Source organism: Bacillus sp. FJAT-28004, assembly GCF_001280845.1.
Classification (GTDB): Bacteria; Bacillota; Bacilli; order Paenibacillales; family Paenibacillaceae; genus Pristimantibacillus.
On record NZ_LGHP01000002.1, the window covers coordinates 1,100,956 to 1,158,626 of the forward strand.

Consider the following 57,671-nt stretch of genomic DNA (forward strand, 5'->3'; position numbering starts at 1 on the left):
AACCCATAGATTGGGAGAGTACTGGCTTTAGCTTAGCGTCAACATAGGTGGATGTTGATACGTCTGTAATAACTTGAGGATACATTTTATCAGGATCAGGCAATACCAGCTCTACATTAATGATAGCTTGATCTCCTTCGAAACCAATAGAGGCGATACGGATGCTATAACCTGGATGTCCTACTTGTGTGCTTACGGTTACTTTATTGATTTGCGGGTTTACAGCCTCAATAGAAAGCTTAAGGTCAAGGCTCGGTTGCTCTGGCTGAGTAGGGATGGGAGCCGTCTCCTTTACAAATGTAATGGCGTCATAAAGCCAGCCTGCTGCATCACCGCGCAAAATAGCTTTTTTAGGATAAAATTTATTCGAACTATCTAATGTGACAACCTTGCTTATGAGCAGCTTTTGAATACTATCCATGTAGGTTTTGTTTACATCGGCCGCATCTTCTAACTGCATGAAAATTTCTATAAAGGCGTAGTCGCCTTTCGTCATCATTGCTTTAAACAAATGATGAGCAAATTGCTCACGAGTCATAATGTCGTTAGCTTTGATCGTTTTAGGAATTTCTAGACCATTAAGATTAGCGATAATAAAAGCTTGCGAGTACCATGCATTATCTTTTAGGTTCGTATAGTAATCGCTTGCCTTAGGCTCTTTAATGAATCGGATGTGGTCAATATTAATGTCTAACCCTTTTACAATCAAAGAAACGCCTTCTGCATAAGTGAGCTTGCCTTTTGGATTAAACCTATCATGTTTATCTCCGCTTAGTATACCCAACTTCTTAAGCTCATTAATTTTATGCTCGTTAACGTCATTTTTAACGTCCTTGAATGCCCAAACGGACTGTCCAAGTGTAAAGAGCATCATAGCAACCAGTGTCATTGTCAGTATCAATCGTCTTTTCATACGGTCACCTCTTCTTTAATTTGCTGCAGCACTTACTTGACGTCGTTAAAAGACAAATTGTTGCAATTCACTTATAATCATTATGACCGATCCCACTTTAGTGGAGACGTCGTGAAGAGAGCAGAGAGTCAGTAAAATATGAAAAGAAAAATGTTGACTTGGCGTCTTACACCTGATATATTATTAATTGTCGCTAACATGATCTGGTAGCTCAGCTGGGAGAGCACTATCTTGACAGGGTAGGGGTCACAGGTTCGAACCCTGTTCAGATCACCATAATTTAAACGTTCAGAACCCTTGCTTTGCAAGGGTTCTTTTTATTTTATCCGCAAAATGTAAACCTACAATAAAGAGAAATCATATCATTTCATGCAATATAATAAGCCTCTTTATACGAAAGTGACTAATTTGAATGGTTTGCTAAGCAGCCTGAATATTGATTTAAGAGATAATCAAGCTCCTGGCTGATTTTGAGAACAGCATGATCAGTGAAATTATTGCATGAGCCAAATATCTCAACCATTTCAGCTCGTACTTCTTCAATTCTTTGTTGATAGAAACAGATGTTCATAATAATCCCTCCAACTTTTCATTTGCTAAATTAAGGATAAACGAAGGTTGTTAGAATTTTTCAACAATATGATTAGGATAATGTTAGTTTTCTGAACAATCCCGAAGCAGTAGTCCCTCGTATTAGATTAACTACACCAATTATTTTCTTTTTAAACAGTTTAAAGATGGAAAACCCCCAAGTAGGGGTTCATGCCTTTGGGGGTACTGTTTAAACGCGAAGATCGATGCTCTGGCCTAAATGAGGTTGTGCTTGTTTAATCATTTGTACAATGTCTTGTCCTTGCTGCGTGGCCTGATCCTTAGCTAAAGACATGACACGGATGCTTGCTGCAAGCGCTAAGCTGTTCTGATTCATTGAAATTGATGCTGCTGCTATATCCATAAAACACCTCCTACTTCAATTATCGGCAGAAGGGATAAACTTCTTTATAATGAATTATAGTTCGCATAAAATGTGCTGGTATGCTGCTTGAAACTGTTTCATGCGACTTAATTGTGGATTTTATTAAACAATACTAAAGGGAAGATCTTTGGCATACCATGTTAGAAAGCGCGCAGGAGGCGGTTTCTGTTGGCAGCAGAGTATGCCTATTTAGCCATTTGGCTATTGGGGATGTTTGGAATTATCGGTATTGTTGTTGGATCTGTCGCAAGTTTCGCAATACATGATTCCTTGTCGCATGACGAGCAGTTTGTTTGGAGAAGGAAACTTCCAGCTGACGCGATCAAAAGAAAATAAAAACAAAAATCCGGCGATCGCTCACCATGCGAGAACGCTGGATTTTTTTTTGATGATGTTGCATAAACTTTGCATTCTCTAGGCATGATATGAATTGGTTGTACATTCTTAACCACTGAGAGGAGCTAACAAAGATGAGTCACGAGGTTGGCGGACAAGATACAAGGGAGCAAATTGTTGCCGTACAGAAGGATGGAGACGGTGATCTTACCGCATTCAAAACGAATAGCGGCCGCGTGCTTGACTATGCAACGGCACTTCAAGAAGTACAAGCTGGGCATATTGCGGGGGTAAACACCTTTAAAGGCAAAGATGGCGATATCTATATCCGAGGCGACGCAGATGGCGATCCAACGAACAATTTGGATCAGCTGCCTATTTTCTGAATCAATAGTTAATAGCATATAGTATTTAAAATGAGGCGCCGCATTTCTTAAATGCTGGCGCCTTTTTTGTACTTAATTGATCTCATACGTTTTATGCTGTCTGACTATTCGCATATGGCCAGTTAGACCTTCATACTGCTCTATAGCGTCTCCGTAATGCATAAGCCATATTTTCCTTTGAATAGATTCAGGAAGGCTTAGAAGCTCGTCCAGACTGGCGTGAACAACGCCTGGCGCTTCAAGCTGACAATCATGATAAATAGTAGTTATGCCATTATCGACTAATTGCTGAAGCAGCTCTGAGTCGAATCGCATGTCGGCAGAGTAGAAGAAACTGTTGTTAAAAATAAAGGAATAGCTTGGCTTATTAGGAATATGTTTGGTTTGCAACAGTTTAACGGTCAAACCAGGATGAATCTCAAATTCGTTATTTGGTTGAATGGGATGGACCTCGAAGAAATCCTTGAGCTTGTTTAACGGGTCTTGCGTTAATCCACCGCGAAGAGTTTGCTCCCACAGCGGTTCAACAAGTGACTCAGCTATGTATAGAACAGGCTTGCGATTATATTTAAACATCATTTGAAAGGCATATTCTTCTAATCCGCCAACATGATCCCCATGTATGTGACTGATGAGTACTGCATCAAGATCAGAGAAAGAAAGTCCCTGTTGATGCAATGCTTTGGGTAAAGTAATCCCGCAGTCTACGAGCAACCTGAAGCCGTTTATCTCAATAATAGCGTTATTATTATCATATTTTTTGGCAAAGGCGCTACCCGTTCCAATCATTTTAATTTGCATGAACAAATACCTCCTGAGCTTTCTATTCGTTTAATGTACCAAATTTTAAATATCTCTGACAATCAAAGATGCACATTCGCCCGTATCTACATACAATGCATAAGCGATACGTTTAGTGGAGGCGAACAAGTGATGAGCAAAGGAAAAGGTAAGGTATTGAAGAAAAAGCAACCGGCAAGCGATCGGAAACAGTTCAATTATAAACTCGTGCTTTCGAATACTTGTGCAGTTTGTAAAACACCGTGTGCAAGAGGAATGACGTATCTCGCAAGGATGAGAAACCCAGGAACAGTAGGCAAAGGTGTTCCGTGCATTTTAACGAGAACGTATGGGTAATTATTATTTCCACATCTATATTTCCCGGGCATGCGCAGGTTTCAACAACATTTGACAATAATGGTTCTATTGTAGTATGTGTTTAAAAATGTTTCAGAAAAAGCGCAACTTTGCACGGGTAGACGAGTATAACCTTTCATCCAGGCAATCGGATGGAGGGCTTACAACTATGAAATTCAGAAAAATCGTTATTCTGCTTCTGTTGCTATCTCTTTGGGGTGGAACCATGATGTTCGCGGACTCTGCATTACAGAAGGTGCGCGTTATCATTAACGGAGATAATCAGGATGACGGTGGAATAATGACCGATGGCAAAACCTATTTGCCACTCCGTCAATTAGCCACATCTATGCAGGCCATCGTGGAATGGGACAATCAAACAAAACGAGCGACTGTGTATAAGCCAAACGTGCATATGTTTCTGTTCCAAAATAATGCAGTATTCGGGAACGTAGCAAAAGGCTATCAAGCGAAGTTTAAAGTGTTTGCCCAAATTGATAATTTGATGACTGAAATCGTAGCTGTCAAAGTATCAATTTCCGATCCTAGTGGGAAAGAGAAAGTGATTCAAACAGAGAGTGTAAAAACATCAAAGGATAATTTCTGGTTTGCAACAGATGAAATCTCATATAAATTCGAATCTAGCGGGAAATATCCGATTCGTTTTTTCCTAAAGCTTAAGGGCTCAGATGAATGGACTGTTGTTTCAGAAAAACTAATCTCTTCATTGTAATCAAAAGGTTTAACGAAGGCGCTCCTTTTTCTCTGAGGGAGCGTCTTCGTTTGACCGTTGATAGAGTGTCATGTTAATATACGATAGTCTGTAAACATTATTGAAATGGGGTAATAACATGAGCGAACATCAGCATGGCGATGATTGCGGCTGTGGTGAAGACCACGAGCATGAAGAGCATGTCTTTATCGTGACTGACGACGAGGGCCAGGAACGTGAAATGGTCATGGTTTATACGTTTGAATCCGAAAGCAAAGTTTACGCTGTATTGCTAGATCGCAACGATCCAGAAGCGGACGGCGTCATCTTCCGTATTGAAGAAGAAAACGATGAGTCTTTCCTAGTCGGTATTGAAGACGACGCGGAATGGGATCGCGTAACAGCGATTTACGAAGAAATTGCTCGTACGGAAAGCGAAGAGAATTAATTCACTTCAGCTTTAACGAGCAAGTAGTAAAAAAACGATCTGCGAGTTTCGCTTGCGGATCGTTTTTTTTGTTTATTCTTATTTGCGCGGATTAAAATAAATCGTTCGACCATTAAACATAGTCAACTCTGCTTTCAACTGCTTGGCTATATATTTGCATAGTTCATTTGCTTTCGATTTGTCTCCGTGCGTAGCTTCGTCTGGTAGAACGATCTGTACGCAAGGTACGGTTTGGCCAGCTACGCTTGTGGTCTCGCCTGGGCCAAATATGATGTGTTTATAAAGGTGATTAATGCCTTTTAAATAAAACCAACGGTCATCTTGCTTCGATTCAATCGTATACGGAAATGCGGCCTCGGCATAGTCCCAATCCAATTGCGAGCCGGTGAGGCTTGTTTGCTCCCGATAACCCATAAGCTGGCTCTTAATATCTTGCAGTGTCAGTTTCTCCACGGATGATCCTTGCACAAATTTAATATAAGCGCTTTGACTCATCGTATCTCACCTCTGCCAACATCATAGCATGCCCGAAATGGGTTGACAATAAGTGGTATTCTGTAAAAAAGGAATAGATAAAAAAACGATCTCAGAATTCTTTTGAATTCCCGAGATCGTTTTTTTTATTTATGAAATCGCTGTTTCTTCTACGATTACTTTGACGAATTCGATGCTGCGATCCTCAGGCCCTTTGACAGGCAATCCGACTTGGACATGATCCACGATATAATCGATATTTTTTTGAGTAATGACTTCACCTGGCAATAAAATAGGGATACCTGGCGGGTAGACATAAATGAATTCAGCTATTATTCGGCCTGCTGATTCTTTGAACGGAAGAACTTCTGTCTCACCGTAAAAAGCATCCCGAGGCGTTAAGGATAGCTGAGGAATATCTGGTATTTTGACGACTAATTCACGAGCTTCAGCGCCTTCATGGAAATGTTCAGACAATCCACGCAGTGCTGTTAACAATTTAGACACGGAATCAGAGGTATCACCAGGCGTAACTAAGCAAAGAATGTTATACATATCGCTCATTTCGATTTCCACATTATAGTTATCGCGAAGCCAGTTCTCTGTTTCATAACCCGTGATACCAAGGTGGCGAACATGAACGGAAACTTTGGTTGGATCGAAATCATAAGTAGCCTCATCGCCGAGAATCTCTTCTCCAAAGCAATATAGACCTGGAATTTCATTGATTTGTTTACGTGCGAGTTGAGCAAGCTCAATTGCACGCTCAGCGATAGCATGTCCGTTCAAGGCAAGGTTGCGTCTAGACGTATCAAGCGAGCCTAGCAAAATATACGATGTCGACGTTGTAGTGAGCATACTGATGACGGTTTGAATGCGGTGTGGATTAACTCTTCCTTTACGAACATTGAGAACCGAGCTTTGTGTCATAGAACCGCCAAGCTTATGAACGCTCGTAGCGGCCATATCCGCACCTGCTTGCATCGCTGACATAGGCAGCTTCTCATGGAAATGAATGAGAACGCCGTGTGCTTCGTCCACGAGTACGGGGATATCATAGCTATGAACAAGGTCAACGATCTCTTTAAGGTTGGCACAAATGCCGAAATAGGTAGGGTTGATGACAAGCACAGCTTTTGCATCTGGATGGCGCTCTAGCGCTTTACGAACGGAGCGGGTCGTAATGCCATGGTCGATGCCCAGCGTATTGTCACGCGCTGGTGAAATGAATACCGGTCTGGCACCTGCAAAAATGATTGCGGCCATTATGGATTTGTGAACATTTCGAGGCACAATGATTTTGTCGCCTGGGGCGCATACCGTCAAAATCATCGTCATAATCGCGCCGCTTGTTCCTTGTACAGAGAAATAAGTGTAATCTGCTCCGAAAGCGTCAGCAGCTAGCTTCTGCGCTTCCTCAATAACGCCGGTTGGCTGATGCAGGTCATCAAGCGGTGCTATATTGATTAAATCGATCGACAACGCGTTATCGCCGATAAATTCGCGAAATTCCGAATCGCTGCCTAATCCCTTTTTATGTCCGGGAATATGAAACTGAACGGGATCCTGCTCCGCATGCTTACGAAGCGCGGTGAAGAGCGGGGTTTTATTGTGATCCATCGCTTTCATCCCTGCCTTTCTTTAAAGTTTACAAACAAAGTTGAGTATAGCAAATACAGGGGGGAATGCAAGCTCCAATTTGAGATAGGAGCATCATTTTCAATTTGTTCTTCAATTGTTCATACATGTGCGATAAATGGATATGGTAACATAGGTTGGTGGAGGGGTTGTATTATGAAAGATAAACGAATGCTAATAGTAATGGCTACTTTAATGACAACATTTATTGGATTCGGCATTATCATCCCGGTTATGCCAGAAATTATTCAAGCTGCAGATCCGAGTAAAGCGGAGCTACATACGGGTTGGATGCTTGCTATTTATTCTGCGGTTTCTTTTTTCTTATCGCCATTTTGGGGAAGTTTGTCCGACCGAATCGGCAGGCGGCCAATTATTTTAGTAGGGGTTCTTGGTTTTGCGGCAAGCTTCTTGTTGTTTGGTTTATCCTCAGGAAATTTAACGCTCATGTACCTTTCACGGGTGCTAGGTGGCTTGTTCTCTGGGGCGGTAGCTTCCGTTATTGTAGCGTATGTTGCCGATATTACGTCGCCAGAAGAGAGAACGAAGGGTATGGGACTCGTCGGGATGTCTATCGGACTGGGCTTTACGATCGGACCGGGCGTTGGCGGTTTGCTAAGTGTAATCTCGCTGGAAACCCCATTCTACGCAGCATCAGCTTTAGCACTGTTAACGTTCCTCTTGGCCGTATCGAAGCTGAAGGAATCACTTTCACCTGAACAGCGGCGCAGTAAAACAGAAAAACGTGTATCGCGATGGGCTGCGTTTACTGGTCCGCTTAAATACTTGTACGTGTTGGCCTTTTTTGTAACGTTCACACTCGCTGGAATGGAAGCGACCCTGCAGTTTTTTGGCATGCGACGTTTTGATGTGACGCCATTTCAGGTTGGTATACTATTTTTTGTTTGCGGCTTTGTGGGAGCACTCGTTCAGGGCGGAGTTGTACGTCGGAGAATCAAGACAGGAGAGGAGCCGAAATATATTGCAATCGGACTCGTCATCTCAGCACTTGGGTTTTTCATGCTTCTCGGTGCACATTCCCTCTGGTGGGCTACGTTATCTCTAGCTGTATTTGGAATCGGCAACTCCTTGATTAGGCCATGTGTAACTTCACTCATTACTCAGAAGACGACAGTTGGTAAAGGGGTAGCATCTGGTCTAAGCTCATCGATGGATAGCCTTGGGCGTATTGCCGGTCCGCTTCTTGGTTCTTTTTTCTTTACGATAGAAATGGGACTGCCATACTTGCTTGGCGGCATATTATGCTTAGCTGCACTGCTGCTATTGCTTCGTTTCCGTCAAATGGACAAAAATAGGATTGGAGAAACGGAAGTTAACGCTGCTAAATAAACAAATAAACATAAAAAACAAGCCGGTTACTCATCTTCTGATGGGCAACCGGCTTGTTTTCTATTGGCGATCAAGGAGTAGCCCTTTTATAATAAAAGCGATGGTCGCCTCTTTTTCCTTTTCATCATCCCAATGGTTATCCTCCATAGTACCAATAAACGTACGACTGAGTACGTAACCCATTAAGGACGATGCGATTAAACGAATAACGGTAAGGGGCGACCAATTAACAATTACGCCTTGCTGCTGAAATTCTTTAATACTAATACTGAATTTATCTACCACTTTCGTAAGAATGAGCTTCTGGAATTGGTCCAGCAGATCGGGATGAAACGGGATTTCTTGAACAAAAATTTTCAAAACCTGGATATGGCGCTCTACAAATGAAATACGATTGTCAATGATAGCTCGCAGCATAAGGTCAAAGCTGTCAAAGCGGCTTTCAAGCACTTTATAGAAATCGCGCAGTACAAAAGGTGCGATCAACTTTGCCATAACAGGTGCAACGATCGAGAAAAGCAGATCTTTTTTTGTTTTGTAATGACGAAAAATCGTTCCTTCTGCCACACCAGCTCGCTGAGCGATTTCACTCGTTGTAGAAGCGGCAAAACCCTTCTGAGCAAATACCTCCGAGGCAGCTTGCACGATTTTCAATTGTTTTTCCGTCATTTTCACTTCTTCATCATCTAGTTGCAATAGCTTCTGCAGCCATTGATCTACCGGTTCTTGCATGTTAGACACTCCTTCGCGTTAACCCATTCCTTTGATTTTATTAGATGTCCTATGCTTCTATATACGGCGGTGCTTCTTCAGTGCCAGAACATTCAAGACTGCAAACAATAGGGAAAATCCAACTAATACGTATACATTCACTTGAAAATCACTCCAGCCTTCTCCGCGAATCATGATTCCTTGCATAGCGTCCGCCCCATAGAAAAGAGGCATAAGGTAACTTAATTTTTGCAGCCAAGGGTTCATCGCATCGAGGTTAAACAATCCTGAGAAAAACGCCTGTGGCACGATGACAATGGGAATGAATTGAATGATCTGAAATTCGCTGCTTGCAAAAGAGGACAACAGCGTTCCCAGGGTTAATGCTGTTAATGATAATAATAAATTAATAACAAGCATATATAAAATGCTGCCCTCCATGTACATCCCAAGCACTTGAACGGAATACCAAGCAATCAAGCAGGCTTGCAGCAGGGTGAAAATACCGAAGCCAGCTAAATAACCGACCACGATTTCGCTTCGTCTAATTGGCGTGGCTAATAAACGCTCCAAGGTACCGCTTGTTCGCTCACGAAGGAACGAGACACCCGCAAGCAAGAAAACAAAGAAGAAGGAGAAGAAACCAATTAAAACAGGCCCATAGGAGTCGAATGCAGCCATCTCAGGGCCGCCGTGTAGGTAGGAAATAGTTGGAGCGGCGTTATCACCGCCTGGTTGTATAGCGCTCTGTATGAGCAATATTACCGCTCGATTGATCGATGGGTCGCTTCCTTCAAGCGTTAGTTTAGGCATGCCGCCGCTTGCTTCCATAATCGCGTCGAGTTTGCCAGTTTGTAACGCAGCTTGAGCAGCTGCGGTTTCGTCATAAAGCGTTATTTTAGCATTTAATTGCTCGAACTTTTCTGTTATAGCTGCAGGCATATTAACCATTCCGATTGCTGGAGAGACGGCTTGCCCATCAAAAACTAATTTCATTAAGGTTAAAATGAGCAGGGGGGCAAGAAATAATAAGGCCAGTGTTCGTTTATCACGCAAAAATTGATTAATAATTCGAATGGCGAGCGCACGTATTCTCATCGTTCATCTCCTTCGCTTTGGCCAAGCGCAATGAATGCCTCTTCGAGTGTGTCACAACCTGCTTGCTGCTTAAGTGCTTCAGGTGTATCGACTGCTATAAGTTTTCCGCCTCGTATCAGTCCTAATCGATCACATTTCTCAGCCTCATCCATGACATGTGTCGTTATAATAATGGTCACGCCTTGCTTGCTGAGCGCAGATAGCTCCTTCCAAATCGATTGGCGCAAAACAGGATCAATGCCCACCGTTGGTTCGTCGAGCACGAGAAGCTTGGGCTCATGCAAGAGGGCAATCGCAAGCGAGAGCCGGCGTTTCATGCCGCCTGAATAAGCAACCGTTTGCTTATGAAGATGATCGGTTAACGCAACAAGTCTGGATACTATATGAATCCGATCTTGCAGTAAAGCTCCCTTTAAACCGAACATAGCCCCAAAAAACGCCAAGTTTTGCTTGCCCGTCAATTCGTTATAAAGCGCATCTGATTGGGCCATGTAACCAAAGGCTTGCAGCATTTTTAGCTGTGGCATAGGTTCTCCGAGCATCCGGACGGTCCCGGCATTTGCCTGGTCAATCCCAGTCATAAGCTTGATTAGCGTCGTTTTTCCGGAGCCGGAAGGGCCTAGTAAACCAAATAGTTCACCACGCGGGATCGTAAGTGTAATGCCATCAAGTACGATACGATCTCCAAATGAACGGTTAATGTCTTGGAGTTCTACGGCAAAGGCTGTTTCAGATAATTCTGCTAGGCTGTTATTCATCATAGATCACACTCCACTTTCCTCAAATGAGTAAGCACTTATCCAATTATATACAGGTTTTTATAAAAATAAAAGTGAGTACTTACTCATTTTTTTTGAAGGATTGTCCTTGTCCTCAGTCTTCAGTCGTAGACGATTTCCGACTTAAGGCGAGAATGAAATCCCTTCTCTGGACGTTTTTGTTAATCTTTTCTACCCCCTATGATTAGAAAAGACAAAAAAAGAATTCCGTAATCGGAGAAGGAGTCGGAAACAAATGAGTAAATTGACGGAATGGTCGTTCCGAAATAAGGCGGCTATTATTCTGATCGTCATTATGGCTTTAGTAATGGGGGTAATCAGCTATTTTAGGCTGCCAATGGAATTTCTGCCTGCAGCCGATAACCCGCAAGTCATGGTCACGGCAATAGGGCCGGGGAATGACGCGAAGACGATGGAGCAGATGGTTACAAATCCTTTGGAAGAAGCTGTGACGCTCGTTAAAGGGAAAACAGATATGTTCTCGACTTCAGGTGATGGGTATGCTCAAATCAGTTTAAATTTTAATTCGAAGACGAATATGAAAGAAGCGAAGGCGGAGGTTGAGCAGTTAATCGCACAGGTACAGCTGCCGGCAAATGTTATGAAGCCATTCGTCTTACAATTGAATACTTCAATGATCCCAATCTCTTGGGTAACGCTAACCTTTGATGAGGGATTAACGGAGCAGCAAAAAGAAGCAAAGCTGAAAGAGGTAACGACAGAGCTTCAAAAGACTGAGGGCGCAGGTGAGGTTAGCATCAGCGGCAAGTCGTCGCCAACGGTTCATGTGGTACCGGATACAGAAAAGCTGGCTGAAGCGGGAATTTCTGTACAAGCGTTAATGGGCGTGCTTCAAGGGAGAGGAACATCTGTATCGCTTGGAGAACGCACGTTAGACGGAGCAGACGGCAACATTAACGTTTACGATCAAGTAACCGATGTGGAAACACTGCGCAAGCTTCCTGTCGCGGCAGGTGTGATCCTAGGTGATGTAGCGAGTGTTGAGCTTGCAAAAAATCAAGAGAGCATAAGTCGTATGAACGGCAAAGATGCGATTATGTTTACGGTATCTAAATCTGCTGATGCGAATGCGGTGACAGTAGGCAAAGGAATTAAAGAAACAATTGATCGCTTAAATGCTGATGTAGAGGGAATCGATGCTTCCATTATTTTGAGTACATCCGATTCTGTCGTCTCTTCTGTTAATAGTATGATGCGAGAGGTTCTGCTTGGAGCCTTGTTCGCAACCATCGTTATTTTATTGTTCATGCGGAATTTTAAAGCGACGATCGTGACGATTGTTTCGATACCGTTGTCGCTCGGTATTACACTTTATTTGCTGCACCTCTCTGGCGTATCGCTTAACATCATTACGCTCGGAGGCGTTGCGGTTGCAGTTGGTCGACTCGTAGACGATAGCATAGTCGTCATTGAAAATATCTATAGAAGGCTGCAAAAGGAGTCCTTCTCTATAAAGCTTATTACGGATGCAACGAAGGAAGTGTCCTCGGCTATTACCTCGTCAACACTCGTGACTGTTGCGGTATTTTTGCCAATGGGCCTCCTGCGCGGTTCTTTGCAAGCATTCCTGCTGCCATTCGCTCTTACAGTCGCGTATTCATTGCTCGCTTCCCTACTGGTGGCGTTGACTGTTGTACCGCTCTTAAGTGCTGTATTGCTCCGTGGCACGAAGGAGAAAGAACATGTCGGTTCTCCTAAATTCGCTTCATTTATTCGCTGGAATCTTGCTCATAAATTAGTGCCGTTAATTATTGCAGTATTGTTGTTCGCAGGATCAATTAGTGCGTACATGTTCATGCCAAAAGGAGCGCTCGATTCCTCAAGTGCAGGGAACCTAAACGTGTCACTGCAATATCCGAGCGACACGCCCGCGGATCAAGTGTTGGAAGCAGGAAAGAAGTTCGAATCATTCCTGACGGCGAATCAAGATATTGAATGGGTAATGATGATGCTTGGAAACAGTGCAGATGCGGCGAAATATGGATCGGTGACATCACCAACGTTGATTACTTATATGGTTGATTTGAAGGAAGGCGTTGACGCAGAGCTCTTGATGGAGAACATCAAGACTCAGAAGGATAATTATAAAGACGCAACCATGACGGTTGATGCAGCCGATCTAATTATGGGCGGCGGATCATCTCAAATTTACATTGATGTTTCAGGCGATAACTTGGAGCAGCTTTCTACAACCGCAGACCAATTGATAGCAGCTATTAAACCTATCGATGGTGTTTTAAAGGTTGAGAGCAATCAAGAGGAGAAAAAGTCGGTTTATTCCTTTAAAGTTGATCCTACCCTTGCCAAAGGCCAAGAGGTAGCCATGCAGCTGCAAAGCATGCTTAATCCTTTGCCGATAGGCTCGATCCAGCAAGAAGGCAGTGAAATTCCAGTTATCCTGCAGCCTATCGTAAACCCCGATTCAAAGGCAGAGCTGGAGCAATTAACAGTGATGACAGCTGCTGGACCGACACCTATGTCTAAGGTTGCAGAATTGGTGCGTTCAGAAGAGCCTTCCTTGTACTACCACAAAGAAGGCAAAACGTATATTCGTGTAACGGCGAGTGCTGAGCCAAAAGAACTTTCGGTCGTCGGGGATGAAATTACGAAAGCAACAAAGGATCTCGAACTTCCAGATGGCGTTAACCTTGCGGTTGGAGGAGCCTCGGCCGATCAATCAAGCGACTTTGCAGATTTGGGCTTAACAGCGCTTATCTCCATCGGCATTGTTTATCTCATCATGGTGCTTACGTTTAAGACGCTTCGTGCTCCGCTGGCGATTATGATCTCCTTGCCGCTTGCTGCGATTGGCGCAGTGACTGGCCTCCTCGTATCAGGTGTAACGCCAGATTTCACAGCAATGTTCGGAGCGCTGATGCTGATCGGAATTGTAGTTACCAATGCTATCGTATTAATTGATCGTGTGAAGCAAAACGAACTGACGATGCCGATTCGTGAAGCGCTGATCGAAGCGGCAACGACGCGGATGCGTCCAATCGTGATGACAGCAGTGGCGACGGTGTCCGCAATGCTGCCACTTGTATTTGGTTCACATGAATCGGGCAGCATCGTCTCCCAAAGCCTTGCCATCGTCGTCATTGGGGGGTTGATTGCGGCTACGCTGCTCACGTTAATTATCGTTCCGTGCGTATATGAGCTGTTATTTTTCCGTACTTCACGCAAGCAACGACGCAATATCGGCTCATCCGCGCAAGCGGAAGCCGCTGCTTCGCAGCAAGTGTAAACGATAAAAGGCTGTACCTTAAGGTCTGAATTGACCTAGAGGTACAGCCTTTTTTTTGAATAAAACTCTTTTAATAGATCTTATAAGTTCGCCATACGGTATAACGGCATAAGCGTTTCATAGGTAGATGAAGCTAGAGCAAGCAGCGCATCACCATCTTGGAGGATCGGATCATTCGCTTGCACATGGCGACCGATAAGCAGTTCAGCTTTCTGAACATCACGGAAACGAACGAGAGCGTCGTTCCAATCCTGCTTCGACATCGTGCTGATAGCCGTGGACTCTTTCTTCATATGATCAAGTGAAAGCACATAATCCGAAGGTACATTTGCGATGACTTCATCGATTTGGTTCAAGAAGGCTGTTGCGATATTGGATTTATGCGGAAGCTCGTAAATGAGCGCAAACCACAGAAATAGATGATCATCGAACAATCCAAGCTGAAAATGCGGGTGTGCTTTGTAGCCGCGCTTGTTGCTGCAAATGGCGAGCCAAGTATCCTTTGGCGGATTAACCTTGCGCCGAGCATGCCTTGCAACATGCAAATACATTTCATTGCCGGCATGAACAGCCGCATCGACGCTAAGCTGCTCGCCGATCGCACGAAATTTCGGCTGAATCTGATTTTGAATGGCTGCCATACGTTCTTCTAGTCCTTGAAGTGCAAAAACATCGAAGTCGGCTTGTGTAAATCCGGCAAGCGGAGTGGAGGTAGTCTGTGTTGTCATCGAATTAATCTCCTTCAATAAAACAATTATTGGTGCAATAATTTCAAATAAAAGATAGCGATTTGAGTTCTATCTCGAAGCTCGAGTTTATTAAGTATTTCAGTAATGTAATTTTTAATTGTACCTTCACTTAAGAAAAGAGTAGCGGCAATTTCCTTGTTCGATTGACCGTCCGCGATCAGACGTACGATTTGAACCTCTGCCTGCGTGAGGCCCGAAATCGTTAATGATTTGCTAGTACCTAGCCTAGGCGTCTCCAGCATCCCAGCCAATTTACGGGCAATATCAGGATGTATCAGCACAGAACCCTCATATACGGTCTTTATTCCGCTAATAATACGGCTTGGCGGAACATTTTTGAGCAAATAGCCATTCGCTCCGTTACGGATTGCTTGTGCTATGTACTCGTCATCATCAAAGGTCGTCAAAAGTAGAACAGCGGGACAAGGATCGAGCGCGCGAAGCAGCTTCGTTCCTTCGACGCCATCACATAGCGGCATCCGAATATCCATTAGTACAACATCGATGGGGTGTTGACGGACAAATTGTTCTGCCTCAAGACCGTTTGCACAAACACCAGCGACATGCAATTCATTATCCAAACTTAAGATAACGTTCATGCTCTCTCGAATAAAAGGATCATCGTCCACTACCAGCACTTGAATCATTAGCTCAAATCTCTCCGTTTCTAAAAAGAGCAGTATCGTCGTTAACCGCCAAGCAGCGGAAGTGTTGTCGTTATTGAGAACTGCTCAGACTTCTCAAAGTCCATTTGGCCCCCAATTAGTGCAATCCGCTCTCTCATCCCCTTCATACCAAGACCAGCTTCAATCGGCTCGTTGGGCAAGCTGCCGTTATTGGATACGGTCAGCGCAACGTAAGCCGTTAGAAATTCCAAAGTAACCGCAACGTTTGTCGCATTTCCATGCCGAACGGCATTCGTAATCGCTTCTTGAGCATTTCTAAATAGGATGAGCTCCATGCTTGGGTATAGAGGCCTTGGGTGACCGGTAACACGGAAGCTTACGGAAATACCTAAAGCGTCGGCAGATTCTTCAACAAGCCGGTCGAGGGCATATTGCCTTACGTCCTTTTCTCCATCTGCTGCAAGTCTTCGTACCGTGCGTCGCATCAGCTCCATGCTGTCCTGCAGCTGATCACGCATTTGCTCAACCGTGCTCCGAGCTCTTGCCGTGTCCGCATCGAATAAATGCAAAGCAGCTTCGGACATCATTTTGACGCGAATAAGGCGGTGCCCCAGATCATCATGGATATCTTTGGCGATGCGGTTTCGCTCCTCGATCTGTGCTTGATACTCAACCTGTAAGGCATAATCCTGCATTCTGCGTCTTGCTGAGTCTAGTTCCACATGGCTAGCCGCCAGTGCTCCGTACAAATCTTCTGTTTGATGATGTTTGTCCTCAAACTCATTGGAAGCATAAAGGATTACTGCTGTAGTGATCCATAGAGCCGCCACGGCAAAAATAATTTCTGGTTCTCTGCCATGCAAACCTGTTAATAAAGCAGCTAAGCCCATAATTGTCCAAGCTGTGCTGACCATTTTGTTTGGCCTATTTCGGAATGAGGCAATTAGAGTGGAGAAAAGCAATAGAAACAGTACACCGCCATACGAGTAGGAAAACCAGGAAAAACCGATGAACTCCAGTGTCAGCAATAGATTGCGGTATTTAGGAAACATAGAGCCAGCTTTGGTAAGAAGCAGAGCAAGAAGTACTGAGGCTGTGTAAAGAGCATATAAGCCAGCTTCTACATGCACGATGCTAATAATAGAAGGGATCGCTACTAGCAAGGAACGGATTTGGTACAGTGTTTTATTCATATCCGAATAGCTCCTGCAGCTGAATTTGTTTCATTATAGCACATTGTTTGATGGACGAACGAGACTGAAACGCGCTTTTCATCTAACCTTCATGCCGATAGCAGCTCATTAGGAAAGAGATGACTTTAGTCACCTTTATAAGGTGACTTTTTAGACCTGTTTCCTCACTAGTCATGACGTACAATTGGTTTATCAGAAACGAACTGAAAGGATGAATAAATATGAATCTGGTTACATTTCGCGAGGTTGTCAAAAAATACGATACTACGATAACGGTTAATCATCTTAGTTTTAATATCGATAAGGGTGAAATCTTCGGCTTGCTGGGTCCAAATGGAGCGGGAAAAAGTACAACGATTCATATGTTGTCTGGTTTGCTGAATCCAAGCGGCGGAGATATTTTGGTAGACGGCTTTTCAATCCGCAAACAGCCGATTGAAGTAAAGAAACGGATCGGTTTAGTGCCGCAGGAGCTGGCTATCTATGAGACGTTGACTGCTCGCGAAAATGTTACTTTTTTTGCGAAGCTGTATGGCCTCAGAGGTACGCTGCTTCGTGATCGTGTTGATGAGGCACTGCAATTCGTAGGTTTACTGGACAAAGCGAAGGATAAACCTAGTACATTCTCAGGCGGTATGAAACGTAGACTCAACATTGCATGCGCCATTATGCACCGACCTAAGCTGATCATTATGGATGAGCCAACCGTCGGGATCGATCCACAGTCGCGTAATCATATATTGGATTCCATAAGGGAATTGAACAAATTAGGCTCCACTGTCATTTACACGAGCCATTACATGGAAGAGGTAGAAGCGATCTGCACAAGAATAGGCATTCTCGATAAAGGCAAACTTATCGCCTGCGGAACGAAGGATGAATTAAAGCGTCAGGTTGGCCAAGAAGAGAAGATTATATTTGATATTGATCAGAAATCGAAGCCAGCAATGACAGAGATTGTTGAGCATCCAGGCGTGCTGCAGCTTGCCGAAAGAGATAATAGTATGACGCTTGAAGTGTCCGTGAAGGAATCATTATCCATTTTACAAGATTTATTGTTTATTCTACAGAAGCATGGGATCAACATTCGCAAGTTGACACGGGTAGAGCCAAATCTCGAATCGCTTTTCCTGCAAATGACCGGGCGTACATTACGTGACGAATAGGAGATGATTACGATGCCAACATGGTGGACAACAGCTTATTATGAGTTCATTAAATATAGCAGGATGCGCTCCGTTCTTATTATTTTGATCGCATTGCCCTTATTATTGATCCTGCTGCTTGGAAGCGCATTTGACACAGAGATTAAGCCGGCTAAAGTTGCTCTTTATCATGCAGATCAGGGAGAAATGAGCGCAAGCATAGATTCATTTTGGAGTGATGAAGCTATAAAGCCATATGTGAAGGTATTGAATGCACAATCGGAGAACGAAGTGCGGGACTTGGTACGCGAAGGTATCGCTGATTATGGTGTATTTATTCCTGAAAATTTCTCTGGTGAGCTGATGGCAGGAGAAACGGCGAAATGGTCAACGTTTGAAGGACGCTATGAAGAGAAAAATATTGCTGCGGCTGCAATCGTAAATAAATATATGGCAACCGTGAATTTGCAACTCGCTGCTATGGAGATCCTTGGACCGGAACTTGGTACGGGAAACCATGCATCACAAAGCCAAGCAGGGGCAGGTGAACCACAAATAGAAACCAAAAATCTAGGCACGGGGGACAATCAATCATTTGGCAAAACAACAGCGATCCAATATTATTCAGTCGCTTATTTGATTATGTTTCTACTCTACGGAGGCATGACGGCGACGATTGCTTTGCTGAATCAGAGGGAAGCTGGCACGCTGCAGCGGATGTATGCGATTCCGGGCTCATTTAGAGCTATCGTGTTCGGAATAATTTTTGGAGGAGTTATGCTTTCAGTACTGCAAGCGGCTATTATCGTAGCATTTACAACTTTGGTATACGGAGTAGAATGGGGACATAATTTTGGTGCAATTGCTCTGACTTGTTTGCTTACGACTATCGCTGGGGCTGGTCTTGCGATTACGATCTCGTCATTCGTACGGTCCAAAAAAACCACTCAAACTTTGTTCACCATCATCGTATTCAGTATGACCTTTCTCAGCGGCGGAATGATTACAGGAATAGAGAAGATGGTTGGCGGTATCGATGAATTTACGCTTAATCATTGGGCTAATGAAAGTCTTCGAGCCGTCATGAGCGGTGCGGATACTTCGAATATATGGAATGGAATCGGAATTCTTGGAGCGATCGCATTATGTATGACTATAATCGCAGTCATCAGGCTGCCAAAGGTGGTGAAGCAGCATGCCTAGTTTGCAAATTGCAGCACATCTTGTACGCCGTACGATGGGGTCCCGGCGTGGATTGATTATGAACGTTATTGTTCCAGCTATTATTTTATCTGTAATGGCGGGATTGTTCTCAAGCATCGAGGGAGATAAAGCTGTTATTGTCGTTAATAACACAGACTCGGGGATATTAGGCGAATATCTGGCTTCCTCATTACAGAAAGAGTCGTTATACGAGATTCATTCGGAGCCATCGATGAACGAACAGCAGTTAAAGGATCGTGTCTTAGACGGAAAAGCAGACGCTGCCATTTTTATTCCTTCGGATTTCTCTGCAAAAATGCTTGAGGGAGATCAGTCTACTGCTCAGCTTTATCGAATGAATACGCAGCTCTGGAATGCCTCGCTTGCAGCTACTCTGGAAACTGAAGCTCATAAGCTGTTTTCCTCTGTTGCTCTTGTAAGAGGAGCTGACCGTGACGCTGCTGTGGATATAGCTATACTTACAGCTTTGCTAGAAGCACAAGCATCTCCTCATGCTATCCTTGCTAATGAGGAAATGAAGCTAGGTAAAATTGTATCCAATCCCACAATGGTCGGTCTCATTCTTATGTTTGTAATGCTGCTCGTCAGTCAGTCAATCGGCTTCATTATGGAAGATAGAGAGCAGCGTACGATGGCTAGAATGTACACAGCGCCGCTTCGTGCACTCGACATCGCCTTTGGAAATTTTGTAGGCAGCATGCTAGTGGGCACCATACAGCTTCTAATCGTGCTTGGTTTAACTTACTACGTATTCGGTTACTCACCCGGAATTCCATTTGGAGAGATGCTGCTTGTATTAGAATTCTTTTTGCTGGCGACTGTAGGCCTTGCTTCGGCGGTAGCAGGGCTAGTGCGCAACAGCACGCAGCTGTCTCAAATCAATAACATTATCATCGCTCCTTCCTGCATGATCAGCGGTTGCTTTTTCCCTTTATCCATGCTGCCTGATTTTATGCAAAAGCTTGCTAATTTTTTGCCGCAAAAATGGGCGATTACAGCGATTGATCGTTTAGGGGGTGGAAGCAGCTTCAGTGACATTATAATGCCGCTTCTTATCCTGCTTTTATTCGCTGCTGTATTGATCGCCTTTGGCTCGGCAGTGCTTAGACCAAACCGTACCAGCTAATCATAAGAGCTAACAAGTGATAGGCTTGACTTCATCAACGTTGTATTGTAAATTGGTCAAAAGTTAGTCACATCATAATAGCGTCGACCAAGGCTATGTTAATCAGCAAACGTTTATATCAGAGAGGAAGCCCGAAGGCTGCAAGGCTTCTATGAACGATTGATTATACCCTATCTTGCGAGCTGCAGTGGTAAGTGTAAGCTTCTTCCGCTGCCGGAATATTCATTCCGTTATCTATTGAGAGTTGTCCAGATTTGTTGGCGGCTATTTGAGGGTGGTACCACGAACGCATTCGTCCCTTACGAATGCGTTCTTTTTGTTTTTTTATTTCTTGAATCCTAATTATTGGAGGGGTATCCATCATGAGACAGAGTAAGCTTTTAATGCCGACCTTGCGCGAGGCACCGTCAGAAGCGGAAGCAGCCAGCCATCAATTAATGCTGCGGGCAGGTCTTATCAGACAGCTTGCGGCGGGTATTTACACGTATTTGCCGCTCGGCAGGCGCGTGCTTAGAAAGCTCGAGCAGATCGTAAGAGAAGAAATGGATCAAGCCGGAGCTCAGGAGGTATTAATGCCTGCTATGCAGCCCGCAGAACTGTGGCAGCAATCAGGCCGATATGAAGTATATGGACCGGAGCTTATGCGGCTGCGTGATCGACATGAACGAGAATTTACGCTTGGACCAACACATGAAGAAGTGATAACAGCTTTGGTTCGCGGCGAGGTAAGTTCTTATCGGCAGCTGCCGATGACGCTTTACCAGATTCAAACCAAATTCCGTGATGAGAAGCGTCCACGGTATGGCTTGCTCCGCGGCAGAGAGTTTTTAATGAAGGATGCCTACTCCTTTGATGAGGATTGGGATGGACTTCACCGCAGCTATACTAGCATGTATGAAGCCTATAATCGCATCTTCACACGTTGTGGACTGAATTACCGTCCAGTTGAAGCTGATGCAGGCTCAATAGGCGGAGAAGGCGGTACACATGAATTTATGGCATTGGCTGATATCGGTGAAGACACGATCGCTGTTTGCAATACATGCGATTATGCGGCGAATCTGGAGAAAGCTGAATACAAGATGCTGGGACGATCAGCTGATGTTCCTTCACAGCAGCATAAAGATGATGGGCTAGTTCGTCATCATACGCCGGATATAAAGAAAATAGACCAGCTCGTCGAGGCGTTTGGCCTTGGAGCAGATGCTTTTATGAAAACACTGATTTATGTTGCTGACGGTAATCCAGTAGCCGTCATTGTGCGGGGAGACCATGAAGTCAATGAAATAAAAGTGAAAAACGCGCTAGCAGTGGCTCACCTTGAGCTTGCGGATCCAGCTACGACAGAGCGAGTGACTGGCGCGCCTACCGGCTTTGCCGGGCCAATCGGCTTGCAAATTCCTATTTACGCTGACCATGCTGTTCTGGCGATGGAAGCGGGCATAGCCGGAGCAAATGAACAGGATTTTCATATTGGCAATGTAATTCCAAGCGTTCATTTGGCGAATGTGCAGGCAGGCGATTATCGCAATGCTGCAGAAGGAGACGGCTGCCCACGATGCGAGACAGGAAGTTTGGTTTTTTACCGCGGCATTGAGGTTGGCCATGTGTTCAAGCTGGGAACCAAATACAGTGAGGCGCTAAATGCTAAGTTTTTAAATGCATCGGGCTCGGAGCAGCCTTTAATTATGGGCTGTTATGGAATCGGGGTTTCACGTTTGCTCTCCGCCGTGCTTGAGCAGCATTCCGACAGCAATGGTATCGTATGGCCTAAATCGATTGCACCCTACCAAGTTCATGTAGTACCTGTATCAGCGAAGGATCAGGTTCAAATGGATTTGGCGGCACATATTACAGCAAGACTTCTTGAGGCTGGGGTGGAGACGCTGCTCGATGATCGTGACGAGCGCCCAGGCGTCAAATTCAAAGACTCCGATCTTATCGGCATACCACTACGTATTGTAGTAGGTAAACATGCTGCTGATGGAATTGTTGAGCTTAAGCAAAGGAACGAGTTAGAAGTACAGAAGCTAAGCTTAGAGGAAGCAATCGCTTTTGCACTACGAAACTAAAATAGAAAACATAAGCATCAAACTGGATAAAAAAATTCACGTTTGCCTATGGAATATTTAAAAAAAAGGGAACGAGACGACTTCAATTTTAGTCGATCGCGCCCTTTTTTTAGATAAGTCGGTTGTAAGCGTAAAATTAGTCAATAATCCAAGTTGCCAGAACATAAGATGGAGTATAAGATGAAAGTAAGAATAAATTATCAGAACATTTCGTCAACTATTCTGAAGTAAGGGAGGGATTGCCGTGAACAAAAGCCATGAAGTCGAATATTGCAATTTGGAGCTGCGATTTGACCGGCGGCAAATCCAAAATCTCATCCGCGATCTTATTCAGGAAGGGTACTCCTTGTATTGGAGTGAGACGGAGGGTCAGTTCCTTGTATCCATTCGAACTGGTCGCAAGCTCGTTAAGCTTCAGTTCCAGCGAATGAAGAATCGTTACAAAATTGTCGGGGACTACATTATTAAAGATGAGAAGCTGTCAGAATTAATTGAAAAGCTGATTAACGACACACGTGGTCATGCGATTGTGAAGCGCATTAAAGATCGTCAAATCGTCATTGAGAGTATTATGTTCGGTGAGATTATACGACTCGTGGAGGTGTCCGGTATGGAGCATCGGATTATTTATCAGAAGAAGCCTTTCGTTACAATAGAAGAAATGATTAGAGCTTTTCAATCAAAGCGCGCAGAGGAAAGAGCTGTTGTACTTCGTTACGAGCTGGATTATGAGCTATCGATGCTATTTGATGCCTTACAAGGCAATGACGAGGAAGCGGTTACGGAATCTAAAGAGCGACTAAACACACTTCGCTCGGAAATGTTGCAATTGGAACTCTGATGATGGAAGCTGGCCCCCATTTGAAAACATAAAAACGATCAAAAGCTGGCCACCGTGCAGCATTTGATCGTTTTTATGTTGTGTTTATGTCTGAAATAGCAGCTTTGTTTTCATAAATAACGCATGGGTTTTCGGTATATATAAGGTAAACTTTTTAGTTCACTCAATATTTTTGATGCTTCAATTGCGACATTTTTCCTCATAGACAGTTTTCTTCTTGGCGTAAAAAGAGTAAAATGAAACTATTGTGACCAAAAATAGATGATGAAGGATGGAAGAACCAGATGTCAAAACAGCAAATTGGTGTAATTGGATTAGCCGTAATGGGTAAGAACCTTGCCCTTAACATTGAAAGCAGAGGTTTCACGGTATCGGTGTTCAACCGCTCCCGCGAGAAGACTGATGATCTTGTTCAAGAAGCAGCTGGAAAAAATCTTGTGCCTACTTATACAATTGAAGAATTTGTTCAATCTTTGGAAGTTCCTCGTAAAATTTTGATTATGGTTCAAGCTGGAGCAGGAACAGATGCAACAATTGATTCGCTCGTTCCACATTTGGCTGAAGGCGATATCATCATTGATGGCGGAAACGCTTATTTCCCTGATACCGTACGTCGCAGCAAAGACCTTGAAGCACAAGGATTCCGTTTTATCGGAACTGGCGTTTCTGGCGGCGAAGAAGGCGCATTAAAAGGACCATCTATCATGCCGGGTGGACAAAAATCCGCTTATGAGCTAGTTGAACCGATCCTTACTGCTATTTCCGCTAAAGTTGGAGATGATGCTTGCTGCACCTATATCGGACCAGATGGCGCCGGACATTATGTGAAAATGGTACATAACGGAATCGAGTACGGTGATATGCAGCTGATTTGCGAAGCATATGACCTTCTTAAAAACGTACTTAATGTTAGCGCTGAAGAGCTTCACGAAATTTTCTCCGAGTGGAATAAAGGCGAGCTTGACAGCTACCTCATCGAGATTACTAGAGATATCTTCTCGAAATACGATCCTGAAACTGGCAAGCCAATGGTTGATGTTATCCTTGATTCCGCTGGTCAAAAAGGTACTGGAAAATGGACGAGCCAAAGCTCGCTTGATCTTGGCGTACCGCTTTCAATTATTACAGAATCCGTATTTACACGCTTCTTGTCCGCTATGAAGGAAGAGCGCGTTGCTGCAAGCAAAGTACTTAACGGTCCTGCGAAAACACCTTTCCAAGGTGACAGAGCAGCATTTATCGAATCTGTTCGTAAAGCGCTATTCGCAAGTAAAATTTGCTCGTACGCACAAGGTTTTGCTCAAATGCGTGCAGCTTCCGAAGAATATAACTGGGATCTTAATTACGGCGAAATCGCAATGATCTTCCGCGGCGGCTGCATTATCCGTGCTCGCTTCCTGCAAAATATCAAAGACGCTTACGACCGTGATCCTAACCTGCGCAACCTATTGCTTGATTCTTATTTCCAAAACATCGTTGAGTCGTACCAAGGGGCTTGGCGTGAGGTGATTTCCGCTGCTGTTACGAACGGAGTACCGGTTCCTGCATTCTCAAGTGCTATTGCTTACTTCGACAGCTACCGTACTGAGCGTTTGCCTGCGAACCTGCTTCAAGCGCAGCGCGACTACTTCGGTGCTCACACGTTCAAACGTGTGGACAAAGAAGGCAGCTTCCACTTCAACTGGATGCAATCTTAATTCGAGCAGCCATTTAACGCTTCGTCTCGCGAGGATTGTCCTTATTTAAGCCATATGCTGCTTGACGAAGACAGTCACGCAGCCGATCGGCCTCTTGATTGGAATAATGTCTGCGATGTATAAGCGACATGGCCGCTTCGGCGAAGAAATGAAAATTTTGCATTAAGCGTGGCTGCGTAAGATCCATTAAGGCTGGATCTTCGTCAGCCACCTTTTTTTTAATAAATTCAAGCATCCAGACAACATCTTCCCGGCAAAGGGGATGATCGGGATCGAGAATGCGATTGATGCGTTTTTGAGTTGGACTCTGGTCTGGCAATTGAAGATCACTGCTCATCGCTAACATCACTCCTATTCTCGAATAAACATCTTTATCATCCATACGGCATATATAACTTTTTTATACCCTAGAATTACAAAAAAATGATATGATATTGTAGAAAAATTGGTTTAACAAGAACGAAAAGGGTGAAACGGTTACGATGGGAAGGCAACAATTGAGTAAATTAGTGCTTATCGGGTTTATGGGAACCGGCAAATCAACCGTCAGCAAGCTGCTTTCCGAGAAAGTGGGCTGCAAGCGCCTCGACGGCGATGAGGAAATCGAAAGGCATGAGAATAAACGGATTTCTGATATTTTCGCATCGGATGGCGAAGCAGGCTTTCGAGTCATCGAAACCAAAGTGCTTGGAACGATTTTGGAGAGCGAGGATACGTGCGTAGTCGCAACCGGCGGCGGCGCAGTGCTAAGCCCAGTCAATCGTGAACTTATGCTTAACAGCGGTTTTGTCGTAGCTTTGAAGGCGAGTCCAGAACAGATTATTGCACGGGTTAAGACGGACACAGAGCGACCTTTGCTTCAAGGCGATGCAGAAGAGCGAGTGAATCTGCTGCTAAAGCAGCGCGAGCATGCTTACGATTTTGCCCATTTTACGATTGATACGACAAATATGAGTGTGGAAGAGATTGTTGCTGTAATACTTGAGCAATGGTCACTTCATCAATAACCGATTTCATCATCACTTCAATCAGCCTATCGGCTGTAGATGTGTATATATTATTGTAAAGGGAGATCATACGAACTATGGACGTTTTAGTGACACCAACGCCAAGACTTGAAGGTGAACTTCAAGCGCTTTCTTCAAAAAATTACACAACACGCTATCTTCTGGTAGCCGCTCTTGCTGAAGGAACGAGTACGATCTATTTTCCAGCTCACAGTGAAGATAGCGATGCAATGCGCCGCTGTATTCGGGATTTGGGAGCAACTGTGGAGGAGGATGAGGAGAAAATCGTCATTACCGGATTTGGCCGTCATCCCAAGCCAGTTGAGCAGCTTGATGTCGGTAATGCGGGAGCGGTATTGCGTTTTTTGATGGCTATCGCGGCACTTTGCCCAGACGTAACCTTTATTAATCGTTATCCCGATTCGCTCGGCAAACGTCCTCACAGCGACCTGATTGAATCTTTGACATCGATGGGTGTTTCTATTGAGCATAATGAAGGAAAACTACCGATTCGCATTCAAGGCGGGGCTCCAAAAGGTGGAAAAATTCAAGTGTCAGGCAACATAAGCTCGCAATTTTTGAGTGCCTTGTTGTTTTTGACGCCTCTACTCGAAGAGGATAGCGAGATTGAAGTGCTGCATGATTTGAAGTCCAAGGTTGTAGTTGGCCAGACGCTTGAAGTATTGGAGCAAGCCGGAATTGTTATTCACGCAGATGAGGACTATATGCGATTCCGTATTCCAGGCGGCCAAAGCTATGAAGCGAAAACCTATTCTGTGCAAGGCGACTATCCTGGGTCCGCTGCAATTCTAGCAGCGGCAGCCGTAACCGAATCGGATGTCATCGTACACCGTTTGGAAGAGAAGAGCAAACAGGGTGAGCGTGCTGTCGTTGACGTATTGAAAATGATGGAGGTTCCTCTTACACACGAGAACGGCATTGTCCATGTGAAGGGCAATGGCAAGCTGAAAGCCGTCGAGTTCGATGGCGATCATGCAACGGATGCTGTACTTGCGATGGTTGCAGCGGCAGTTTTTGCTGAAGGGACCTCAAGATTCTATAATGTAGAAAACCTGCGCTATAAAGAGTGTGATCGCATTACCGATTATTTGAATGAATTGAGAAAAGCCGGCGCAAACGTGGAAGAACGCCAAGCCGAAATTATTGTGCACGGACGCCCAGAAGGTGTTGAGGGCGGTGTTGAAATTAATGCGCATTACGACCATCGTGTCATCATGGCATTATCGGTAGTTGGATTGCGTGCAAAACAGCCTATTCGAATTCGGGATGCCCATCATGTTGCGAAGTCCTATCCGATTTACTTCGATCATTTGCAAGCTTTGGGAGCAAATATCGAGTGGATTGAAGGCTAATCGTAATAAGACGTTTAAAAGCTTGTTCACAAAATAATGAATCGAGGTATGATCATGGCATTTGAGAATCCAACTCGTGAGCAAATTAAGGGTATTTTGGAGAAAAGCACAACGGTAGCTGTTGTTGGCTTGTCAGACAATCCAGAGCGTGTATCCTATATGGTATCTGAAGCGATGCAAGCGAAGGGTTACACGATTATTCCTGTCAATCCTAATGCCGATTCTATATTGGGACAAAAAAGTTATCCGTCACTTAAAGATATACCCGTGCCAGTAGATATCGTAAATGTATTTCGAAGAAGCGAGCATACCCCACCAGTAGCTGAAGAGGCGGTTGCAATCGGCGCTAAAACCTTCTGGCTGCAGCTTGGTATTGCTAACGATGAGGCTGCTGCGATTGCTGCTGCGGGCGGCTTAGAGGTTGTCATGGATCGCTGTATTAAAGTAGAGGATTCCATTCTGCTTCCAGGCGGGAAATCCAAAACATAACAGTCATAAAAAACAGGTCACTCCTACACAATAAGAAAGCTTCAAGAGCGAGTGCCTAACTTGCATTCGTATTTACACAGCGAAGCAGGCGGCGGTCACTTGAGGACTATATGATTGTAATTCAAGGAGGACAAGACGTGAATCAGTTTTCGCAACAACCGGGTAATTACCAAGGCCAACAGAGCTACCTTAACCAAAACGCACATTATGAACCAGTAGGGAATGTGCAATCGCATTACCAAGGGCAGCTTAGCCAACCGACTTTTGGCAGAGAAACGAACTCCATTGTTGCTAACTCGCCAGGCGGTTACCAATTGTCAAATGCTTATAGCCAAGGAGCTCAAATGCAACATTATGCTCCCAATAGCTATTCGAATATGACGCATCCGGTGGGAACGAACAATTCATTCATGTCGCATCAACCGGTTCAAAGCTATGCCGGGTCGCCAGCAATGGCGTTTGGCAACGTTGGCCCGGTTATCGCACATGTAGGTTATCAAGCTGGATCTGATAATAACCAACATTCAATGTATCAGCCAATCTCGAATAATGGGTCACAGTATGCTCAGCATGCAGCACCCCATTATGGAGGCTACGTGCAATCGCATTTCCAAAACGGATATGGCGGTATGACACAAACTCACTCGAACACGTCAATTCACCCTGTGTATGAAGCAACTAATGCATATCAAAACGCGGGGCCAGTCATTTCCCGTGTAGGCTGGCAGTCGACGAGTGCAGTCAATTCTTCTCCTTATTCAGGCGGTATGCGATAACATCTTTTTAATACAATTAGAAAAGAATCATCAACATTGGCGGGCCCTTACAGGCTCGCCGTTTTACTTTGACAAAAAGGCAGCAAACGCTTAACATCGATATAGATGTGTTTAGGATAATGCTTACGAAGTTAGTTTTGCTTTGCAAAATAAAGCATATGCTTAAGCAAAACTTTAAGGAGGTACAAGATGGTTTTCATTGGGAGCCTGCAGCAGCTCGGTAGAGCGTTCATGCTGCCGATGATTGTTCTGCCAGGCGCGGCCATATTTATGAGTTTAAGCAAGCTGCCATGGGCTTACTTTGGTCTGCCAGGCATGGAAGGTTATTTATTAGCTGCTAGCGAAACAATTTTTACGTATTTACCATATATTTTTGCGCTCGGCATATCACTAGGTTTGACAGGTAATGCTCTTGCAGCGGGGATGGCAGCTCTCGTAGGTATGGCTATTTATAGCGGTATTACAGGGTCGGCTGAGGTGCCGATTGAGCCAACTGTACTTATTGGTACCCTCATAGGGATTGTATCAGGTGTCAGTCATGAGAAGTTTAAAAGTTTACGATTACCGGAATACATACAGTTTTTTGGCGGTCCGAGATTTGTACCATTATTTGTAAGTGTCGTTTGTTTATTATTCTCAATAGCTATGATCAATATTGCTCCTTATTTACAAATCATGCTGGTGGAGCTAGGAGAAATCGTTGCATCAGGCGGCGGCTTCGGCGTGTTCTTATACGGATTTGTACATCGGATTTTGGTTGTTTTCGGATTGCATCATTTGGTCAGCCATGTATTCTGGTTTCAAATTGGCAGCTTTGAAACAGCTTCTGGACAGATGATATATGGTGATCTTCCGCGTTTCTTCGCAGGTGATCCTACAGCTGGCTCGTTTATGGCTGGACTCTATCCGACGATGATGTTCGCTTTGCCAGCCATTGCTTTCGCGATTATTCATGAGGCACGCGAGGATTTAAAGCCGAAAATTCAGAAAACGTTTATGTACGCAGCGCTTGCGTCATTTCTAACGGGCGTAACTGAGCCGGTTGAGTTCGCATTTTTGTTTGTTGCTCCGTATTTATACGTCGTCCATGCGATATTGTCAGGTATTATAATGTGGGTTACTTATGAGCTCGGTATTAAGCACGGGTTCTCCTTCTCAGCTGGAGCTATTGATTATGTTATCAATGAGCATTTGGCAACGCGAGGATGGCTTATCATTCCGATCGGCATCGTTGTCGGTTTCGTTTATTACTTCTTGTTTCGCTGGGCGATACGAAGATTTCGGATTCCGACGCCAGGTCGTGAGGAAGGCTCACAGCTTGATGAATGGGCAGGTGATATTCCATATCGTGCGCCGCTTATTTTGCAAGCCATTGGCGGCAAACAAAATATAGAAAAGATGGAGTCCTGTATTACAAGACTGCGGCTTAAAGTATCCAACGATAAGCTGCTCGATATAAATGCGCTTCGTAATCTTGGTGCTGCAGGCGTAATTAAGTTAGGCGGCGGTCATGTTCAGGTCGTATTCGGCACGTACTCAGAGCTTATCCGTGAAGAAATGATCAAGACCATACACCGTGATCAAGCTCAAGTTTTATTCCATTCACCAATGCAAGGCCGGATGATTCCACTGGATGAGGTACCTGATCCGATATTTGCAGGTAAGCTTGTCGGACAAGGCGTCGCATTCATCCCTGAGAAAGGGGAGCTCGTATCACCGGTTAAAGGCAAAGTTATGCATATTTATCCGACTATGCATGCGATTGGTATCCTTACTCCTGAGGGATTGGAGGTCCTTCTTCATATAGGCATCGATACCTCCCGCTTGGCAGGCAAAGCATATTTTAATGCGCTTGTTAAAGAAGGGGATGAAGTTACGCCAGGTATGATGCTCATCAAGTTTGATTTGCAGCGAGTTCGAAAGGAGAGCAAATCGCTTGCTACTCCTATGGTTATAACAAATTCGGATCTTGTTCACTCATGGCGGTTTGCACCATTCAAAGCGGTGAAAAAGGGGCAGTCCTCGGTATTGTCTGTTGTACTTAAAGAGAGAAACGGTGGAGGGGAAACACAATGATTCAAGGAATAGGGGCGTCAGCAGGCATAGCGATTGGGAGATCGTTTGTGCTTCCGAATTGGGAATGGGAGTTACCGGAGCAAAAAATCGATGTAGCCGATTTTGCCCGCGAGTTCGAACGTGTATACGAAGGTATTCGTACCTCTAAGTCGGAAATTGAACAGATTAAAGACGATCTGCGAGATGTTGTCGGCTCAGAGGAAACACATATTTTCGATGCTCATATAGCCATTTTGGACGATCCTGTCTTTATGAATGAAATACAAGGTATTATCCAACGCCAGTACAAAGCGGCTGAGGTTGCTGTTAAGGAAGCCATTGATCATTTTGTTACGATGTTTGATCTGCTTGATGATGAGTATATGAAGGAAAGGGCATTGGATATTAAAGATGTGGGCAACCGATTGCTGAAGCATCTGCTAGGAGCTCCGGAAATTAAACTGCCTTCAGATACACAGCCATTTATATTGATTGCTAAGGAGCTCTCACCTTCTCAGCTTGCACATATCAATCCGCAGCATGTGCTTGGTATTGTGACCCTTGCTGGCAGCAAAACTTCACATTCAGCCATTATGGCTAGAGCGCTCGGCGTACCACTTGTTGTTGGTGTTGAGACTAAGCTAGTAGAGCCGATTCAAACGGGGCAAACGCTTATTATTGATGGCATCGAAGGCACCGTGTTTATCGATCCTGTTCAGCAAGTTATTGACTATTATACAGAGCTGCACACGCATCAATCCGAAGCGAAAAAAAGGCTGCATGGCATTGCAGGTCATCGTCCCGTAACGCCAGATGGAAAAAGGTTGGAGCTTGCTGCCAATATTAGCTCCTACAAAGAACTTGAAATTGCAATGTCCAGCGGGGCACATGGAGTTGGGCTGTTCCGAACGGAATTTTTGTACATGGATCGGAATAGATTTCCAAAGGAAGAAGAACAGTTCGAAGTATATCGCAGTGTAGCCGAACGTCTTGAGGGTGAGCCACTCGTCATTCGAACGTTGGATGTTGGGGGAGACAAACAGCTTGATTATTTTGAACTGCCGGAGGAAGACAATCCTTTCCTCGGTTATAGAGCTATTCGGATATCGCTGGACCGAAAGGATTTATTCAAAACGCAGCTCCGTGCTATTTTGCGAGCGAGTCATTACGGTCAAGTTAAGCTTATGTATCCCCTCATTTCATCCGTAGATGAGGTGCGTGCTGCAAACGCAGTATTAAACGAAGCGAAGCTTGAGCTTGAGGCAGCGGGGTATCCCTATGATAAAGGGATGAAGATCGGAATTATGATTGAAGTTCCTGCCGCTGTTATGATCGCAGATTTACTTGCAGAAGAAGTTGATTTTTTTAGTATCGGGACCAATGATTTGGTACAGTTCACGTTAGCTGTGGATCGTATGAATGAGGAAATTGCTCATTTGTATGAGCCTTATCATCCAGCACTTATTCGTATGCTGCGTATGACTGTAGAAGCAGCAAAACGGAGCGGGATAACCGTTGGCGTGTGCGGTGAGCTTGCAGGTGACTTAAGAGCGCTGCCGATATGGCTAAGCCTAGACGTGGATGAGCTGAGCATGTCCTCGCATTCGATTTTGCCAATAAAGGAAAGGCTCCTCTTTACTTCACAAGAAGAAAGCCACGAAGTATTTGAGCAATTGCATACTTGCCGTACAAGCACAGAAATATTGGAGCAGTTAACTGGTTTTATGGAGCGTTTGGACAAAAAAACAGCGAATGGTTAACCCATTCGCTGTACTAGTGCATCTACAAATGCTTTCGCATAGGGAGGAAGATCTGGTGGACGACGTGCCGAGATGAGGTTTCCATCGACAACAACTGCTTCATCGAACCATGTCGCTCCCGCATTTTCCATGTCATCTCGAATACCAGGTGTTGAAGTTACTTTGCGTCCCTCCAAAATTTTCGCTGAAATGAGTACCCATCCAGCATGACAGATTTGACCGATCGGTTTGTCAGCTGCATTCAGTTCTTGTACGAGCTGAAGCACTTTTGGATAACGTCGCAGTTTGTCGGGGGCCCAGCCGCCTGGAACCAATAAACCAATAATGTCTTCACTGTTTACTTCATCGAATGACAAATCAGCAACGGCAGGTACTCCGTATTTGCCGATATGTTTTTTGCCTTTTTCAGGTCCAGCATATAAAACGGTTGCTCCGGCCTCGCGAGCACGGTAAACAGGATACCATAGCTCCAAATCCTCAAATTCGTCGTCTAGCAAGCAGATGACGGTTTTATTTTGTAATGGCATAATTTCCCCTCCATCTAGTAAAGATCTCTATTATTGTAACGAAGGAGAAACAATGAAGCAAACTGAACGTAATTCTAGATCATTTTCATACCTAAGACTGCTGCGCTTTTTGCCGGCTATTGCATGGATGGCCGTTATATTTGCGCTATCTTCTAGAACAGGTGACGAGATTAATACCATTCTCCCTTTCTTTCAGAAGTTTTTCCCCTTTATAGAAGGCTTTAATTGGGGCCATTTTGTTTCTTACTTCATTCTTGCGATTACCATTGACTATGGCATTGGCAAGAGGGGTGACCGTTTTTGGATGAAGGTCATTATCGTCCTTATTTGTGGGTTGTACGGAATTACAGATGAATATCATCAGTCTTTCGTTGGAGGTAGAATGCCAGACGTTATGGATGTGCGGAATGATCTCATCGGAGCGGCGATTTGGACCCTTGTTGCAGCAGTGCCCTGGGTAAGGAAAATATGGAGAAAAGTAGCCCCATAACCGGTATTTTGCGAAAGTTTTTGAGTGTAATTTTAGTAGTAAAAATTACAAGGTTGTGCATGCAGGAATTTGTGCGAAAATAGTCGAATCAGTTATACATTATTACTCTGAAAGCTATGCTTCTTACGATAGCTGCCACTAAGAAGGGGTGGACCACTTTGCATAAGAGTTGTCATTGTGGCGACATCATGAAGATGAAACTACGCACAGTTATTTATTCAGGGAAGGTAGAGATTGATAACGTTCCTATATATTCTTGCACAACCTGCAATCGCAGTGAAGTATTTCCGGAAGTAAAGCCGGATTTATCAGGATTAATTGCTCAATTGGGGGCTCAACCAGACAAGCAGACATTTCTTTTTAATGAATGCAACGAGTGGGCTAGTATCTTGGTAGAGGCAAAGGCGGATAAGCAACAGACGGATCGTACCGCATTCGAGAGATTGGTGGAGCAGAGAATCAATAAGCTTCTTGATTTGTATTTGCTTGCTCAAACGCTAAACGATGAGGCATGGATTTTGGATTTGAAAAAGAGACTTGAGCAAATAAGCCGTCGAACTCTGCTTACATAGTTTTTCAGATTATTGTTTTTACATGCCATGCAAAATGAGCGAAACATGCGTCAACATTGCGAAAAGAAATATTTTGTCGTATGATAACGTTAATATGCGTCGTGCGTAATTATAAAATCTGAGCTAATGGAGAGAAACATTGTGACGGTAACCATTTATGATGTAGCAAGAGAAGCAGGAGTATCAATGGCTACGGTTTCTCGGGTTGTGAATAATAATCCCAATGTGAAACCAGCAACACGCAAAAAAGTATATGAAGCAATAGAACGACTAGGATATCGTCCGAATGCCGTAGCAAGAGGCTTGGCAAGTAAGAAAACAACGACAGTGGGCGTAGTTATCCCTGATATTTCTAATGCTATTTTTGCTGAAGTAGCTCGTGGAATTGAAGATATCGCCAATATGTATCATTATAATATTATTTTGTGTAACGCGGATAAGAAAAAAGATAAAGAAATCCGTGTTATCAATACGCTGCTTGAGAAGCAAGTAGACGGCTTGTTATTTATGGGCGGAGCAGTGACGGAAGAACATTTGCAAGCATTTAAGACAGCTAATGTTCCAATTGTACTTTGTGCAACTTCAGATGAGAGTGGACAAATTCCGTCTGTCGACATCAATCACGAGGATGCTGCGTTTGATGCTGTACAAAATTTGTATGAGCAAGGACATAGAAGAATTGCGATGATCAGCGGTACACTTCAAGATCCTTCCATTGGTTATGCAAGATTCCAAGGCTACAAGCGTGCGCTTGAAGCTGTAGGTATCACATACGATGATGCGCTAGTTCGTACTGGCAACTATCGTTATGAATCAGGCGCAGAAGCAATGAAGTATTTTATTGAGCTGGACGAGCGTCCTACAGCTGTATTCTCCGCAACTGATGAAATGGCGATCGGCGCTATTCACAGCATTCAGGATTCCGGTTTGAGAGTACCGGACGATATCTCAGTCATTAGTGTTGATAACAGCCGTATGGCATCGATGGTTCGTCCACAGCTTACTGCTGTAGCTCAGCCGATGTATGATATTGGTGCAGTATCGATGCGTTTGCTGACTAAGCTGATGAAGAAAGAAAATGTAGAACAATCCAAAGTTGTGCTGCCGCATGAGATTATCGTGCGCCAATCGGTTGGAGGAATATAAAAGAAATGTCGTTTAATAAAATTGGAATTATCGGCGCTATGGCGGAAGAAATTGAATTACTACATGAGCATGTGAACGTAGTGTCTGAGGTAACAAAAGCAGGTATTACATATTATGAAGGTAAACTTCACGGCAAAACGATCATATATTGCAAATCAGGTGTAGGAAAAGTAAATGCTGCTGTTTGTACGCAAATTTTACTTGATCTTGGGGCTGATTGTGTACTGTTTACTGGCGTTGCCGGTGCAGTTGATCCAGAGCTGAATATTGGTGATATCGTTGTTTCGACAAGCTGCGTGCAGCATGATATGGATTGTACTCCACTAGGCTTTGCCCGTGGAACGATTCCATTTCACCCAAAATCAGAGTTCCCTGCTGACGAGCGATTAATCGAGCTGGCTTCTGCTGCAAGCAACCGACTATTCTCAGGACGCAGTCTACAGGGCAAGGTGCTCTCAGGCGATCAATTTATTGCTAGCCGTGAGATGGTCAAGCTGCTTCACGAGACGCTGCAAGGTGCATGTGCGGAGATGGAAGGCGCTTCAGTAGCTCAAGTATGCGATATGAATAATACACCATTTGTAATTATTCGTTCGATGTCTGACAAAGCAGATGGATCGGCTCATGTGAACTTTCAAGAGTTTACGGTAACTGCCTCCAACAACTCGTATCAGATTATTGACGATATCCTCCAACATATTTAAAGTGTAAGAACAATACAAAGAACCAGTTCCGATGCCAGCATCGGAACTGGTTCTTTTTTTTGATGCGAGCTTGCCGCAGTAATTGGATTATAAATCCTGAATAACGATTTGTTGCATCATTCTATTTTTGTTTGTAATTTCGGTTCGTCTGGGCATAGGCTCTATGTCAGCTTGATCGTCCATCCAATGCTCAGGAAGCTTGTGAGGGCTGCTGGATTCCCAGCGACTGAGCCAGTTATCTGGAAGCCTAGCATCCTCTCCAGCTGCAATGGAACGAGCAATGGGGTGGTCGATCATCGTAAGCCACACCAAAGACCAAGCTCTTGGAACGACGCGAAATATATCATAACCGCCGCCACCTAACGCAATCCAGCGACCATCTGTATATGTATGGGCTAATTCGTGTATGATAGCTGGAATTTCGGCATATATTCGCATGCTGCAATGAATGTGAGAGAGTGGATCAAAGGCGTGAGCATCGCAGCCATGCTGACTAATAATGACATCCGGTTGGAAGGCTGAAATGATCTTGCGCAATGTGATATTGAAGCTCTCCAGCCAGGATTCATCCTCCGTATAAGGCTCGAGCGGCACATTATAGCAAGCACCAAATCCATGGTCTGTGCCTTTCTCGTGCACGTAGCCTGTACCGGGAAATAGAAATTTCCCTGTTTCATGTATGGAATAGGTACATACGTCGGGATCGTCATAGAAAACCCATTGTACCCCGTCGCCGTGATGGACATCCGTATCAATGTAAAGAACTTTTGCCCCATACGTTTGACGGATATGTTTAATGGCGACTGCTGCATCGTTATATACACAGAAGCCTGAGGCGCGGTCAGGAAAGGCGTGGTGCAATCCTCCGGCCAAATGATAGGCATGCTTAGCTTGGCCAGTCATAACAAGCTCAGCGGCGGTTACAGAGCCTTTGACGATGGTCGCAGCTGCCTTGTGCATGCCGGGGAAATAAGGTGTGTCTTCTGTGTGCAGTCCGAACTGCAGTGCAAGCGGGCTGCTTTCGTCGATTTCGGCTTCGCTTAATTGCTTAACAGCATCTAAATAGTCTGTTCTATGCACGAGCGACAACAGTTCATCCTCGGAATACGCGGTAGGGAACTGGATATCCTCATCGGGCAATGCATCAACTTCTTTGAGCAGATCGATTGTTAAAGCAAGCCGCAGCGGATCGAAAGGATGCTCCTCACCGAATTTATATCCGCTAGTATCCGAATGGTAGATGAAAATAGAGTCAGAAGCCATTCCTATCCTCCTTAAGGTTTGCGCAGCAAACCAGCATGGTAAGCGTTAACTAGGTTTGCGCAGCAAACCAGCATCGTTACCAAAAGCTTAATACATAAACCGCTGACGAAAACGCACACGGTCAAAATGTTCAACGGAGCTTAGGGGAACCTCAGTGCCGATACGCACCATGAGACAATTCGCGGGATGGGAGCAAATTTCGGGGTCATCAGTAGCGAACCAAATCATTCCGACCGCTTGCATTAATTTTTCCATCATCTTACGATAATCCCATACATTCAGCTTTGTACCCTCAAGATCCCAATGCCAATAATATTCTGTCGTAAATACAATCACATTTTCTAATTGCTCCTCGGCAAAGGCAAGTTGAATCATCCGTTTTCCTAAACCTAAGCCGCGATAATCATCTGCAACTTCTATTGCGCCGAGCTCGATTAGATCCGTCATTCCGCCTTCTGACCAACGTTCAAGTTCGTCCGCATAGTGGAAGGTCACATATCCTACGATAACGGAATTCTCACGCGCTAATATAATTCTACCTTCATCTAGACCAGCGATTTCAACTAGCGCAACATGCTGCTCGGTTGGTCTTCTGAATGCATCGAGTGATTTATGCATCGTCATGCTTGCTAATCGATCGGGTGGTACTGGTCCTTCCAGAATAAGTTCACGACTTGCGTCCATAACGAGTTGCTCTCGCTGCAAACGCTTTCGATGTTCCAAGGCTGCCCCCCCTTTGCTGTTAATTGCTGCCTAAACACAATCCTCTATTACTCTTTATAACAAACATTTTACTAAATGAAAAGCGTAGTCGAATAGAAAAAAGTTATGTTATAATATATTTGGCGGTTTAATATGATGGGATGCGCTAGTTGATGTCGTCTTGTTTGCCTCAAGTTACGACATCGTTTTGAAAGCGTATTCTTACAAATTAGAAACACAGATTTGATGGGAGAGTGATAGTATGATCAACCTACATCAAGAGCGAATTCCAGCGACTGCGCAAAATTCGAACTTACCGAATTATGAAGAAGCGATTAGTTCTTTTGAATGGAGTCAAATCGAAAGTCAATTTAGCTGGTATACGACTGGAAAAGTGAATATGGCTTATGAAGCCATTGACCGTCATGTCGAGCAAGGAAAAGGCGATAAAATCGCTCTTTACTATAGTGATAGTGAACGCGATGAATCCTACACATTTGAACAAATAAGCAAGCAATCCAATCGTTTTGCAAATGTTTTGCGCAAGCTTGGCGTTACCAAGGGTGAACGTGTTTTCATCTTTATGCCGAGAACACCGGAGCTTTATTTTAGCGCTCTTGGTGCGTTTAAAGTCGGCGCTGTCGTCGGGCCTCTATTCGAAGCTTTTATGGAGACAGCGGTAAAGGACAGATTGCACGATAGCGAAGCTACTGCAATCATTACAACTCCAGCACTTCTAAAAAGAATTAAAAGAGATGAGCTGCCGAATCTGAAGCATGTAATCGTTTTCGGCAAGGATTTAGAGAATGAAGAGGGTATTATTAATTTTGCGGAAGAAATGGCTGCAGCGTCCGATGAGACTGAGATTGAATGGCTGGGGCTCGAGGATGGTCTCATTTTGCATTATACATCCGGTTCTACGGGCAAACCAAAAGGCGTATTCCATGTTCAAAACGCGATGATTCAACATATGTATACAGGACAAATTGTACTTGATTTGAAAGAAAATGATATTTATTGGTGTACTGCAGATCCAGGCTGGGTTACTGGTACATCCTACGGTATTTTTGCACCATGGCTTAATTGCGCAACAAGTGTTATACGCGGAGGACGTTTCAGTCCAAGTGATTGGTATAGTGTCATTCAGAAATACGGTGTCACGGTATGGTATAGCGCACCAACGGCATTCCGGATGTTAATGGGGGCTGGGGACGAAATATCGCAGCAGTTTGATCTTACAAGCTTGCGACATGTCCTAAGCGTAGGTGAGCCGCTTAACCCAGAGGTTGTTAGATGGGGAATGAAGGTTTACGGCCAACGCATTCATGACACGTGGTGGATGACAGAGACAGGCGGTCAATTGATCTGCAACTATCCAAGCATGGATATTAAGCCAGGTTCAATGGGCAAACCGCTGCCAGGTGTCAAAGCTGCTATTATCGATGATAGTGGCAATGAAGTGCCTCCATATCGTATGGGCAATTTAGCAATTCATGTTCCTTGGCCGTCGATGATGCGTAAAGTATGGAACAATCCTTCTAAGTATGAGGAATATTTTTACTTAAAAGGTTGGTATATCTCTGGTGATTCGGCTTATATGGACGAGGAGGGTTATTTCTGGTTCCAAGGGCGTATCGATGATGTAATCAACACAGCAGGTGAGCGGGTAGGCCCATTTGAGGTTGAGAGCAAGCTAGTTGAGCATCCAGCCGTGGCAGAAGCAGGGGTCATCGGTAAACCTGATCCTATGCGTGGAGAAATCATTAAAGCGTTTATTGCGCTCCGTGAAGGCTATGTGGCCTCGGACGAATTAAAACAAGAGATTTCACAATTCGTAAAGGTTGGTTTATCCGCTCATGCAGCACCAAGAGAAATTGAGTTTAAAGATAAGCTTCCAAAAACACGAAGCGGCAAAATTATGCGCCGTGTGCTGAAGGCATGGGAACTGAACCTGCCGACTGGCGACTTGTCAACGATTGAAGACTAATCAAATCATTAAAGAGGATGGCTCCTGATCAGATCAGGGGCCATCCTCTTTTTAATTCCTGTATTAGCGTTGGAATAACTCGATTCGTTCACCATCGGGCCCGCTTACAAAAAAGTATTGGTAGCCGTTAGGAAGTACTGTGATACTCTCGTCGATGAATGTCACCTCAAGCTGCTTCAAGCGATCAAACTCCGCATGGACATCGGTTACAGTAACCGCAAAATGATGCACTTTGCCTTCACTTGGAAGGTTATCGTTATAACCTTGAATTAATTCTAATTCAGTCTCCTCGGACTCGCTGAAGCCGAGAAAGGCGAGCTCAATAATTCCATTTGTATGAGGTGTTCTTCCCTTAAGTTCAAATCCGATAATTTCAGTATAAAAAGTAATGGAAGCCTCAATATTTTTAACCATAACTCCAACATGATCGATACGTCTTTTTGTCATTTTTTTGTTTCCTTCCTAGTTTGGGATATGGAATTTTATCACTATAATGAATGATTTTTATGATAAGGAGATGGAAAACAGATGTCAAGTAATAAATATTGAAAGCGAAAAATGATGCTGGTGTTTTTTGAAAAAAATGGGTTGACTTTCATGCAGACAGATTTATAATTATGTTAGTTCCAAGTAATCGGGTAGGAATAATTAAGTAAAGGAGGTTCTCTTGTTGGATAAGAGAAGATTAGGCAATAGTGAGCTTTATCCATCCGTTATTGGGTTTGGTGCTTGGGCTGCTGGTAAAGCAGGCTGGGGAGCCGTCGATGATAATGAGATGGAGGCCACCATTCGTCGTGCGTATGAGCAGGAGATCACTTTCTATGACACTGCTCCTGCCTATGGCCTGGGATATTCGGAGATAATGCTCGGTAAAGTGCTAAAGCCTGTTCGGGAACATGTCATTATCGCAACAAAAGCTGGCCTCGTATGGTATGAACAGGGACAGTTTAGTATAAATGTGACAAAAGCAAATATCATTCGTGAGGTTGAGGAAAGCCTGCGGCGATTAAATACGGACTATATTGATTTATATCAGATTCATTTTCCAGATGCTAGCGGTAAAACGGCGATTGAAGAGACGTTCGAAACGTTAAATCAATTAGTAATCGAAGGAAAAATTCGAAATATCGGAGTTTCAAACTTCAATGTTCAACAATTAGTAGCAGCACAGACGGTTAGCCAGATTGTATCTTTGCAGCTGCCTTATAACTTGTTCCAGCGTGATGTTGAGCATGCTGCGTTACCTTATGCGAAACAGCAAAATATCGGATTTATTCCTTACAGCCCACTGGCACAAGGTTTGTTGACGGGGAAATTCAATTATTTAACGAGGCTGCCAAAGACGGATGTTCGCGCACAACTTAACCCTTTATTTTCGGAGAAGCAATTTATAAAAAACATTGTCATTATCGAAACGTTTACTGGAATTGCTAGAGCAATCGGAAAACCGTTAAGTCAGGTAGCGATTAACTGGTTATTGTATCGTAATGAAATTACGAGCGTGATTGCTGGCGCGAAAACAATCAAGCAGCTGGAGGAGAATACGGCAGCGACAAAATGGCGTTTATCTAGAGAAGATTATGAGCAAATAGGTCGATTGTTTGAAACGGATTCTTCTTATGTTATTTAAAAAAATAGTATGCGACGCTTGTTACAGCTCTTTTTTTATTTTATCAATCATTTTGATCTAAAAAGAAAAGGTAGCAGTCTCTCGCGAGGCGGCTACCTTTCTCATTATTTATTCACAGTAATCGATAAGTGTCAGGTTCTTCTAGCTAATCGTTTGCTTCGAGGAGGGCGCTGACTCGCCATTCGCGTTTTCTGAGGTTACATAAAAGGAACCAGTGACAAGCGGTGCAACGTACTCAAAGCTTGTTTCCAAGGTCGATCCGATTTTTGAATATTTACCATCGTTTTTTGCGCTGTAGTAAATATTATATTGCGTCACTTGGTCGGACACACTGTTCGCTGCCCAAGTTAATCGCACGCTCAGATCCGTTTTCGCGGCTTGTAAGCCTGTTGGAGTGGCAGGTGCTGTTGTTGAACCAGATCCATTTCCACTTGAGTTGTCACCGCCAGTAGGCGGCTTAGGGGTGCTCGGCGTATTGCCAAATTGTGCGATTTGACTAGGTGCTGATTCTTTGCCGACCACATCAACCGCTGTTACGTAATAGGTGTAGTTTTGAGCATTGGAAGCATACACCTTCATCCGTTTGTCTGAACCGACCGTAATGGATTCCCCTTGCTTCTCGTAAGGACCTTGATTAGCCGATCTATACACTCGATATCCGACGACATCAGCAGCTTTACTGTCGCTAAATGTCAATACGAGCACTCCATCCGACGATTGCAGCTTAATGCTTGCCGGAGGCGGAGGAGCAGCCCCATCATCAACGCGAGGGTCTGGTTTAGATGGCGCATTGTTTTCCGCATCCGCAGGAAGGTAGATATTAATTGGACGACGGCTGCTTGCTGGAAGCTTCTGCTGTGCTGCCTTAATCTCATCCATAAGAACATCCAGCGGTTTTTTACGCTTAATTACGATTTGTTCCTTAACCATATCGCTAGGAGTAGCTTTGTTTGGAACATAGTTAACGCCATTGAAAGAGATATATGCCATCTTCACGAGCGCGTCATCTGTTTTCTTAGGTATATCTTTTTTGTTGAACCAGTCGGTAACAAGCATGCCGGCTTCCTTCGTTAATTTACTCGGAAGCATGCCGCTAGCGCTCGACACCGTAGCTTTGACAATGCCGGATGGCCGTTCAAATTCTTTGGTGACGAAAACATCAGGTTTCTTCTCTGCCATCTTATTCATAATAAGTGCCCATATTGAACGAGCTCGCGTTTTACCGACCTCGGATAGGGAGTTGACCTGTTCCTCATAACCGGCCCACACGCCCAATGTGATATCCGGTGAGAAGCCCATGAACCAAACGTCACCGTAGCTTTGTGTGGATCCTGTTTTACCAGCAATAGGAATTTCACCGTATTTATCGAATTGCGATTTCAATTTGTTTGCGGAACCGTTTCTGCTTGAAATAACAGTCGATAACATATCCGTCATCAAAAATGCGCTTTGCTCCGAGAACACTCGTTTTGATTCCTGTTTATGTTCATATACAATTTTTCCGTTTGCGTCTGTAATTTTTTGAATCATATAAGCATCATTGAAAACGCCTTTGTTCGGGATAGAGCCATAAGCATTCGTAAGCTCTTCTACCGATACGCCGATGCTTAAGCCGCCAATTACACCGGTTTGCGCATAAGCATCTTCCGGCTGCAGCGTCGTAATGCCTAGTTTTTTAACAAATTCCCAAGCATTTCCAATTTTGACTTCCTCATTGAAAATTTTCAAAGCAGGCAAGTTCAATGAACGGTTTAACGCTTCACGCGCCGTAACTAGACCCGCGAATTTACGGTTTACGTTCATCGGGATATGGAAACCCTTCTGGCCATCCTTGAGAACAATTGGAGCATCATCAATAATGCTTGCGGGTTGAATAATACCCATCTCGATAGCTGGAAGATAGGCCGCAAGTGTTTTCATCGTTGATCCGGGCTGCCTTGTCATCTGAGTGGCATAGTTTAACTGCTCCTCGTAGAAGTCGCGGCCTTCCAGCATTCCGACTATTGCGCCAGTCTTGTGATCGAGCATGACCGCAGCAATCTGCTCAAGCCCTTTTTTCTCGCTGTATGGTGTAAAGTTCTCATCATTCGTGCCAATCTCACGCATGAGCTGGTAGATATCCTTGTCAATCGTCGTATGAACATGGTAGCCGCCGCGAAGCAAATGATCGCGAGCTTCTTCAATTAGTGGTGCATTTTCTTTTTTGCGAAGGTCTGCTTTGGTTAATGTAGAGTCCTGCGCCATTAGCATAATTTCCGCCGCTTGGCGTTCCGCTTCAAGCATTAGATAAGGATAGGTAGTGTAAGCTTTCTCTTTTGTCTTAGCCAACGTTTTCCTAATATCGAATTGGAGTGCTTCGTCATACTCCTGCTGAGTAATCCGCCCAGTCTCGAACATCCGCATCAATACAGTTTTTTGACGTCCTAGCGCGAGTTTGAAGCCTGCTTCATTGAATTGACCTTTACCTGTGAATGCTGTATAGGCAGAAGGCCTTTGCGGAAGGCCAGCTAAATAGGCAGACTGCGCGATATTCAACTGGTTTAGATCAGTAATATCAAATATCCCTTTGGCAGCTGCTTTAATTCCGAACAAATTGTAGCCGCTAGAACCGTTCCCAAAAGGAACTTTATTCAAATAGGCTGCTAAAATTTCTTCTTTCGTTAAATAACGTTCCATGCGCAGCGATAAAAATATTTCTTTAATCTTACGGCTATCGGTTTTGTCCAAACTCAGAAATACGCGGCGAGCAAGCTGCTGAGTAAGCGTACTTCCGCCCGTTTGCGTATCTTCATTTAGAAGCTTTTGCTTTACTGCACGTCCTAGGCCGTTAATGTCTACGCCGTAATGCTCCAAAAAGTTATTATCTTCAATACCGAGTACGGCATTAATAACCTGCGGCGGTAAATCATCATATGTAATAATCATTCGGTCCTCTGACGTTCTTAGCTGTCCGACAAGTGAAGCATCATTGAAGTAAACAAATCCAGTTATGGCATTTTCGCCGACTTTTTCGACAATAACGGATCGAGGTCTTACGGTTTCGTCTTTCACAAGCGCTGCCACATAACCAGTTACTGCTCCACCGGCAAGCAATCCGATGAAGATTCCGAAATATACCATCCATTTTACTGTTATAAAAGTTACGATTCCAAATGTACGCCATTTGCTTCTTTTGTTTGGCGCAGGTTGACGATCTTCTTGCATTTATATAACTCCTCCTCCAAATAGCACACCTATTATAACATAAATCGCTAAAGTAACGCATTCTTTCCTTGCATTGACTTCGCTGCACTGCTATGGTATAAATTCAATAATGTTTTATCTAATCAATGCTTTGAAGGGCATGAGTAGACAGCGAATCGTACTTTCAGAGAGCCGGTGGGTGGTGGAAACCGGCATGCGCCGCTTGTTGAATTACCGCCTGGAGCTAAGTGAAGGAACCGTTTGCTGACAATCGTCTGCACATTTTGGCATTAGAGCCTGTGGGGCAGTCGAATCAGCCGTAGTAGTTCACTTCGGAGCCCGTCTCCGTTATCAACAACGAAGTGAGAGTACCTCTTTTTTTAATGTAAAAAAGGCAGGAGTACTCTAACGAGGGTGGTACCGCGAGCTAATCCTTCTCGTCCCTTGGGGCTGGAAGGATTTTTTATGTCTATATAGACGCATACAAGGGAGGAAAAGTTCTATGGTAAAGTGGGAAAGTTTAACCAAAGAGCAGCAAAGTGAGGTCGAGCGTCAGCTGGCTGTCATTCGCCGCGGCGTTGTGGAGATTGTACCTGAGGATGATTTGAAAAATAAAATTGCGAATTCTGTCGCAACAGGCACGCCATTAAATGTAAAGCTAGGACTTGATCCTTCAGCGCCAGACATTCATATCGGCCATACTGTTGTTCTGCACAAGCTGCGTCAATTCCAGGAACTTGGTCATCAGGTTCAGCTGATTATCGGTGATTTTACAGGCAGAATTGGTGATCCGACTGGGAAATCAGAAACGCGGAAGCAATTGTCGGAAGAAGATGTGAAGCGAAATGCGGAAACATACCAGAAACAAATTTACAAAATATTAGATCCACAGCAAACAAAGCTCTACTACAACTCGGAATGGCTTGCACCGCTTAACTTCGCGGATGTTGTTAATCTAGCGGGGAAAGTAACGGTTGCACGAATGATGGAGCGTGATGATTTTACGAAGCGCTACACGAATGGTTTGCCGATCAGCATTCATGAGTTTTTCTACCCGCTGATGCAGGGATACGATTCCATTGCTCTTAATTCTGATGTGGAGCTGGGAGGAACGGATCAGACATTCAACCTGCTGATGGGCAGAACTTTGCAGAAGGAATATAATAAACCGGGACAGATCGCGATCATGACTCCCTTGATCGAAGGGCTGGACGGCGTAAATAAAATGAGCAAAAGTTTGGGTAATTACATCGGCATTGATGAAGAGCCCAACCAAATTTACGGCAAATCCATGTCGATTCCAGATAGGCTTATGCTCAAATATTACGAGCTTGCTACCGATTTAAGCAACGAGGAGCTGGCGGCATTGAAAGCAGCGCTCGCAGATGGATCGGTACATCCACGCGATGCGAAAATGCAGCTTGGGGCGACATTTGTACGAATGTACCATGGTGAAGCGGCAGCGATAGCAGCGGAAAATCATTTTATAACGGTATTTCAACAACGCGCGTTGCCAGATGATATTGAAGAGGCGGCTATTTCCTCGGATCAATTGGAAAATGGTCAGATTGGGATCGTGAAGCTCTTGACTTTGCTCGGCTTGCAGCCAACGAGCAGTGAAGCTAGAAGAAGCGTTCAGCAAGGTGCCGTACGTCTAAATGAAGAAAAAATAACAGATATTAATGTGAATATCGCTCCTAAGGATGACGACGTGATTCAAGTTGGTAAACGTAAATTTATAAAAATTAAATTAAAATAATTGGTCTAATAGAGCTTGTTGAAATGATAAAATTCAACAAGTTCTTTTTTTTTGAAACAAAAAAGCGTTTTCAACGTATTAAATAACGGAAGCATTAACAGGTTATGGATACTATGGAAGGGGGGAGAGAGTTGGAGACGCTATTTATGTCTTGTCTAGTCGGAGGAATCCTTTACGCACTCGTAAGTATTATTTTTGGGGATTTGATCGGGCAGGCACTCGATGGTGCACTCGATTTTTTATCCTTAGACGGTCATTCATGGCTGTCGCCGACTGCGCTAGTGGGCGGGATAACCACTTTTGGCGGGGCAGGGATCCTACTCGGACGCTACACTGCATTTGGTTCAACTGCGATCGTGATTATCTCTTTACTCATCGCACTTACAGCAGGAATAGCTGTTTTCTTTCTCTACATTAAGCCTATGGAGCAAAGCGAGAATTCTATCGCTTTTTCGCTTAATGATTTGTCGGGTAAGCTTGGGGAGGTGCTGGTCCCCATTTCTGCAAAAGGGTATGGCGAAGTGATGGTTAAGGTGGGAGCAGGATTTACGAATCAAATTGCCGCTAGTTTCGAAGGCGTTGAAATTACAAGCGGCTCGAGAGTTGTTGTTGTTGAGGTAAGGGATAGCACTCTGTATGTTTCGGAAGTGAATTTATCTTAATTGATGCAGCTGAAGGGGGAAAATCAATGGAAGATTATTACATTATACCTGCAATCGTTGTCGGAGTTTTCGTTATATTAGGTCTTGCCTTCTGGGCGCGCTACAAAACAGTTAGTCCGGACGAGGCGATGCTCGTAACGGGATCGTTTCTGGGAACCCGAAATGCGAGTACGGATGAATCTGGGCGCAAAGTGAAAATAATTAGAGGCGGAGGCGCGTTTATTCTGCCGATATTCCAAAAGGCTGAGTTTCTATCTTTATTGTCGCATAAGCTGGATGTGTCAACGCCTGAGGTTTACACAGAGCAAGGCGTGCCTGTAATGGCGGACGGTGTAGCGATAATTAAAATTGGCGGCGCGGTTGAAGATGTGGCGACGGCGGCAGAACAATTTCTAGGCAAGCCTACCGAAGCACTCAAGGGTGAAGCACAGGAAGTATTGGAAGGACATTTGCGCGCTATTCTAGGATCTATGACCGTTGAAGAGGTTTATCGCAACCGTGATAAATTTGCGCAAGAGGTACAAGGGGTTGCAGCTAAGGATTTGAAAAAAATGGGTCTTCAAATCGTTTCCTTCACGATCAAGGATTTGCGCGATAAGCATGGATATTTGGATGCGCTGGGCAAGCCGCGAATTGCTGCTGTAAAGAGAGACGCTGAAATTGCTGAAGCTGAAGCCATTCGGGATGCTAGAATTCAGAAAGCACTCGCTGCCGAGGCCGGTCAAAAAGCTGAGCTTGTGCGTGATACCAATATAGCGGAAGCCGAGAAGGAAAAGGAAATGAAGGTCGCTACATTTAAGCGTGATCAGGATACGGCAAGAGCGGAAGCGGATCAAGCTTATTCGATTCATGAAGCTCGCGCTAAGCAAAACGTAGTAGAAGAGCAAATGAAGGTTGAACTCGTGCGTAAAGAACGTGAGATCGATCTTGAAGGAAAAGAGATATTGCGTCGTGAGAAGCAGTATGATGCTGAAGTGAAGAAAAAAGCGGATGCTGACCGTTACGCGGTTGTTCAAGCGGCGGAAGCGAATAAAGCGAAGCTTCTTAACGAAGCCGATGCTCTGCAATATCGTATTGAAGCGGAAGCAAAGGCGCATGCTACACAGAAACGATTGGATGGATTAGCTGTTGCAGAAGCGGAGAGAGCGAAGGGTACAGCAGAGGCAGACGTTATTCGACTTCGCGGATTAGCGGAAGCGGAGGCTAAAGAGAAGTTAGCCGAAGCCTTCGAGAAGTTTGGTGAAGCTGCAATACTTGATATTATCGTAAAAATGCTTCCTGAGCTGGCAGGGAAAATTGCAGGCCCTATCAGCAACATTGATAAGCTTACCGTTGTTGACACCGGAAATGGTGAAGGGGCAGCTCGTTTAAGCAATTATGTGACTTCATTAATGTCTACTGCGCCGGAAATGCTGAAGAGCGTATCGGGAATCGATGTGAATGCAATCATTAAAGGATTGACGACAAAAGGTATTAATCTACCAACAGCAACCAGCAAGCCAGTAGATATTGCGGCTGCTCCCACAGTGATTAAACTTCCTGAACAATAAAAGCAGTGTAAACAGAAAAAAACCTTGAACCAATTGGTTCAAGGTTTTTTTGATTATTAACGGCTGTAGAATTCGACGATTTGTTTCTCGTCGATATCTTGGGAAAGCTCACCGCGGTCAGGCAGACGAAGGAATTTACCTTCCATTGCTTGATCGTTGAACTCCAAGTAGTTCGGAAGGTGATGACGGCCTTCCATAGCTTCTTTAATTGTTCTAAGGCTGCGGCTGCGCTCGCGCAAACCGATTACATCGCCAAGAGAAACGCTATAAGAAGCGATATCCACTTTCTTGCCGTTTACAGTTACGTGACCATGTGATACCAACTGACGAGCTCCTGCACGGGAGTTGGAAAGGCCAAGACGGTAAACGAGGTTGTCAAGACGGCTTTCAAGGAGGCCCATGAAGTTTTCACCGGCTTTACCTTTCATTTTTGCCGCTTTGTCAAACAAGTTGCGGAATTGTTTTTCGTTCAAACCGTACATGTGACGAAGCTTTTGTTTCTCTTGCAATTGAACGCCGTAACCGCTCATTTTTCTGCGTTGGTTAGGGCCGTGTTGACCCGGTGGAAAAGCGCGTTTTGCAAGTTCTTTACCCGTTCCGCTCAAAGAGATTCCAAGGCGACGGCTTAGTTTAAATTTAGGTCCTGTATAACGTGACATACGTAATATTAACTCCTTCATCAAATAAATTTGTGAATGGGGTTGTGTTTCGCCGAATACGTTCAACGTCCGAGCAAGCTCGTCCCTGATAGGCTAGTCAGCCGCTGGCCTATAGTGAACGTATTTCATGAGGGTGACACAAAACCGTACGCCCATCTATTCATCAATAAATAATATATGAAATATATAGCCGTTGTCAAGGTTAACAAAGGAATTTTAATGATGAGTCATACACATCGAAAGTCCTATATTTAAAAGACATAGTAGTGCAAATTTCTCAAAAATGGAGTATGATGATTGTAATATTAAGTGAAAATAGGAAGCTCATCACCTTGGTTGACAGATGGAAGGGTTGGGGCTGCATGGTTGATCGAATGAATAGCAATTTTGCATATCGTAAAACATCAACAATTGTTGATACAACAGCAGAGTCACAACCGATTTGGTTCATCAGCGAAGATATTAGCGATGCGGACAAGCCCTTGCTATCTCCATTGTTCCAAGACAGTTTCAATCAGTGGGTAACTGAAACATCAGGATTAGCCTCATCTGAGGCTGGTGAATTTGTGTTATTCAATAAAGAAGCAGAAGAGATAGCTTCGGTAGGACTTTTTAACGCTGAGGGTTGCGAGAAACGCAGCACTGAGCTTGCTAAGGTTGTCCACAGCGTTTTAAGCAGCGGCCAACCAAGCCATAATGAAGCAGAAGATGTATTTGCAGCAGCCGTGCCTATACTGAGGCGAAACGATGGTGCTGTTTTTTGTATTCTTGCCTATGTATCCTCAATTGGTTCTAATATTGATATCATGCAGCTTCAAATGTGCTCATTGCATTTCCGCAGCTGCTTTTACCATAAGTTTGAACAGCTCTATGTCAAGGATTTACTCCTGCAGCAGCAGCGCGCGGAGCAGGAAGCAAGTAGAAGAGATTCCTTGTTTCAAGCTGCCAAACGACTTTATGATCAAATCGATGTTGCATCCGTGTTGTCCGAATTGCTTCGAAGCTTGGAACAGCTTTATCCAAACTCTGAAGTTCATTTATATTTATCACAAGATCATTTGAACGGGGATCCACGTGTGAAGTCGCTTGTTTTCAAGAACCTGGAGCATGATCTCGTTGCCAAGGCGTTTTTGAACGGTAAATCGGTAACGGAGCATGATAGAGACGGCACGCTTCGACTGGCTGTTCCGATGAATGGCAAACAAGCTGCTTATGGTGTGCTCTGTTTGTACATTGGTCCAGGCAAATGGGATGATGCAGACTTGCCTGCTTTTCTGCTGCTAGCAGATACTGCAGGTTCAGCCTTCGAGAACGCGAAGCTGTACGAGCAGTCGAATCTGCTCATTAATGAGCTGCGCCTTATAAATGAGCTTACTAAACGATTAAACCAGTCGTTAAAACTTAAAGAAATTTTTCAATTTGCTACCAGTGAACTTTTAACGATATTTGATGCCGATTACTGCTGTGTTCTGCAGCTGAACAAAGAAAAAAATCAATTTATTGTAATGTCCAGTAATTTTCCATCGCTGACAAGCGAGCAGTTCTCGCCTGATTACGGGTTCTGTGGGATGGTATATCGAACCAAAGAGCCGATGATCATATCCGATTACTGGCATACTCGCGTTGTGACCTCCAAGCTAATGGATAATACCGAATCAAGATCGCTTATTGCCTCACCGATCATGGTTGACGGGGAGGTTGTTGGCGTAATCCTGATTACACATAAAGCTCCTAATTTCTTCTCCTATGATAATTATAAATTGCTTCAAGTAATGAGCACTCATATTGGACTTGCAGTAACAAATGCTTCACTGCATGCCGAAGTTCGCCGTATGGTGATAACAGACAATTTAACAGGACTGCATGCTCGCCACTATTTAAATGAGCAAATTCAAAACCGTCAGCGCAAAGACTCGTTTGGTTCGCTGATTCTCGTAGACATTGATCTGTTTAAGCGTGTCAACGATACGTACGGACATCAAGTTGGTGATCGTATACTCATTCAAGTGAGCAATATTATTAGAGGATCGATCAGGCAAGAGGATATTGCCGCGCGCTGGGGCGGCGAAGAGCTTGCGATTTACTTGCCAGGCATTCGGGCTGAACAAGCGTATCGCATTGCTGAACGAATACGATTGTATGTTGAGAAGGAAACGGATCCTGTCGTAACCGTATCGTGCGGCGTTTCCGAATGGACGTTTGAGGATGAGAAAATTAGCGTTGAAACCCTATTTTATCGCGCGGACATGGCACTTTATGAAGCTAAGCACAATGGAAGAAATTGCATTTTCGTTGGACAAAACTAAAAAGCTCGGATATATGATATGCCATAGAGGAGGATACTGCGGATTGCAGTATCCTTTTTTTTGTTCATGTTCGGAATAAGGAGCATACAGGTTAGGGACGATACTATAGAACATGTTGGACGGGAGGTATGCAAATGAAAAGAAAGAAAGCAATTGGCGTGAGTATCCTCACTTTTGCAACTATGCTATCGTTTGTCGGATGCGCAACTGTTGGCGATCACCGATCTCCGGAGGAATGGCTGTCTTTATCTTATTCTGGGCTTGCTGCAACGGATCAATATGATTTCACAGGATCGATGAGCATTAAGACAGAGGGAGGCCTAGCTTTTAAACCAGAAGTATTCGAAGGCAAAGTTGTGGATCATCAGCAGCTTACGTTGCAGACGAATAGCCAGGAAACGATGCATTGGAATCCGGTAAAGGTGCTAGAAACGTTAAATCAATCAAATGAAGAAGTTCAGATCGTAAATGACAGCATGAATGCGGAGACCGTAACGCTGTTGATTACAGAAAATGAAAATGTGTCAAAGGAGAAATGGGAGCAGCGTCTGCGGCAGCAACTTGACCAACTAGTAGCAAATATGCCTTCAGGAGAGCAACCTTATCGACAAGAATGGATGGAGGAAATGGCGCGATCTCGCAACCAGCTTGATGCTATGCTCTCGACCATGCATGCAAGCACAGAGTATGAGCTCGTTATCGACCGAACGAAGCTGCTTCCGCTGAAGATGGAAGAAAAAACATCCTTTCAGTACACCTATAACAAACGTCCGTTTTCCGAGTCAAGATACACAACAGTTAGGTTTCAATCCTTTAACGGTGCGTTGAGCGACACTGTTCAGCAGATGCATAAACGTGTTACGATGGATTAGTTTATGATCGAAAGTTAGAAGGAGAGGAATTTTACATGCGTGATCCAAGATTGCAAAAGCTGGCACAAAATTTAGTCGAATATTCCATAGATGTTCAATCTGGAGAGAATGTGTTAATTGACATGGTTGGTTCAGAACGAGAGCTGACAAAATGTTTAATAGAAGAGGTTGCACGGCGGGGCGGCAGGCCGTTTGTAGAATCGAGCGATCGTTCCGTTCTTCGTACATTGCTTAAGCACGCAACTAAGGAGCAAATGGAGCTTTGGTCGTCGCTTGATTTGGAGCGAATGAAAAATATGCAGGGCTACATAGCCGTTCGCTCTGGAGATAATGTGAATGAATTTGCTGGAATTCCGGACGCGAATATGCGTCTATATGATCAACTATACAGAAATCCTGTACATTCGGAACAACGCGTGAAAAAAACAAAATGGGTTGTTTTGCGTTATCCAAGCCCATCCATGGCACAGTTAGCCAATATGAGTACGGAAGCCTTTGAGGACTTCTATTTTGATGTATGCAACTTGGATTATGCCAAAATGGACGCTGCGATGGATCCACTGCAGAAACTGATGAGTGAAACAGATCGCGTACGCATAGTATCCCCAGGCACAGATTTGAGCTTCTCGATTAAAAATATCGGAGCAAAAAAATGCTCTGGCCACCGGAATATTCCGGATGGAGAAGTTTTCTCAGCTCCAGTTCGCGATTCGGTGCAAGGCACAATTACTTACAATGCGCCTAGCGTTTATTCGGGGGTTACGTTCCAAAATATTTCGCTGACATTTGAAAACGGGAAAATCGTGAAGGCAGAAAGCAATGATACTGCGCGTTTGAACGAAATTTTAGACATGGATGAAGGCGCTCGTTATATAGGTGAATTTGCTATCGGATTTAATCCTCATATTTTGCATCCAATGAATGATATTTTGTTTGATGAGAAAATTGCTGGCAGTCTGCACTTCACGCCAGGTCAAGCCTATGAGGAAACGGATAATGGCAACCGGTCCGCTGTTCATTGGGATTTAGTCCTTATTCAACGTCCAGAATACGGCGGCGGCGAAATCTATTTTGATGATGTTCTCATTCGAAAAGATGGCGTATTCATCATTCCTGAGCTGGAAGGGTTAAATGCTGAAAACCTCAAATAAGCAATTACACTCGAATCGTATTCCCATGTAATAAATGGGAAATAAAGCGTTTTTCATTTTACCTCTTGCTGGATGCTTCTTTTCGGGTTATCATGGTGACAAAGGTAAGCTTTACTAATTTAACTGGAGGGATCTCCCATGTCCAACAACGCAGCAATCGTAGAAATTTCCCAAACGGCTAGCCAATTCACTTCGTCCATCGTTCTGCAAGCCGAGAGCAAATATATCGATGTAAAAAGCATTCTCGGACTTTTCACTACACTAGTAGGTGGACATGCGTATGAACTGCATGTACACGGACCTGATGCTGAGGAAGCAAAAGCAGCAATGGCTGATGTATTTGCCAAGCACAACCTAAATGTTAATGTTATTACGGATTAGTAGATCATATCTTTAATGAATAAGCGCCTCTTCATTTTTGAAGAGGCGCTTTTCTGTTTTGACCTTGTATAATCCCTCTATTTCGTCTAATATAGTGGTATAGAAGACGGCGGATACGCGCACAGGGGGGAAAACGATGTCTTCACCGGAAATCACGGTACAATTGCATGAGAAAGCGCTTCGTCTCCTTCAGGAAGATGCGAGTAAAATAGAAAAGCTAATCGAAGTTCAGATGGAAAACTTGACTACTCGTCAATGTCCACTATACGAAGAAGTGCTAGATACACAAATGTATGGATTCTCGCGAGAGGTTGACTTTGCTGTTCGCGCCGGACTCATTGCAGAGCTGGCGGGCAAGGAAATAGTGAGTAGATTAGAGCGGAATTTAGCTATGCTATACGAAGCATTGGAAAGAAAAGAGTAGCCTCCAATCGGAGACTACTCTTTTTTTTGTTTATACGAGGTAGAAAGCAATACCCAGAATGACATAAACCATAATAAGCAGTACACCTTCATACCAATTCGTACGCCCATCACGCGATACCGATTTTGCTATAAATACGGATACGCCGATTGCGGTTAATTCGATTGGTGTGAATACGATATCCATCGTGTTTCCGAATAATGTACTAACGAGAATGAGCACAGGAGCTACGAATAAAGCGATTTGCAAGCTGCTGCCGATTGCGATTTCAACAGCTGCGCCAATCTTATTTTTCATAGCCAACATAACAGCTGCGCTATGTTCTGCAGCATTACCGACAATAGCGATTACGAATGCCCCTATAAACAACTCAGATAGGCCAAATTTCTCGCTGAATGCATCAAGGGTATGTACAAGCCATTCACTCACAAAGGCCACCATAACGGTAGCTAGGAGGAGGAAGAAGATCGACTTCCTTTTGGACCAGGCTGGTTCTTCGCCATGATCTGCGTTCATGACTTCATCAGCGAGCATATCCTTGTGAGTGACCATTGAGAATACAAGCCACAAAATATAGGCTAAGATCAGAATGCCTGCAACCGCAAGACTTAGAAACTGATCCTTCTCGAACGAAAACTTCTCTGAGACAACGAATACGGCTGGCACGAAGAGACCAATGACAGCCATGATCATAAGCGTGGAGTTGTGATCAGCTAGTCTGCCGTTAAAGCTCTGCTCCTTATATTTCAACCCACCCAGCAATATGCTAAGACCCAAAACGAGTAATAGATTTCCGATAATAGCTCCCGTCAAACTCGCTTTTACCATATCGAATTGCTGTGCTTTGATCAAAAATATCGCGATGATGAGCTCAGCGGCATTTCCGAAGGTTGCATTTAGAAAGCCGCCCAGCCGTTGCCCCGCATAATGCGCGACACTCTCGGTAGCTTTACCAAGAAAGCCGGCCACAAAGATGATCGCGATGGCTGAAATGACAAATTGGACGGTGTTGTCCCAATGGGCGTAATGGCCGATTCCGCTTAGTACAAACATGATGATTAACCCTGAGAAAAACAACTTTTGATTCATAGCATTCACCTCTTCAAAAATTTGCTGAAAACCTGATAATACTATAGCGGAAATAAGCAATCATGTAAACTTTACCAGCAATGAGGTGCTTTCGATACATTTATCTGATACATGTAAAATAAAAGTAAGGGAATCAATTACAAAGACGAAAACGCGGAGCTAAAGGAAATTGTTATGCTTGCTAACATTAATATGTTTAAGGTTTACTCCTTTGTGACGACGGTGAATCAAAAACTAGCAAGCGCTAATGGTGGAAGAATTATCAATTTATAAATATTTAGTCCGAATAGCACCTTGTTCACAAAAGCTTTTAACACTCAGCTTTGCTGTGGTAATGTCCGTCTGCTATAATAAGCCTATATGGCAAAATGAGGAGTGAGTCAGATGACAGAAGAACTTCAAACGGGTCTTATTCGAATCTCTGATGATGTAGTTGCAACGATAGCTGGACTCGCAGCGCTTGAAACGCCAGGTATTGCGGCAATGTCGGGCGGAATTTCCGAAGGACTCGCCAAACGGCTGAGTGGAAAAAATGTGCAAAAAGGTGTGTCTGTTGAGGTAGGAACAACGGAAGCAGCCATTGATCTTCGTATTATTGTTCATTATGGCATTCCGATTCAAGAGGTTTGCCGTCAGCTGCAGCTGAATGTACGTGAATCTGTTGAGAACATGACAGGTCTGCACGTTGTTGAAGTGAATGTGAAGGTGGAGGGCGTTGCCTTCAAAGAGGAAGAGTTGGAAGAAGCCCAGCAGCAGCGATTGAAGTAAATAAAAAAGGGTGCCTCTTTTTTAAAAGAGGCACCCTTTTTTTGATTCAATTAGCGTTTTGTAGGTTCTACTCGATTTGCTTCTCTCGATATGCTTAGCAATACGCCGATAGACATCAGACAGAATAGCAGCGATGAGCCGCCGTAGCTTATGAACGGCAGTGTAACGCCTGTCAGTGGTATTGCAGCAGTAACGCCGCCAATGTTGACAAAAGCTTGAATGGCGATCAAGCCGACAATTCCAACACCGACAACCGTGCCGTAATGATCAGGGCAGCGAAGCGCAACGATGAGACCACGCCATAAGAATAATAAATAAAAGAGCAAGAAGAGGGTGCTGCCAATAAACCCTAATTCTTCACCAATGATTGCAAAAATAAAATCATTGTATGGATATTTCAAGTAGTGCAGCTTCTGGACGCTTTCACCGAATCCGGCACCGGTTAAACCGCCGTGACCAAAGGCTTGCAGCGACGACACGAGATGCCAACCTGTATCCTGTGAATCGCTAAGCGGATCTCTAAATACGGTAAGCCGATCAATACGGTATTTCCAAGGTTTTGGATTGATAGCCATCGAGATACTGAAAATGACGGTAAGAAAGACGCCGATAATCGTTCCCGACATAAATACCTGCTTTAAATTCGCACCACCTGCCAAAATCATGACCGTAGCACATGCAGCAAGCACTAAAGTGGAGCCAAGATCCGGCTGCATCATAATCAAGCCGCAAACGAAGCCGACGATAATGATAACAGGCAGCAGCCCTTTTTTGAAACTGCGAAAATTATCGCCCTTCTTCGTTATAAGAGCACCAAGATACAATATGATAGCAAGTTTAGCCGGCTCTGTCGGCTGTATGCCAAGTGACCCTATCCCGAACCAGCTATGTGCGCCATTGATCTCCTTACCAATAAAAGGAACGAGTACGAGCATTATAACTACAGGAATGAAAAAAAGCATGAAAAAGCGTTTAAATACCTGATAGCGCAAATTCATCATAAATAACATAACCATTATGCCAAGGCCAGCCCACATGAACTGGCGCTTGGTGAAATACATGGCATCATCTTCTGTTACGACTGCGACACTTGAGCTTGCGCTGAATACCATTACAAGCCCGAAGCCAACGAGCAGAAGAGTCAAAATGAGAAGCAGAAAGTCCGGTCTTCCACGGCTACCGTTCTGCGTGGCTTTCATGTCAGCACCGTTACACTAACAATTGTTTCAATTGCTGAAGTCTTTGTGTCGCCGTACTCATAATGGGCTGCGGGATCGGTGACTCATATTCAAGACCATGCGGGAATGTGGAGCGTCCAATGTAGACGGATTCAATAATAAGAACAGCATGAGGCGATTCAAGCTTGCCTTCAATAGCTCTTGTTGTAATTCTTAAATAATAATCGGAGCCGCTAGCGCGATCCTCAAGTTTCAAATCGTATGTAGCGCGATAATATTCCCATTGCCAACGGACAAAACCAACTTTTTCAG

55 protein-coding genes, 1 tRNA gene and 1 other annotated feature (2 of these 57 only partly in view) are annotated in these 57,671 nt (G+C 44.2%); of the genes, 34 read left to right on the plus strand and 22 right to left on the minus strand.

The window, feature by feature from the left end:
- Positions 1-913 carry the 5' portion of an S-layer homology domain-containing protein gene (locus tag AC787_RS26875; RefSeq protein WP_054028004.1) on the minus strand. 41 nt of this gene lie to the left of the window's left edge, so 913 of the gene's 954 nt are visible here — the first part of the coding sequence; it begins with the start codon at positions 911-913; the stop codon falls past the left edge of the window.
- 200 nt (positions 914-1,113) lie between these two features.
- Here AC787_RS26875 and AC787_RS26880 point away from each other — a divergent pair.
- A tRNA-Val gene (locus AC787_RS26880) sits at positions 1,114-1,189 on the plus strand.
- Between the two features lie 127 nt (positions 1,190-1,316).
- Here the strand turns inward: AC787_RS26880 and AC787_RS35455 are convergent.
- A complete protein-coding gene (locus AC787_RS35455) occupies positions 1,317-1,484 on the minus strand; it encodes an aspartyl-phosphate phosphatase Spo0E family protein (RefSeq protein ID WP_082361161.1) in 168 nt (55 codons plus the stop codon).
- 210 nt (positions 1,485-1,694) lie between these two features.
- Complete coding sequence (locus tag AC787_RS33035) at positions 1,695-1,868, minus strand: YjfB family protein (protein WP_069188208.1); 174 nt, start codon at positions 1,866-1,868, stop codon at positions 1,695-1,697.
- A 189-nt stretch (positions 1,869-2,057) separates the two neighbouring features.
- Here AC787_RS33035 and AC787_RS34530 point away from each other — a divergent pair, with 189 nt between their 5' ends.
- Positions 2,058-2,225: a hypothetical protein gene (locus AC787_RS34530; RefSeq protein WP_162839331.1), complete on the plus strand. Its 168-nt coding sequence runs from the start codon at positions 2,058-2,060 to the stop codon at positions 2,223-2,225.
- Positions 2,226-2,359: 134 nt separating this feature from the next.
- Complete coding sequence (locus tag AC787_RS26885) at positions 2,360-2,611, plus strand: DUF3892 domain-containing protein (RefSeq protein ID WP_054028005.1); 252 nt, start codon at positions 2,360-2,362, stop codon at positions 2,609-2,611.
- Between the two features lie 72 nt (positions 2,612-2,683).
- Here AC787_RS26885 and AC787_RS26890 read toward each other — a convergent pair whose 3' ends face one another.
- The gene (locus AC787_RS26890; RefSeq protein ID WP_054028006.1) at positions 2,684-3,418 is read right to left on the minus strand and encodes an MBL fold metallo-hydrolase; all 735 of its coding nucleotides are present in this window, start codon (positions 3,416-3,418) and stop codon (positions 2,684-2,686) included.
- A 499-nt stretch (positions 3,419-3,917) separates the two neighbouring features.
- On the opposite strand from AC787_RS26890, the gene AC787_RS26900 reads away from it, so the two are divergent.
- Both AC787_RS26900 and AC787_RS26905 read left to right on the plus strand, forming a co-directional pair.
- Entirely contained in the window at positions 3,918-4,481 is a 564-nt protein-coding gene (locus AC787_RS26900; RefSeq protein WP_054028008.1) for a stalk domain-containing protein, read from the plus strand.
- A gap of 118 nt (positions 4,482-4,599) precedes the next feature.
- On the plus strand, positions 4,600-4,908 hold the full coding sequence (locus AC787_RS26905; RefSeq protein ID WP_054028009.1) for a DUF1292 domain-containing protein: 309 nt from the start codon (positions 4,600-4,602) through the stop codon (positions 4,906-4,908).
- 78 nt (positions 4,909-4,986) lie between these two features.
- On the opposite strand, the gene AC787_RS26910 is transcribed toward AC787_RS26905, so the two are convergent.
- Together AC787_RS26910 and AC787_RS26915 are read right to left on the minus strand one after the other, a co-directional pair.
- Complete coding sequence (locus AC787_RS26910) at positions 4,987-5,403, minus strand: DUF1885 family protein (protein ID WP_054028010.1); 417 nt, start codon at positions 5,401-5,403, stop codon at positions 4,987-4,989.
- 129 nt (positions 5,404-5,532) lie between these two features.
- Entirely contained in the window at positions 5,533-7,002 is a 1,470-nt protein-coding gene (locus AC787_RS26915; protein ID WP_054028216.1) for an aminotransferase class I/II-fold pyridoxal phosphate-dependent enzyme, read from the minus strand.
- A gap of 174 nt (positions 7,003-7,176) precedes the next feature.
- On the opposite strand from AC787_RS26915, the gene AC787_RS26920 reads away from it, so the two are divergent.
- Positions 7,177-8,370 carry an MFS transporter gene (locus AC787_RS26920; RefSeq protein ID WP_054028011.1) on the plus strand — a complete coding sequence of 398 codons (1,194 nt, stop codon included), beginning with the start codon at positions 7,177-7,179 and terminating at the stop codon, positions 8,368-8,370.
- Between the two features lie 60 nt (positions 8,371-8,430).
- Here the strand turns inward: AC787_RS26920 and AC787_RS26925 are convergent, their stop codons facing one another.
- From AC787_RS26925 to AC787_RS26935, 3 genes are read right to left on the minus strand one after another with little or no spacing between them, the layout of a single operon-like run.
- Positions 8,431-9,102, minus strand: coding sequence for a TetR/AcrR family transcriptional regulator (locus AC787_RS26925; RefSeq protein WP_054028012.1), 672 nt, complete (start codon positions 9,100-9,102; stop codon positions 8,431-8,433).
- A 57-nt stretch (positions 9,103-9,159) separates the two neighbouring features.
- Positions 9,160-10,179 carry an ABC transporter permease gene (locus AC787_RS26930; protein ID WP_054028013.1) on the minus strand — a complete coding sequence of 340 codons (1,020 nt, stop codon included), beginning with the start codon at positions 10,177-10,179 and terminating at the stop codon, positions 9,160-9,162.
- Complete coding sequence (locus AC787_RS26935; protein WP_235561130.1) at positions 10,176-10,940, minus strand: ABC transporter ATP-binding protein; 765 nt, start codon at positions 10,938-10,940, stop codon at positions 10,176-10,178. The genes AC787_RS26930 and AC787_RS26935 overlap by 4 nt, the downstream gene beginning before the upstream one ends.
- 253 nt (positions 10,941-11,193) lie before the next feature.
- Here AC787_RS26935 and AC787_RS26940 point away from each other — a divergent pair, with 253 nt between their 5' ends.
- Positions 11,194-14,223 (plus strand): efflux RND transporter permease subunit, encoded by a 3,030-nt coding sequence (locus AC787_RS26940; protein WP_054028014.1) that lies wholly within the window; start codon positions 11,194-11,196, stop codon positions 14,221-14,223.
- An 80-nt stretch (positions 14,224-14,303) separates the two neighbouring features.
- Here AC787_RS26940 and AC787_RS26945 read toward each other — a convergent pair whose 3' ends face one another.
- From AC787_RS26945 to AC787_RS26955, 3 genes are read right to left on the minus strand one after another with little or no spacing between them, the layout of a single operon-like run.
- Entirely contained in the window at positions 14,304-14,951 is a 648-nt protein-coding gene (locus tag AC787_RS26945) for a DUF1054 domain-containing protein (RefSeq protein ID WP_054028015.1), read from the minus strand.
- 26 nt (positions 14,952-14,977) lie between these two features.
- Complete coding sequence (locus tag AC787_RS26950; protein ID WP_054028016.1) at positions 14,978-15,619, minus strand: response regulator transcription factor; 642 nt, start codon at positions 15,617-15,619, stop codon at positions 14,978-14,980.
- A gap of 41 nt (positions 15,620-15,660) precedes the next feature.
- Positions 15,661-16,791 carry a sensor histidine kinase gene (locus AC787_RS26955; protein WP_054028017.1) on the minus strand — a complete coding sequence of 377 codons (1,131 nt, stop codon included), beginning with the start codon at positions 16,789-16,791 and terminating at the stop codon, positions 15,661-15,663.
- A gap of 221 nt (positions 16,792-17,012) precedes the next feature.
- On the opposite strand from AC787_RS26955, the gene AC787_RS26960 reads away from it, so the two are divergent.
- From AC787_RS26960 to gndA, 6 genes are all read left to right on the plus strand, one after another.
- Complete coding sequence (locus tag AC787_RS26960) at positions 17,013-17,957, plus strand: ATP-binding cassette domain-containing protein (protein WP_054028018.1); 945 nt, start codon at positions 17,013-17,015, stop codon at positions 17,955-17,957.
- 12 nt (positions 17,958-17,969) lie between these two features.
- On the plus strand, positions 17,970-19,139 hold the full coding sequence (locus AC787_RS26965; RefSeq protein ID WP_054028019.1) for an ABC transporter permease: 1,170 nt from the start codon (positions 17,970-17,972) through the stop codon (positions 19,137-19,139).
- Positions 19,132-20,286 carry an ABC transporter permease gene (locus AC787_RS26970; RefSeq protein ID WP_054028020.1) on the plus strand — a complete coding sequence of 385 codons (1,155 nt, stop codon included), beginning with the start codon at positions 19,132-19,134 and terminating at the stop codon, positions 20,284-20,286. Before AC787_RS26965 ends, AC787_RS26970 begins: the two co-directional genes overlap by 8 nt.
- 362 nt (positions 20,287-20,648) lie before the next feature.
- Positions 20,649-22,358, plus strand: coding sequence for a proline--tRNA ligase (locus tag AC787_RS26975; protein ID WP_054028021.1), 1,710 nt, complete (start codon positions 20,649-20,651; stop codon positions 22,356-22,358).
- 244 nt (positions 22,359-22,602) lie between these two features.
- A complete protein-coding gene (locus tag AC787_RS26980) occupies positions 22,603-23,199 on the plus strand; it encodes a hypothetical protein (protein ID WP_054028022.1) in 597 nt (198 codons plus the stop codon).
- A 284-nt stretch (positions 23,200-23,483) separates the two neighbouring features.
- A complete protein-coding gene (gndA, locus tag AC787_RS26985; protein WP_054028023.1) occupies positions 23,484-24,896 on the plus strand; it encodes an NADP-dependent phosphogluconate dehydrogenase in 1,413 nt (470 codons plus the stop codon).
- Positions 24,897-24,909: 13 nt separating this feature from the next.
- Here gndA and AC787_RS26990 read toward each other — a convergent pair whose 3' ends face one another.
- Positions 24,910-25,233 (minus strand): hypothetical protein, encoded by a 324-nt coding sequence (locus AC787_RS26990; RefSeq protein ID WP_054028024.1) that lies wholly within the window; start codon positions 25,231-25,233, stop codon positions 24,910-24,912.
- 160 nt (positions 25,234-25,393) lie between these two features.
- Between AC787_RS26990 and AC787_RS26995 the strand changes: the two genes are divergently transcribed.
- The 6 genes from AC787_RS26995 (at position 25,394) to ptsP (ending at position 32,356) form a co-directional block, all read left to right on the plus strand.
- A complete protein-coding gene (locus tag AC787_RS26995; RefSeq protein WP_235561131.1) occupies positions 25,394-25,903 on the plus strand; it encodes a shikimate kinase in 510 nt (169 codons plus the stop codon).
- 77 nt (positions 25,904-25,980) lie between these two features.
- The gene (aroA, locus tag AC787_RS27000) at positions 25,981-27,276 is read left to right on the plus strand and encodes a 3-phosphoshikimate 1-carboxyvinyltransferase (protein ID WP_054028026.1); all 1,296 of its coding nucleotides are present in this window, start codon (positions 25,981-25,983) and stop codon (positions 27,274-27,276) included.
- Between the two features lie 54 nt (positions 27,277-27,330).
- Positions 27,331-27,765: a CoA-binding protein gene (locus tag AC787_RS27005; RefSeq protein ID WP_054028027.1), complete on the plus strand. Its 435-nt coding sequence runs from the start codon at positions 27,331-27,333 to the stop codon at positions 27,763-27,765.
- A 137-nt stretch (positions 27,766-27,902) separates the two neighbouring features.
- Positions 27,903-28,541: a hypothetical protein gene (locus AC787_RS27010; protein WP_054028028.1), complete on the plus strand. Its 639-nt coding sequence runs from the start codon at positions 27,903-27,905 to the stop codon at positions 28,539-28,541.
- Positions 28,542-28,730: 189 nt separating this feature from the next.
- Positions 28,731-30,617 carry a glucose PTS transporter subunit IIA gene (locus tag AC787_RS27015; RefSeq protein WP_054028029.1) on the plus strand — a complete coding sequence of 629 codons (1,887 nt, stop codon included), beginning with the start codon at positions 28,731-28,733 and terminating at the stop codon, positions 30,615-30,617.
- The gene (gene ptsP / locus AC787_RS27020) at positions 30,614-32,356 is read left to right on the plus strand and encodes a phosphoenolpyruvate--protein phosphotransferase (protein ID WP_054028030.1); all 1,743 of its coding nucleotides are present in this window, start codon (positions 30,614-30,616) and stop codon (positions 32,354-32,356) included. Before AC787_RS27015 ends, ptsP begins: the two co-directional genes overlap by 4 nt.
- Here ptsP and AC787_RS27025 read toward each other — a convergent pair.
- Positions 32,353-32,883, minus strand: a complete 531-nt coding sequence (locus tag AC787_RS27025) for a type 1 glutamine amidotransferase domain-containing protein (RefSeq protein ID WP_054028031.1) — start codon at positions 32,881-32,883, stop codon at positions 32,353-32,355. The genes ptsP and AC787_RS27025 overlap by 4 nt on opposite strands.
- 52 nt (positions 32,884-32,935) lie before the next feature.
- Here AC787_RS27025 and AC787_RS27030 point away from each other — a divergent pair, with 52 nt between their 5' ends.
- The 4 genes from AC787_RS27030 to AC787_RS27045 all read left to right on the plus strand — a co-directional run bounded on the left by AC787_RS27030 (position 32,936) and on the right by AC787_RS27045 (position 35,795).
- A complete protein-coding gene (locus AC787_RS27030; protein ID WP_054028032.1) occupies positions 32,936-33,373 on the plus strand; it encodes a VanZ family protein in 438 nt (145 codons plus the stop codon).
- A 188-nt stretch (positions 33,374-33,561) separates the two neighbouring features.
- Positions 33,562-33,945 (plus strand): hypothetical protein, encoded by a 384-nt coding sequence (locus tag AC787_RS27035; RefSeq protein WP_321166174.1) that lies wholly within the window; start codon positions 33,562-33,564, stop codon positions 33,943-33,945.
- 141 nt (positions 33,946-34,086) lie between these two features.
- Complete coding sequence (gene ccpA, locus AC787_RS27040) at positions 34,087-35,091, plus strand: catabolite control protein A (protein WP_054028034.1); 1,005 nt, start codon at positions 34,087-34,089, stop codon at positions 35,089-35,091.
- Between the two features lie 5 nt (positions 35,092-35,096).
- Positions 35,097-35,795, plus strand: a complete 699-nt coding sequence (locus AC787_RS27045) for a 5'-methylthioadenosine/adenosylhomocysteine nucleosidase (RefSeq protein ID WP_054028035.1) — start codon at positions 35,097-35,099, stop codon at positions 35,793-35,795.
- A gap of 87 nt (positions 35,796-35,882) precedes the next feature.
- Here the strand turns inward: AC787_RS27045 and AC787_RS27050 are convergent, their stop codons facing one another.
- Positions 35,883-37,058: an acetoin utilization protein AcuC gene (locus AC787_RS27050; RefSeq protein ID WP_054028036.1), complete on the minus strand. Its 1,176-nt coding sequence runs from the start codon at positions 37,056-37,058 to the stop codon at positions 35,883-35,885.
- Between the two features lie 87 nt (positions 37,059-37,145).
- On the minus strand, positions 37,146-37,781 hold the full coding sequence (locus AC787_RS27055) for a GNAT family N-acetyltransferase (RefSeq protein ID WP_054028037.1): 636 nt from the start codon (positions 37,779-37,781) through the stop codon (positions 37,146-37,148).
- Positions 37,782-38,022: 241 nt separating this feature from the next.
- Between AC787_RS27055 and acsA the strand changes: the two genes are divergently transcribed.
- Positions 38,023-39,747, plus strand: a complete 1,725-nt coding sequence (gene acsA / locus AC787_RS27060) for an acetate--CoA ligase (RefSeq protein ID WP_054028038.1) — start codon at positions 38,023-38,025, stop codon at positions 39,745-39,747.
- 63 nt (positions 39,748-39,810) lie between these two features.
- Here acsA and AC787_RS27065 read toward each other — a convergent pair whose 3' ends face one another.
- Positions 39,811-40,194, minus strand: coding sequence for a VOC family protein (locus AC787_RS27065; RefSeq protein ID WP_054028039.1), 384 nt, complete (start codon positions 40,192-40,194; stop codon positions 39,811-39,813).
- Positions 40,195-40,417: 223 nt separating this feature from the next.
- On the opposite strand from AC787_RS27065, the gene AC787_RS27070 reads away from it, so the two are divergent.
- Positions 40,418-41,377 carry an aldo/keto reductase gene (locus AC787_RS27070; protein WP_054028040.1) on the plus strand — a complete coding sequence of 320 codons (960 nt, stop codon included), beginning with the start codon at positions 40,418-40,420 and terminating at the stop codon, positions 41,375-41,377.
- 141 nt (positions 41,378-41,518) lie between these two features.
- On the opposite strand, the gene AC787_RS27075 is transcribed toward AC787_RS27070, so the two are convergent.
- Positions 41,519-44,581, minus strand: coding sequence for a transglycosylase domain-containing protein (locus AC787_RS27075; RefSeq protein WP_054028041.1), 3,063 nt, complete (start codon positions 44,579-44,581; stop codon positions 41,519-41,521).
- A 121-nt stretch (positions 44,582-44,702) separates the two neighbouring features.
- Positions 44,703-45,008 (plus strand) — a binding site (T-box leader).
- Positions 45,009-45,062: 54 nt separating this feature from the next.
- On the opposite strand from AC787_RS27075, the gene tyrS reads away from it, so the two are divergent.
- The 3 genes from tyrS (at position 45,063) to AC787_RS27090 (ending at position 48,531) form a co-directional block, all read left to right on the plus strand.
- Entirely contained in the window at positions 45,063-46,319 is a 1,257-nt protein-coding gene (gene tyrS / locus AC787_RS27080) for a tyrosine--tRNA ligase (protein ID WP_054028042.1), read from the plus strand.
- 131 nt (positions 46,320-46,450) lie between these two features.
- On the plus strand, positions 46,451-46,981 hold the full coding sequence (locus AC787_RS27085) for a protease (protein WP_200930766.1): 531 nt from the start codon (positions 46,451-46,453) through the stop codon (positions 46,979-46,981).
- 26 nt (positions 46,982-47,007) lie between these two features.
- Positions 47,008-48,531: a flotillin family protein gene (locus AC787_RS27090; protein ID WP_054028043.1), complete on the plus strand. Its 1,524-nt coding sequence runs from the start codon at positions 47,008-47,010 to the stop codon at positions 48,529-48,531.
- A gap of 56 nt (positions 48,532-48,587) precedes the next feature.
- Here AC787_RS27090 and rpsD read toward each other — a convergent pair whose 3' ends face one another.
- Positions 48,588-49,190 (minus strand): 30S ribosomal protein S4, encoded by a 603-nt coding sequence (gene rpsD / locus AC787_RS27095; protein ID WP_054028044.1) that lies wholly within the window; start codon positions 49,188-49,190, stop codon positions 48,588-48,590.
- A 332-nt stretch (positions 49,191-49,522) separates the two neighbouring features.
- Between rpsD and AC787_RS27100 the strand changes: the two genes are divergently transcribed.
- The 5 genes from AC787_RS27100 (at position 49,523) to AC787_RS27120 (ending at position 54,324) form a co-directional block, all read left to right on the plus strand.
- Complete coding sequence (locus AC787_RS27100; RefSeq protein ID WP_235561132.1) at positions 49,523-51,496, plus strand: sensor domain-containing diguanylate cyclase; 1,974 nt, start codon at positions 49,523-49,525, stop codon at positions 51,494-51,496.
- Between the two features lie 134 nt (positions 51,497-51,630).
- Positions 51,631-52,368, plus strand: a complete 738-nt coding sequence (locus AC787_RS27105; RefSeq protein ID WP_054028045.1) for a hypothetical protein — start codon at positions 51,631-51,633, stop codon at positions 52,366-52,368.
- A gap of 35 nt (positions 52,369-52,403) precedes the next feature.
- Positions 52,404-53,519, plus strand: coding sequence for an aminopeptidase (locus AC787_RS27110; protein ID WP_054028046.1), 1,116 nt, complete (start codon positions 52,404-52,406; stop codon positions 53,517-53,519).
- A gap of 138 nt (positions 53,520-53,657) precedes the next feature.
- The gene (locus AC787_RS27115; protein ID WP_054028047.1) at positions 53,658-53,900 is read left to right on the plus strand and encodes an HPr family phosphocarrier protein; all 243 of its coding nucleotides are present in this window, start codon (positions 53,658-53,660) and stop codon (positions 53,898-53,900) included.
- Positions 53,901-54,036: 136 nt separating this feature from the next.
- Positions 54,037-54,324 carry a YlaN family protein gene (locus AC787_RS27120; RefSeq protein WP_054028048.1) on the plus strand — a complete coding sequence of 96 codons (288 nt, stop codon included), beginning with the start codon at positions 54,037-54,039 and terminating at the stop codon, positions 54,322-54,324.
- A gap of 30 nt (positions 54,325-54,354) precedes the next feature.
- Here AC787_RS27120 and cax read toward each other — a convergent pair whose 3' ends face one another.
- On the minus strand, positions 54,355-55,413 hold the full coding sequence (gene cax / locus AC787_RS27125; protein ID WP_054028049.1) for a calcium/proton exchanger: 1,059 nt from the start codon (positions 55,411-55,413) through the stop codon (positions 54,355-54,357).
- 384 nt (positions 55,414-55,797) lie between these two features.
- On the opposite strand from cax, the gene AC787_RS27130 reads away from it, so the two are divergent.
- Positions 55,798-56,181, plus strand: coding sequence for an Asp23/Gls24 family envelope stress response protein (locus AC787_RS27130; protein WP_054028050.1), 384 nt, complete (start codon positions 55,798-55,800; stop codon positions 56,179-56,181).
- A 50-nt stretch (positions 56,182-56,231) separates the two neighbouring features.
- Here AC787_RS27130 and ftsW read toward each other — a convergent pair whose 3' ends face one another.
- Both ftsW and AC787_RS27140 read right to left on the minus strand, forming a co-directional pair.
- The gene (gene ftsW, locus AC787_RS27135; RefSeq protein ID WP_054028051.1) at positions 56,232-57,380 is read right to left on the minus strand and encodes a putative lipid II flippase FtsW; all 1,149 of its coding nucleotides are present in this window, start codon (positions 57,378-57,380) and stop codon (positions 56,232-56,234) included.
- A 10-nt stretch (positions 57,381-57,390) separates the two neighbouring features.
- Positions 57,391-57,671, minus strand: partial view of a YugN family protein gene (locus AC787_RS27140; protein ID WP_054028052.1) — the 3' portion only. The gene runs 64 nt beyond the window's last position; 281 of the gene's 345 nt are visible here — the last part of the coding sequence; its start codon lies beyond the right edge, outside the window; its stop codon occupies positions 57,391-57,393.

Coding starts and splice junctions, on each gene's coding strand:
- AC787_RS26965 (WP_054028019.1), top strand. CDS start 17,970: ATGCCAACATGGTGGACAACAGCTTATTATGAGTTCATTAAATATAGC.
- AC787_RS33035 (WP_069188208.1), bottom strand. CDS start 1,868: ATGGATATAGCAGCAGCATCAATTTCAATGAATCAGAACAGCTTAGCG.
- AC787_RS27005 (WP_054028027.1), top strand. CDS start 27,331: ATGGCATTTGAGAATCCAACTCGTGAGCAAATTAAGGGTATTTTGGAG.
- AC787_RS35455 (WP_082361161.1), bottom strand. CDS start 1,484: ATGAACATCTGTTTCTATCAACAAAGAATTGAAGAAGTACGAGCTGAA.
- AC787_RS26945 (WP_054028015.1), bottom strand. CDS start 14,951: ATGACAACACAGACTACCTCCACTCCGCTTGCCGGATTTACACAAGCC.
- AC787_RS26905 (WP_054028009.1), top strand. CDS start 4,600: ATGAGCGAACATCAGCATGGCGATGATTGCGGCTGTGGTGAAGACCAC.
- AC787_RS26950 (WP_054028016.1), bottom strand. CDS start 15,619: ATGATTCAAGTGCTGGTAGTGGACGATGATCCTTTTATTCGAGAGAGC.
- AC787_RS26885 (WP_054028005.1), top strand. CDS start 2,360: ATGAGTCACGAGGTTGGCGGACAAGATACAAGGGAGCAAATTGTTGCC.
- AC787_RS27035 (WP_321166174.1), top strand. CDS start 33,562: ATGAAGATGAAACTACGCACAGTTATTTATTCAGGGAAGGTAGAGATT.
- AC787_RS26960 (WP_054028018.1), top strand. CDS start 17,013: ATGAATCTGGTTACATTTCGCGAGGTTGTCAAAAAATACGATACTACG.
- AC787_RS27105 (WP_054028045.1), top strand. CDS start 51,631: ATGAAAAGAAAGAAAGCAATTGGCGTGAGTATCCTCACTTTTGCAACT.
- AC787_RS26930 (WP_054028013.1), bottom strand. CDS start 10,179: ATGAGAATACGTGCGCTCGCCATTCGAATTATTAATCAATTTTTGCGT.
- acsA (WP_054028038.1), top strand. CDS start 38,023: ATGATCAACCTACATCAAGAGCGAATTCCAGCGACTGCGCAAAATTCG.
- AC787_RS27090 (WP_054028043.1), top strand. CDS start 47,008: ATGGAAGATTATTACATTATACCTGCAATCGTTGTCGGAGTTTTCGTT.
- AC787_RS26900 (WP_054028008.1), top strand. CDS start 3,918: ATGAAATTCAGAAAAATCGTTATTCTGCTTCTGTTGCTATCTCTTTGG.
- AC787_RS27115 (WP_054028047.1), top strand. CDS start 53,658: ATGTCCAACAACGCAGCAATCGTAGAAATTTCCCAAACGGCTAGCCAA.
- tyrS (WP_054028042.1), top strand. CDS start 45,063: ATGGTAAAGTGGGAAAGTTTAACCAAAGAGCAGCAAAGTGAGGTCGAG.
- AC787_RS27110 (WP_054028046.1), top strand. CDS start 52,404: ATGCGTGATCCAAGATTGCAAAAGCTGGCACAAAATTTAGTCGAATAT.
- AC787_RS27045 (WP_054028035.1), top strand. CDS start 35,097: ATGTCGTTTAATAAAATTGGAATTATCGGCGCTATGGCGGAAGAAATT.
- AC787_RS27050 (WP_054028036.1), bottom strand. CDS start 37,058: ATGGCTTCTGACTCTATTTTCATCTACCATTCGGATACTAGCGGATAT.
- ptsP (WP_054028030.1), top strand. CDS start 30,614: ATGATTCAAGGAATAGGGGCGTCAGCAGGCATAGCGATTGGGAGATCG.
- AC787_RS26975 (WP_054028021.1), top strand. CDS start 20,649: ATGAGACAGAGTAAGCTTTTAATGCCGACCTTGCGCGAGGCACCGTCA.
- AC787_RS26970 (WP_054028020.1), top strand. CDS start 19,132: ATGCCTAGTTTGCAAATTGCAGCACATCTTGTACGCCGTACGATGGGG.
- AC787_RS27030 (WP_054028032.1), top strand. CDS start 32,936: ATGAAGCAAACTGAACGTAATTCTAGATCATTTTCATACCTAAGACTG.
- AC787_RS26940 (WP_054028014.1), top strand. CDS start 11,194: ATGAGTAAATTGACGGAATGGTCGTTCCGAAATAAGGCGGCTATTATT.
- AC787_RS27065 (WP_054028039.1), bottom strand. CDS start 40,194: ATGACAAAAAGACGTATCGATCATGTTGGAGTTATGGTTAAAAATATT.
- AC787_RS26920 (WP_054028011.1), top strand. CDS start 7,177: ATGAAAGATAAACGAATGCTAATAGTAATGGCTACTTTAATGACAACA.
- AC787_RS27120 (WP_054028048.1), top strand. CDS start 54,037: ATGTCTTCACCGGAAATCACGGTACAATTGCATGAGAAAGCGCTTCGT.
- aroA (WP_054028026.1), top strand. CDS start 25,981: ATGGACGTTTTAGTGACACCAACGCCAAGACTTGAAGGTGAACTTCAA.
- AC787_RS27015 (WP_054028029.1), top strand. CDS start 28,731: ATGGTTTTCATTGGGAGCCTGCAGCAGCTCGGTAGAGCGTTCATGCTG.
- AC787_RS26915 (WP_054028216.1), bottom strand. CDS start 7,002: ATGGATCACAATAAAACCCCGCTCTTCACCGCGCTTCGTAAGCATGCG.
- AC787_RS27075 (WP_054028041.1), bottom strand. CDS start 44,581: ATGCAAGAAGATCGTCAACCTGCGCCAAACAAAAGAAGCAAATGGCGT.
- AC787_RS27130 (WP_054028050.1), top strand. CDS start 55,798: ATGACAGAAGAACTTCAAACGGGTCTTATTCGAATCTCTGATGATGTA.
- AC787_RS27025 (WP_054028031.1), bottom strand. CDS start 32,883: ATGCCATTACAAAATAAAACCGTCATCTGCTTGCTAGACGACGAATTT.
- gndA (WP_054028023.1), top strand. CDS start 23,484: ATGTCAAAACAGCAAATTGGTGTAATTGGATTAGCCGTAATGGGTAAG.
- AC787_RS26910 (WP_054028010.1), bottom strand. CDS start 5,403: ATGAGTCAAAGCGCTTATATTAAATTTGTGCAAGGATCATCCGTGGAG.
- rpsD (WP_054028044.1), bottom strand. CDS start 49,190: ATGTCACGTTATACAGGACCTAAATTTAAACTAAGCCGTCGCCTTGGA.
- ftsW (WP_054028051.1), bottom strand. CDS start 57,380: ATGAAAGCCACGCAGAACGGTAGCCGTGGAAGACCGGACTTTCTGCTT.
- AC787_RS26955 (WP_054028017.1), bottom strand. CDS start 16,791: ATGAATAAAACACTGTACCAAATCCGTTCCTTGCTAGTAGCGATCCCT.
- cax (WP_054028049.1), bottom strand. CDS start 55,413: ATGAATCAAAAGTTGTTTTTCTCAGGGTTAATCATCATGTTTGTACTA.
- AC787_RS26990 (WP_054028024.1), bottom strand. CDS start 25,233: ATGAGCAGTGATCTTCAATTGCCAGACCAGAGTCCAACTCAAAAACGC.
- AC787_RS26935 (WP_235561130.1), bottom strand. CDS start 10,940: ATGATGAATAACAGCCTAGCAGAATTATCTGAAACAGCCTTTGCCGTA.
- AC787_RS26925 (WP_054028012.1), bottom strand. CDS start 9,102: ATGCAAGAACCGGTAGATCAATGGCTGCAGAAGCTATTGCAACTAGAT.